Source organism: Brachybacterium subflavum, assembly GCF_009299795.1.
In the GTDB taxonomy this organism is placed as follows: Bacteria; Actinomycetota; Actinomycetes; order Actinomycetales; family Dermabacteraceae; genus Brachybacterium; species Brachybacterium subflavum.
In genome coordinates, this window is record NZ_VIGP01000004.1 from 276,038 (window position 1) to 333,708 (window position 57,671).

At 72.3% G+C, this 57,671-nt stretch carries 47 protein-coding genes (2 of these 47 running past the window's edge); 20 read left to right on the forward strand and 27 right to left on the reverse strand.

Annotated features, from left to right (window positions below):
* Both FHG10_RS11520 and FHG10_RS11525 read left to right on the forward strand, forming a co-directional pair.
* A protein-coding gene (locus tag FHG10_RS11520; protein ID WP_152353477.1) for a phosphotransferase crosses the window boundary here: on the forward strand, window positions 1–465 show its 3' portion. 738 nt of this gene lie to the left of the window's left edge; only the last 465 of its 1,203 coding nucleotides appear in the window; its start codon lies beyond the left edge, outside the window; the stop codon is at window positions 463–465.
* A 331-nt stretch (window positions 466–796) separates the two neighbouring features.
* Window positions 797–2,254, forward strand: coding sequence for an FAD-dependent oxidoreductase (locus FHG10_RS11525; RefSeq protein WP_152353478.1), 1,458 nt, complete (start codon window positions 797–799; stop codon window positions 2,252–2,254).
* 9 nt (window positions 2,255–2,263) lie between these two features.
* Here the strand turns inward: FHG10_RS11525 and FHG10_RS11530 are convergent, their stop codons facing one another.
* Complete coding sequence (locus FHG10_RS11530; protein WP_227488202.1) at window positions 2,264–5,824, reverse strand: ATP-dependent DNA helicase; 3,561 nt, start codon at window positions 5,822–5,824, stop codon at window positions 2,264–2,266.
* Window positions 5,821–9,342, reverse strand: coding sequence for a PD-(D/E)XK nuclease family protein (locus FHG10_RS11535; RefSeq protein ID WP_227488203.1), 3,522 nt, complete (start codon window positions 9,340–9,342; stop codon window positions 5,821–5,823). Before FHG10_RS11535 ends, FHG10_RS11530 begins: the two co-directional genes overlap by 4 nt.
* A 231-nt stretch (window positions 9,343–9,573) precedes the next feature.
* On the opposite strand from FHG10_RS11535, the gene FHG10_RS11540 reads away from it, so the two are divergent.
* The 4 genes from FHG10_RS11540 (at window position 9,574) to FHG10_RS11555 (ending at window position 13,718) form a co-directional block, all read left to right on the forward strand.
* Window positions 9,574–10,263, forward strand: coding sequence for a TetR/AcrR family transcriptional regulator (locus tag FHG10_RS11540; protein ID WP_152353480.1), 690 nt, complete (start codon window positions 9,574–9,576; stop codon window positions 10,261–10,263).
* A gap of 153 nt (window positions 10,264–10,416) precedes the next feature.
* Window positions 10,417–10,638: a DUF3107 domain-containing protein gene (locus tag FHG10_RS11545; protein WP_152353481.1), complete on the forward strand. Its 222-nt coding sequence runs from the start codon at window positions 10,417–10,419 to the stop codon at window positions 10,636–10,638.
* A 190-nt stretch (window positions 10,639–10,828) separates the two neighbouring features.
* A complete protein-coding gene (locus FHG10_RS11550) occupies window positions 10,829–12,706 on the forward strand; it encodes a DEAD/DEAH box helicase (RefSeq protein ID WP_152353482.1) in 1,878 nt (625 codons plus the stop codon).
* A 10-nt stretch (window positions 12,707–12,716) separates the two neighbouring features.
* Window positions 12,717–13,718 carry an NAD-dependent epimerase/dehydratase family protein gene (locus tag FHG10_RS11555; protein ID WP_152353483.1) on the forward strand — a complete coding sequence of 334 codons (1,002 nt, stop codon included), beginning with the start codon at window positions 12,717–12,719 and terminating at the stop codon, window positions 13,716–13,718.
* Window positions 13,719–13,946: 228 nt separating this feature from the next.
* Here the strand turns inward: FHG10_RS11555 and FHG10_RS11560 are convergent, their stop codons facing one another.
* A complete protein-coding gene (locus FHG10_RS11560) occupies window positions 13,947–14,579 on the reverse strand; it encodes a MarC family protein (protein WP_152353484.1) in 633 nt (210 codons plus the stop codon).
* Window positions 14,576–15,463, reverse strand: coding sequence for a PHP domain-containing protein (locus FHG10_RS11565; protein WP_152353485.1), 888 nt, complete (start codon window positions 15,461–15,463; stop codon window positions 14,576–14,578). Before FHG10_RS11565 ends, FHG10_RS11560 begins: the two co-directional genes overlap by 4 nt.
* 43 nt (window positions 15,464–15,506) lie before the next feature.
* On the opposite strand from FHG10_RS11565, the gene FHG10_RS11570 reads away from it, so the two are divergent.
* The 4 genes from FHG10_RS11570 to FHG10_RS11585 are packed head-to-tail and all read left to right on the forward strand — an operon-like array spanning window position 15,507 to window position 20,309.
* Window positions 15,507–17,105, forward strand: a complete 1,599-nt coding sequence (locus FHG10_RS11570) for an aminopeptidase P family protein (RefSeq protein ID WP_152353486.1) — start codon at window positions 15,507–15,509, stop codon at window positions 17,103–17,105.
* 26 nt (window positions 17,106–17,131) lie between these two features.
* Window positions 17,132–18,496: a magnesium transporter MgtE N-terminal domain-containing protein gene (locus tag FHG10_RS11575; RefSeq protein ID WP_152353487.1), complete on the forward strand. Its 1,365-nt coding sequence runs from the start codon at window positions 17,132–17,134 to the stop codon at window positions 18,494–18,496.
* A gap of 5 nt (window positions 18,497–18,501) precedes the next feature.
* Window positions 18,502–19,134 (forward strand): DUF1003 domain-containing protein, encoded by a 633-nt coding sequence (locus tag FHG10_RS11580; RefSeq protein WP_152353488.1) that lies wholly within the window; start codon window positions 18,502–18,504, stop codon window positions 19,132–19,134.
* Between the two features lie 35 nt (window positions 19,135–19,169).
* Window positions 19,170–20,309: an Mrp/NBP35 family ATP-binding protein gene (locus FHG10_RS11585; protein ID WP_152353489.1), complete on the forward strand. Its 1,140-nt coding sequence runs from the start codon at window positions 19,170–19,172 to the stop codon at window positions 20,307–20,309.
* 52 nt (window positions 20,310–20,361) lie between these two features.
* On the opposite strand, the gene FHG10_RS11590 is transcribed toward FHG10_RS11585, so the two are convergent.
* A complete protein-coding gene (locus FHG10_RS11590; RefSeq protein ID WP_227488204.1) occupies window positions 20,362–20,757 on the reverse strand; it encodes a twin-arginine translocase TatA/TatE family subunit in 396 nt (131 codons plus the stop codon).
* Window positions 20,758–20,943: 186 nt separating this feature from the next.
* Between FHG10_RS11590 and FHG10_RS11595 the strand changes: the two genes are divergently transcribed.
* Window positions 20,944–21,597, forward strand: coding sequence for an O-methyltransferase (locus FHG10_RS11595; RefSeq protein WP_152353491.1), 654 nt, complete (start codon window positions 20,944–20,946; stop codon window positions 21,595–21,597).
* A 130-nt stretch (window positions 21,598–21,727) separates the two neighbouring features.
* Here FHG10_RS11595 and FHG10_RS11600 read toward each other — a convergent pair whose 3' ends face one another.
* The 7 genes from FHG10_RS11600 to FHG10_RS11630 form a co-directional block, all read right to left on the reverse strand.
* Window positions 21,728–21,898 (reverse strand): DUF3117 domain-containing protein, encoded by a 171-nt coding sequence (locus tag FHG10_RS11600; RefSeq protein WP_152353492.1) that lies wholly within the window; start codon window positions 21,896–21,898, stop codon window positions 21,728–21,730.
* 103 nt (window positions 21,899–22,001) lie between these two features.
* The gene (locus tag FHG10_RS11605) at window positions 22,002–22,280 is read right to left on the reverse strand and encodes a hypothetical protein (protein WP_152353493.1); all 279 of its coding nucleotides are present in this window, start codon (window positions 22,278–22,280) and stop codon (window positions 22,002–22,004) included.
* Window positions 22,277–23,020 (reverse strand): LOG family protein, encoded by a 744-nt coding sequence (locus FHG10_RS11610; RefSeq protein WP_152353494.1) that lies wholly within the window; start codon window positions 23,018–23,020, stop codon window positions 22,277–22,279. Before FHG10_RS11610 ends, FHG10_RS11605 begins: the two co-directional genes overlap by 4 nt.
* Window positions 23,021–23,063: 43 nt before the next feature.
* A complete protein-coding gene (locus FHG10_RS11615; protein ID WP_152353495.1) occupies window positions 23,064–24,380 on the reverse strand; it encodes a polysaccharide deacetylase family protein in 1,317 nt (438 codons plus the stop codon).
* Between the two features lie 165 nt (window positions 24,381–24,545).
* Entirely contained in the window at window positions 24,546–25,901 is a 1,356-nt protein-coding gene (locus FHG10_RS11620; protein ID WP_152353496.1) for an APC family permease, read from the reverse strand.
* Window positions 25,898–27,031: a succinyl-diaminopimelate desuccinylase gene (gene dapE / locus FHG10_RS11625; protein ID WP_152353497.1), complete on the reverse strand. Its 1,134-nt coding sequence runs from the start codon at window positions 27,029–27,031 to the stop codon at window positions 25,898–25,900. The genes FHG10_RS11620 and dapE overlap by 4 nt, the downstream gene beginning before the upstream one ends.
* 13 nt (window positions 27,032–27,044) lie before the next feature.
* Window positions 27,045–28,907: an FAD/NAD(P)-binding protein gene (locus FHG10_RS11630; protein ID WP_152353498.1), complete on the reverse strand. Its 1,863-nt coding sequence runs from the start codon at window positions 28,905–28,907 to the stop codon at window positions 27,045–27,047.
* 208 nt (window positions 28,908–29,115) lie between these two features.
* On the opposite strand from FHG10_RS11630, the gene FHG10_RS11635 reads away from it, so the two are divergent.
* Window positions 29,116–30,690 carry a DHA2 family efflux MFS transporter permease subunit gene (locus tag FHG10_RS11635; RefSeq protein ID WP_152353499.1) on the forward strand — a complete coding sequence of 525 codons (1,575 nt, stop codon included), beginning with the start codon at window positions 29,116–29,118 and terminating at the stop codon, window positions 30,688–30,690.
* Window positions 30,691–30,739: 49 nt separating this feature from the next.
* Here the strand turns inward: FHG10_RS11635 and FHG10_RS11640 are convergent, their stop codons facing one another.
* Window positions 30,740–32,116: an MFS transporter gene (locus FHG10_RS11640; RefSeq protein ID WP_152353500.1), complete on the reverse strand. Its 1,377-nt coding sequence runs from the start codon at window positions 32,114–32,116 to the stop codon at window positions 30,740–30,742.
* Between the two features lie 81 nt (window positions 32,117–32,197).
* Here FHG10_RS11640 and FHG10_RS11645 point away from each other — a divergent pair, with 81 nt between their 5' ends.
* Genes FHG10_RS11645 through FHG10_RS11660 form a run of 4 tightly spaced genes read left to right on the forward strand, consistent with a single transcriptional unit; the run spans window position 32,198 to window position 35,655 of the window.
* Window positions 32,198–32,893: an ArsR/SmtB family transcription factor gene (locus FHG10_RS11645; protein WP_227488205.1), complete on the forward strand. Its 696-nt coding sequence runs from the start codon at window positions 32,198–32,200 to the stop codon at window positions 32,891–32,893.
* Window positions 32,894–32,926: 33 nt separating this feature from the next.
* Window positions 32,927–33,913: a 2,3,4,5-tetrahydropyridine-2,6-dicarboxylate N-succinyltransferase gene (dapD, locus tag FHG10_RS11650; protein ID WP_152353501.1), complete on the forward strand. Its 987-nt coding sequence runs from the start codon at window positions 32,927–32,929 to the stop codon at window positions 33,911–33,913.
* A gap of 60 nt (window positions 33,914–33,973) precedes the next feature.
* On the forward strand, window positions 33,974–34,912 hold the full coding sequence (locus tag FHG10_RS11655; protein ID WP_152353502.1) for a hypothetical protein: 939 nt from the start codon (window positions 33,974–33,976) through the stop codon (window positions 34,910–34,912).
* Between the two features lie 14 nt (window positions 34,913–34,926).
* The gene (locus FHG10_RS11660) at window positions 34,927–35,655 is read left to right on the forward strand and encodes a glycerophosphodiester phosphodiesterase (protein WP_152353503.1); all 729 of its coding nucleotides are present in this window, start codon (window positions 34,927–34,929) and stop codon (window positions 35,653–35,655) included.
* 58 nt (window positions 35,656–35,713) lie between these two features.
* Here the strand turns inward: FHG10_RS11660 and FHG10_RS11665 are convergent, their stop codons facing one another.
* The 4 genes from FHG10_RS11665 to fdxA all read right to left on the reverse strand — a co-directional run bounded on the left by FHG10_RS11665 (window position 35,714) and on the right by fdxA (window position 39,969).
* Window positions 35,714–36,514, reverse strand: coding sequence for a class I SAM-dependent DNA methyltransferase (locus FHG10_RS11665; RefSeq protein WP_152353504.1), 801 nt, complete (start codon window positions 36,512–36,514; stop codon window positions 35,714–35,716).
* Between the two features lie 291 nt (window positions 36,515–36,805).
* A complete protein-coding gene (locus FHG10_RS11670; protein WP_152353505.1) occupies window positions 36,806–38,203 on the reverse strand; it encodes a citrate synthase in 1,398 nt (465 codons plus the stop codon).
* Between the two features lie 195 nt (window positions 38,204–38,398).
* Window positions 38,399–39,592 (reverse strand): succinyldiaminopimelate transaminase, encoded by a 1,194-nt coding sequence (dapC, locus tag FHG10_RS11675; protein WP_152353506.1) that lies wholly within the window; start codon window positions 39,590–39,592, stop codon window positions 38,399–38,401.
* Window positions 39,593–39,642: 50 nt separating this feature from the next.
* Entirely contained in the window at window positions 39,643–39,969 is a 327-nt protein-coding gene (gene fdxA / locus FHG10_RS11680; RefSeq protein WP_152353507.1) for a ferredoxin, read from the reverse strand.
* A gap of 248 nt (window positions 39,970–40,217) precedes the next feature.
* Here fdxA and FHG10_RS18260 point away from each other — a divergent pair, with 248 nt between their 5' ends.
* Window positions 40,218–40,559 (forward strand): acetyltransferase, encoded by a 342-nt coding sequence (locus tag FHG10_RS18260; protein ID WP_227488206.1) that lies wholly within the window; start codon window positions 40,218–40,220, stop codon window positions 40,557–40,559.
* Here FHG10_RS18260 and FHG10_RS11690 read toward each other — a convergent pair.
* From FHG10_RS11690 to FHG10_RS11720, 7 genes are all read right to left on the reverse strand, one after another.
* Window positions 40,501–41,130: a CDP-alcohol phosphatidyltransferase family protein gene (locus FHG10_RS11690; RefSeq protein ID WP_152353508.1), complete on the reverse strand. Its 630-nt coding sequence runs from the start codon at window positions 41,128–41,130 to the stop codon at window positions 40,501–40,503. The genes FHG10_RS18260 and FHG10_RS11690 overlap by 59 nt on opposite strands.
* Window positions 41,131–41,136: 6 nt before the next feature.
* Window positions 41,137–41,661 (reverse strand): hypothetical protein, encoded by a 525-nt coding sequence (locus tag FHG10_RS11695; RefSeq protein WP_193636288.1) that lies wholly within the window; start codon window positions 41,659–41,661, stop codon window positions 41,137–41,139.
* Window positions 41,658–43,580: a translational GTPase TypA gene (gene typA / locus FHG10_RS11700; protein ID WP_152353509.1), complete on the reverse strand. Its 1,923-nt coding sequence runs from the start codon at window positions 43,578–43,580 to the stop codon at window positions 41,658–41,660. The genes FHG10_RS11695 and typA overlap by 4 nt, the downstream gene beginning before the upstream one ends.
* A 329-nt stretch (window positions 43,581–43,909) precedes the next feature.
* Entirely contained in the window at window positions 43,910–45,889 is a 1,980-nt protein-coding gene (locus FHG10_RS11705) for a dipeptide ABC transporter ATP-binding protein (RefSeq protein WP_152353510.1), read from the reverse strand.
* Window positions 45,886–46,842 (reverse strand): ABC transporter permease, encoded by a 957-nt coding sequence (locus FHG10_RS11710; RefSeq protein WP_152353511.1) that lies wholly within the window; start codon window positions 46,840–46,842, stop codon window positions 45,886–45,888. The genes FHG10_RS11705 and FHG10_RS11710 overlap by 4 nt, the downstream gene beginning before the upstream one ends.
* Window positions 46,832–47,761, reverse strand: coding sequence for an ABC transporter permease (locus tag FHG10_RS11715; protein WP_152353512.1), 930 nt, complete (start codon window positions 47,759–47,761; stop codon window positions 46,832–46,834). Before FHG10_RS11715 ends, FHG10_RS11710 begins: the two co-directional genes overlap by 11 nt.
* 203 nt (window positions 47,762–47,964) lie before the next feature.
* Complete coding sequence (locus FHG10_RS11720) at window positions 47,965–49,608, reverse strand: peptide ABC transporter substrate-binding protein (protein ID WP_152353513.1); 1,644 nt, start codon at window positions 49,606–49,608, stop codon at window positions 47,965–47,967.
* A 286-nt stretch (window positions 49,609–49,894) separates the two neighbouring features.
* On the opposite strand from FHG10_RS11720, the gene pgi reads away from it, so the two are divergent.
* Both pgi and FHG10_RS11730 read left to right on the forward strand, forming a co-directional pair.
* Window positions 49,895–51,601: a glucose-6-phosphate isomerase gene (gene pgi / locus FHG10_RS11725; RefSeq protein WP_152353514.1), complete on the forward strand. Its 1,707-nt coding sequence runs from the start codon at window positions 49,895–49,897 to the stop codon at window positions 51,599–51,601.
* Window positions 51,602–51,970: 369 nt separating this feature from the next.
* The gene (locus tag FHG10_RS11730) at window positions 51,971–53,425 is read left to right on the forward strand and encodes a nucleobase:cation symporter-2 family protein (RefSeq protein WP_227488207.1); all 1,455 of its coding nucleotides are present in this window, start codon (window positions 51,971–51,973) and stop codon (window positions 53,423–53,425) included.
* Window positions 53,426–53,609: 184 nt separating this feature from the next.
* On the opposite strand, the gene FHG10_RS11735 is transcribed toward FHG10_RS11730, so the two are convergent.
* Window positions 53,610–54,971: an MFS transporter gene (locus FHG10_RS11735; protein WP_227488208.1), complete on the reverse strand. Its 1,362-nt coding sequence runs from the start codon at window positions 54,969–54,971 to the stop codon at window positions 53,610–53,612.
* 263 nt (window positions 54,972–55,234) lie between these two features.
* On the opposite strand from FHG10_RS11735, the gene FHG10_RS11740 reads away from it, so the two are divergent.
* Complete coding sequence (locus tag FHG10_RS11740) at window positions 55,235–55,771, forward strand: GNAT family N-acetyltransferase (RefSeq protein ID WP_152353516.1); 537 nt, start codon at window positions 55,235–55,237, stop codon at window positions 55,769–55,771.
* Between the two features lie 123 nt (window positions 55,772–55,894).
* On the opposite strand, the gene FHG10_RS11745 is transcribed toward FHG10_RS11740, so the two are convergent.
* Together FHG10_RS11745 and FHG10_RS11750 are read right to left on the reverse strand one after the other, a co-directional pair.
* A complete protein-coding gene (locus FHG10_RS11745) occupies window positions 55,895–57,091 on the reverse strand; it encodes an acyl-CoA dehydrogenase family protein (RefSeq protein WP_152353517.1) in 1,197 nt (398 codons plus the stop codon).
* A gap of 29 nt (window positions 57,092–57,120) precedes the next feature.
* Window positions 57,121–57,671: the final stretch of an endonuclease/exonuclease/phosphatase family protein gene (locus tag FHG10_RS11750; protein ID WP_152353518.1), read on the reverse strand. It continues 646 nt past the right edge of the window; only the last 551 of its 1,197 coding nucleotides appear in the window; its start codon lies off the right edge, out of view — the gene reads right to left on this strand; the stop codon is at window positions 57,121–57,123.

The window sequence follows — 57,671 nt, forward strand, 5'->3', positions numbered from 1 at the left end:
GCCCTGGGCGCTCCCGTGCACCCGCGACTGCTCGAGCGCGCCCATGCCGTGGGCGAGTTCGCGGTGATCGACTGGCTGCTGCACGGCATCGAGGCCGAGGACGACGTCATCATCGAGGACGCCCGCGGGATGCTCCGCGACCTCGAGTCCGACCTCTCGCAGATCGCGAAGGACCAGGCGGAGACGGCCTACCACTCCCTGGACGTGCACGACGGCCTCGCCTCCGCGCCCTCTCCTGCGGCGCCGTCGGCCGCCTCGCCCGCGGATCCCGGCTCTGGGGCCTCGGCCCCGGAGGAGCCGAGCCCCGAGGAACCGATCCGCGAAGAACCGATCCGCGAGGAGCCGAGCCCCGAGGGATCGGACTCCGAGGATCGGTCCCGGCAGTGGGACGCCGACGGGCGCCCGGGCCGCCGCGGCGGCCCGTCGGGCGACGGGCCCGAGCCCGAGGATCCGCGGGCCCTCTGAGCCCTGCCGCACCGTCCTCGTCGACCGGCTCCGCCCGTTCCCTCTCGCCGTGCACCGTCCCGGGTCGGGCGCACGCGCCCTCCGCATGACCCGTCGGCCCCGACGCCTCCGCTCACCGGCGGATGCATTCGCGACCATGGTCTGATCCCCCGGGCGCGGCGTGGTGGTGTGCTCGTACTCGTGCAGTCGACGCCGTCCGCTCCTGCCCCGGGACCCTCCGTCATCGGGATCGTCCTGCCCGGGATCCGGCCCTGCCGACTGTCCCTGCCCCATCGGGCGGGTCCGGTGCGCGCCGCGCACTCCTCGAGAACGCGAGAGGCAGACAACGATCATGCGATCCCTGAACCGTCGAGAACTGCTGGGAGGCGGCATCGGGCTCGCCGCCGCGACCGCCGCCACGCTCGGGAGCACCGCCCCGGTGCTCGCCGAGGGCTCCGCGAAGGGCCTGGGCCCGAAGAACTGGGAAGCGCTGGACGACGAGCTGCGCGGCAGCGTGCTGCTGCCCGATGACGACGACTACGCCACGGACAAGAAGCTGTTCAACCCCGCCTTCGACTCCCGCAGCCCGACCGCGGTGATCCGGCCCCGCTCCCGCGGCGACGTGGAGCGCGTCATGGAGTTCGTCCGGGTCCACCGCCTGAAGGTCGCGGCGCGCGGCGGCGGGCACTCGTACGTCGGCGCATCCGCCGCCGACCACACCGTGGTCCTCGACCTGCGCGACTACCACGGCATCTCCTACTCCTCGAGCTCGAAGCACGTGACCATCCAGGCGGGCGCGGACCTGCACTCCGTGCACGAGGCGCTCTCCGCGCACGACCGCATGATCCCGACGGGCACCTGCCCGACGGTGGGCGCCGTGGGGCTCGCGCTCGGCGGCGGCATCGGAGTCGACACCCGCCGGTACGGGACCACGAGCGACTCGCTGGTCTCCGCCCATGTGGTGCTGCCCGACGGGAGGACCGTCACCGCCTCCGCGGACTCCCGCCCGGACCTGTTCTGGGCGCTGCGCGGCGGCGGAGGCGGACTGAACGGCGTGGTCACCGACCTCACCTTCGCCACGCATCCCATCCATGCGCAGGCCAGCTTCGCCATGGCCTTCGCGGACTCGGACGCGGAGAAGGTCATCACCGGATGGGCGTCGTGGCTGAAGTCCTCGGACGGCAGCCGCTGGGCGAGCGTGAAGATCAGCACCGACGGGCACGGCACGATGAAGGTGAACGTGATCGGCGTCGCCGATGCCGACGACGCCCGGGACGCCGTGAACTCGCTCGCGAAGGCCACCGGCGCCCGGCCCGACAGCGCGACGTACACGTCCCGCTCCCACATGGATCTCGTCGACTACCTCGGCGGCGGGAGCTCCTCGGACCGCGAGGTCTTCGCCGCGGGCACCGACGTGCTGCGCAGCGTCAGCTCGAGCACGGCCGCAGCGATCGCCGCAGCCGTCGAGAAGCGCTCGACATCAGGTCAGAAGACCGCCGCGATCCTCGATCCCCTCGACGGCGCCGTCCACGACGTGGAGCGCGCGGACACCGCCTTCCCATGGCGCTCGCAGACCGCTTCGCTGCAGTGGTACGCGAGCCTGACCTCCACCTCGGGCCTCAAGGACGCGAGGGCATGGGTCGAGGCCTCGCACGAGGGCGTCGACTCCGCCAGCAGCGGCGGGTACGTCAACTACCTCGAACCCGGTGACAGCGCCGAACGCTGCTTCGGCGACAACGCCGCGAAGCTCGCGCGGATCCGCGAGCACTACGACCCCACCCACAGGATCACCTGCGGGCTCGAGGTGTGACGACGGGGGCTACGGACGCCCCGACGACGGTGAGTTCGTCGGCAGGGCGTCCTCCACCGCGTCCCCCTCGGCGAGGAGCATGTGCTCGAGGGCCTGGCGCGACGGGTGTCGGCGCACCTCGTCGGTCTTCCCGGCGGCGACGTAGAAGAACACGGTGCGGATCCGCGACAGCGGGAGGCCCGTGCGCTCGTGCCAGGCCAGGCGGTAGACCGAGAGCTGCAGGGCGCGGGCGCGCCGACGGGCCCCGCTGGGCGGCGCCCCGGTCTTCCAGTCCAGGATCACCACGCCGTCCTCGGAGTCCGGATCGGGGAACACGGCGTCGATGACGCCGCGGATCGCGAGCGGACCGATGCGCGTGGTCACCGGCTCCTCCACGGCGATCGGCACCTGCCAGGCGTAGGGCGAGCGCTCGAAGGCCTCGCGCATGCGGGCCAGCGCCTCGGCGTCCGAGAGCTCCCCGTCGGCCGTGGCCCCGGGGTCACCGTCGGCCCCATCCGCGAGCGGGCCGTCCTCGAGGTCGGCGAGCTCGGTGAGGTCCTCGAGATCCAGGAGCACACCGCCCTCGAGACGCTGCTCGAGCCACGCGTGGAAGGCGGTGCCGCGGCGGGCCGAGCGCGAGGGCCGGCGGGGCAGCGGCCGCAGCATCGACCGCGCCGCCGCCTGCGGGTCCTGGGCACGGGCGACGATCTGGGAGGCCGAGAGCCGTGCGGGCGAGCGCACCGTGAGCTGTGCACGGCGCTCCGCGAGATCCGCGAGGACCCGGCGGGTCTGCTCGGCCAGGGCGGTGTCCTCGGGGAGGCCCGGGAGCCGGCCGTCGGCCGCGGCGCGCACGAGAGCCTCGGCGTCGGCGCGCCGATGCTCGGCCTCCCCGGGCGCGGGAGGCCAGGAGGCCTCGAACAGCCGCGCGTCCAGCGGGTTCTTCTCGGGGACGTCCTCGATCTCCTGGAAGCGCTCGGGCACCAGGGGCAGCGTCTCGCGCAGGTAGCGCGAGCGCGGCCGGGGCCTGGCCGCCCCGGTGCGCCACGCGCACGAGCTGAGCAGCAGGTCCTCCCGGGCACGGGTGACCGCGACGTACATCAGCCGCCGGTCCTCGCGCAGCGTCTCCTCGCCCTGGGCGAAGCGGAACTCCTGGACCAGGGACTCGGCGTCGACCTGGGTGTCGGCGCTCGCCCAGTCGAGCTGCGGCAGGATGTCGGCGTCCCCGCGCAGGGAGCTGGGGATCGAGGCCTCGGCGAGCTTCCCGGTCCACCCGGAGTCCGCCACGCGCACGCTGCCGTCCTCCGTGGTCTTCGCGCGGCGAAGGTCGTAGGACGGGACGGAGCCCTCGCTGAGCCCCGCGACCGCGACCAGGTCCCATTCGAGGCCCTTGGCGGAGTGCATGGTGACCACCGTGATCGCGTCGGGGTCGGGATCGGCCTGACCCGCTCCCATGGCGAGTCCCGCCTCCTGGTCCTCGCTGATCTCGAGCAGCGCGAGGAAGGGGCCCAGGCCCGGTCGCTGGGCGGTGCGCTCGAAGGCGGCGGCGTGCTCGCGCAGCGCCGGGAGACCGCCGAGGGGCGGGTCGGTGGGCGACTGGGAGAGCAGGGTGAGGTCGAGGTCGAGCGCGCGCACGGCCTCCTGGATGAGGTCGGGAAGCGGGAGCGCCAGGCGGCGGCGCAGGCCGCGAAGGATCCCCTGCAGGTCGCGCAGGCGCTCGCGGGCGGTGACGCTGAGGGAGCGGCCGTCGGGATCGGTCCAGTCCGGGGCGGGGAGATCGTCGACGGCGTCGATGAGGGTCATCTCGTCCGCCCCGTCGGCCGCTCCGATGCCCGTCGCGGCGACGCCCGCCGCGCTGCTGCGGTCCGCGGCGTCCGCGCCCGCTGCGGCTCGACGACGGCGCGCCGCGAGCTGCTCGCGCCAGCGGCCGAGCACGGACATGTCGCGCGCGCCCAGTCGGAAGCGGGGCCCGGCGAGCAGACGCATGAGCCAGTCGCCGCGGCCGGGGTCGTGGACGCATTCGAGGAGGGCGCGCACGTCGGCCACCTCGGGCCGGTCCAGAAGACCGCCCAGGCCCATGACCTGCACGGGGAGCCCTGCCTCCTCGAGCGCCTCGACGATAGGAGGGATCTGCTTGCGCGCACGCACGAGCACGGCGGCGCTCGGCAGCGGCTCCGACGCCGGCCCGTCCTCTCCCGCGGCACCGGACGGGTGGGCCCTCGCGTCCGTCTCGTCACCTGCCCGGCCGCGCCGCGCGCGGATCCAACGGGCGATCGCTCGCGCCTCGGAGCGCTCGTCGGCGGCCTCGTGGACGTGCACCGTCCCCTCGCCGGCGCCCGGGCGCACGTGCAGCTCGGGGATCGTGATCGCCGTCGAGGCGCTGCGCAGCGGGGCGGCGATGCGGTTGGCGACGTCGAGGACGGCGCGGTCGTTCCGCCAGGAGGTCGACAGAGTGCGCTGCAGGACCGGCGCTTCGGCGGCGCCCGCGGCGCCCGGCGTGCCCGTGGCGGCTGGGACCGTCGGCGTCGCGAAGGCTCGCGCGAAGCCGTCGAGGGAGGCGGCCGAGGCGCCGCGCCATCCGTAGATCGCCTGCTGCGGGTCGCCGACCGCGCAGGCGGCGTGGCCCGGGCCGAAGAGATCCGCGAGCATGCGCAGCTGGGCGACCGAGGTGTCCTGGAACTCGTCGAGCAGCACCACGGGGTGCAGCTCGCGGGCCAGGCGGCCGGCCTCGGGCACCTCGCGGGCGATGCGCGCGGCCAGGTGGACCTGGTCCGAGAACTCCAGGGCGCTGCGCTCGGTGCGGATCGCCGCGAAGCGCTCGAGCAGAGGGATCAGCTCGAGCCGCTGCTCGCACGCGGAGATGACGGCGGCGACGTCCTTGGGCGTCGTGCGTCGGCGCCCGCTGACCTGGAGGGGGATCTGGCTGAGGTGGTCGCGGATCGCGCGCAGCTCGGCGGCGAGCTCCTCGGGTCCGACGAGGTGGTCCGCGAGCGAGGACGTGAGCGAGACGAGGGCCGCGGTGAGAGAGGCCGGCGAGGCGTCGAGGTCCAGGGAGTCGTCCGCCGCCTCGACGAGCTCGTGGGCGAGCTGCCAGGCGGCCGAGGGCGACATCATGGAGAACTCGGGGTCCAGACCCACGCGCAGCGCGTGCTCGCGCACCAGGTCGAGGGCGAAGCCGTTGTACGTGTGGACCTGGACCTCCTGGCCCAGCAGGTCGTCCCCCGCCCGCTCGAGGCCGCGCGGGACGGGCAGCCCTTCGGCGCGCAGCGCGGTCGCGAGGGTGCCCAGGCGTCCGGTGATGCGCTCGGCCAGCTCGTGGGCGGCCTTGCGCGTGAAGGTCAGGCCCAGCACCTGGCGCGGCTCGACCAGGCCGTTCGCGATCAGCCAGACCACGCGCGAGGCCATCGTCTCGGTCTTGCCGCTCCCCGCCCCGGCGACGACGAGCATGGGAGCGAGAGGGGCTTCGATGACGGCGATCTGCTCGTCGGTCGGCGCGGGACGGTCCATGAGCGCGGCGAGGCGGGTCGCGCCGAGACGAGGTGCGCTGGGCCGGGGTGTGCTGGGGCCGGGCGTGCCGGGGCGCCGTGCGTTCACAGTTCGGCCCCCTCGGCCCACAGTGGGCAGATGCGGCGCACCGCGCAGTTGTCGCAGTGGGCATTGCGGCGGGCGGTGACGCGGGCGCCCGAGACCTCGCGGGCGGTGTCCTCGACGATGGCCCGGAACCAGTCCGGGTCCTCGGCCGCGCCGAGCGCGCTCTGAGTGCGCAGCACGGGCTTCGCCGCCCCGGTGCCGACGTAGACGAGCTGGGCTCCGGCCAGACGCTGCGGGGCGTCCGCCCCGAGGGTCTCGGCCAGCGCGCCGGAGGCGACGGCACTCTGATAGGCACCCAGCTGCAGGTCCTCCTCGACGTCGACCGCCTTCTTCGCCGCGCGTCCCGTCTTGAGGTCGACGATGCGCAGCGAACCGATGTCCTTGCGGGCGGGGCTCTGCCCGGCGCCGTCCGATCCCGTGTCCTGCTCGGTGCTCTCGTGCGCCTCGCCCTCGATGCGGTCGATCGCGCCGCGCAGCACGACGTCGCCGAGGGTGACCTCGAAGGGCGCCTCGATCGCGGCCGCGGGCGGCGCGGTGCGCAGATAGTCCTCGAGCAGGCGCACGGAGTCCTCGGCGCGGCGCAGGGTGCGCCGTCCGGACCAGGTGTCCTCGAGCTGCAGGGGCCGCAGCAGCATGTGGAGGCGCACCACGACGTCCTCGACGCGGTCCGGAGCGACGCCGGCGGGGATCTCCTGGGCGAGGCGGTGCACGGCGGTGCCCACGAGCTGGGCGGGACCGGAAGGTCTCGAGCCGCCCGAGCGCTCGAGGAGCCAGGCCAGCGGGCACGCGTGGGCGCGCTCGAGGGCCGACGGGCTCAACCTCACCTGCGCCCCGCTCTGGCGCACGGGCTCGTCGACGCTGGGGTCCTGGTGGTACCAGGTCGACGGGTCGGTGCCCGGCACGCCCTCGGCGCGCAGGCTCTCCAGGAGCACGGCGGCCTGGGCGCTCGTCCCGCTTCCCGACGCCTCCTCCGCGTCCAGCAGGCGACGGCGCAGGGCCGCAACGAGGCGGCGCGCGTCGGGCGCGGGTCCCGGGTCCTCGGTGAGGACGGCGGGATCGAGCCAGCCCTCGCCGGCACGGGACTGCAGCAGCGGGACCAGGGCCGACGGCGCGAGCTCCCCGCCGTCCACCGCGGTGACGAGGACGCGCTCGCGCGCCCGGGTGAGGGCGCTGAGCGCGAGGCGGACCTCGTCGGCCACGACGCTCTCGCGCTGGACGGCGCGCAGGGCCGCGGGTTCGAGCGGCAGTTCCTCGCCGTCGGGACGGGAGCCGAGCAGGCTGAGCTCGGCGGCGCCGAAGAGCGTCGAGCGCAGGCGGACGTTGGGCCAGGTGCCCTCCTGAACGCGCGCGAGCACGACCGTGTCGCGCTCGGCGCCCGCGAGCTGCGCAGGCGTGAGCACTGCGACGCGCCCGGCGGCCTCGGCGCGCGGCGCGAGGGTGTCCTCGGCGACGGCCTGGGTGCGGATCTGGTCGGTGAAGACGAGCGCGTCGGCCTGGCCGCGGCGCTCGGTGAAGCGATCGACGGCGGCGAACAGGGCCCCGACCGCGTCGAGGCGGTGGGAGGTGAGACGGGCACGAGCGCCGTCGACGTCCTCCGCGTCCTCGCCGAGGGCCGCGCGCTGCCAGCCCTCGGCCAGGTGCGCGGCCTCCCATGCGGCCCAGAGGGCGTCGGCCGCGGCGGGGGCGGGGCCGAGGTCGCGCACGGCCCGGATCATGCGGCGGATGCGCAGCACGGGGGTGGCGGTGCGGCCGCCGTCCTCGAGGCCCGCGGGGGTCTCCTCGGCCACGAGCGCTCGGGCGAGCAGCGCGCTCGAGCCGGTGACCGTCGGGGGGCCCGCAGTGGCCGCGGGGTCGGCGGGGTCCGCAGGTGCATCGTGATCGGCGGGGTCTGTGGAGTCAGAGCGGTCGGCAGGTGCTGCGGTGCCGGCGGGCGCGGCGCGACGGGCATCGAGCAGCGCGCGGCGGATCCTGCGCAGGCGCAGATCGTCGGCGTCGCCGAAGGGACCGCGCAGGAGCTGCGCGGCCTCGGCCGCCGTGAGCGCGGGAGCGAGATCCTCCGCTGCGGGAGCCGCCGCGCGGGAGACCCCGGGTGCGTTCGCGGGATCGTGCGCCGGGCCGCTCACGGCGAGCTCGACGATGCGCAGAAGGTCGGTGACCACGGGCTCCTCCCGCAGGGCGGGCAGGCGCTGCGGGGTGGTGACGGCGAGCCCGTGCCGGGCGAGCATGTCGGCGACCTCGCGCACGATCCCGCCCGAGCGGCAGATCACGGCCATCTCGTCGTAGGGGACGTCTCCACGATGGTGCAGATCGCGCAGAGCGCCCGCGATCGCGCGCCCCTCCTCCTCGGGGTCCGACGCGGTGAGCACGGACAGCCCCGCGGGGACGACGCGCTCCGCGGGCTCGGCAGGCGGCCCCGCGGCGGGCCGACGCACCTCGGCGGGTGCACCGGCCAGCGGGAGCCGTCCGCGCAGGGCGTCGAGGGCGGCGCGGGGCGTCGCCGAACGGTGGGCGGAGGTGAGCAGGACCGTGCGGGCGGCGCGCGGGAGGCCTGCCTCGATCCGTGCCGCCGCGTCGGCCACCGCTCCCCGGAAGGAGTCGACCATCACGTCGGGGCACGTGGTCACGAGCACGCGGGAGCCGGCGCGGGCCAGCGCGAGCACGAGGGAGACGCCGGCGACGGTGAGGTCCTGCGCGTCGTCGACGATCACGGCGGAGGGCAGCAGGCGAGGGTCGAGTCGTTCGACGAGGCCGGCGGCGCGGCGCACGAGCGCGCCGGAGTCCAGGCGCGGCCCGGCGTCCAGAGCGGCCTGGGACTGCAGATCGAGCACGTCGAGATATTCGCGAAGGATGTCGGCGGCATCGAGCCAGGCGGTGCGGGCCCGGCGGTGGCCCAGCCGGCGCAGTGCCGAGGGGCCGATGCCCAGCTCCTGGGCGCGGGTGATGAGGTCGCGCAGCTCGGTGCGGAACCCTGCGAGGGTGCGGGTGGCGGCGTCGACGTCGAGCGACCAGTCCGCGCGGTCGAGGACCAGGTCGCCCAGAAGGGCGTCCTGCTCCGCGCCGGTGACCAGCGTCGGCTCTCCCCTGCCGTCCTCGAGGGCGGCGGCGCGCACCAGGGCGAACCCGAAGGCCGGAGGGGTCGCGACCCGCACCGCGGGGCCGCGCGCATCGGAGGCGCCGCCCGCGAGGGCGACCGCATCGCGCAGCGGATCGGCGGCCGCGCGGCGAGGGGAGAGCAGGAGGATCTCCCTCTCGTGGTCGCGTCCGCCGGCCGCACCGTGGGCACCCGCCCCGCCGCGCGCGTCGGCGCCCGTGCGCGCGAGGGCGGCGGCCAGCGAGAGGGCGGTGCGCCCCGTGCCCGGCGCGCCGTGGACGAGCACATCGCTGCCGCCGAGGAAGGCGTCCAGCGCCTCGCGCTGCGTCGGATCGAGGTCCTGCGGTCGCAGCAGGGCGGGCAGACGCCGGGGGTCCGGCGGCAGCACCCGCAGCTCGCCGATCCCTGGTCCCGCCTCCGTCTTCTGCACGTCACCCAGTGGACCACAGCGGACGGACATCCGAGACCGCGAGCGAGGTCCGCGCGCCCGGTCCGTGCGCTCCGCGGGCCCGGTCCGCGCGCCGCCTGCGACGCGCGATCCCGGCAAGCCCGGCGTACCGGACAAATGCCCTAGAATGAGTAGTGCAGGTCGTGCGGGAGGGGTCGCGACCGCGCATCGACACGGGGGCCGAGGGTCGACCTCTGCCGGGAGGAGCCACAGATGGCACGGTCCACGCAGCGGATGCCGAAGTCGGAGCGCCGTGCGCTGGTCCTCGCCACAGCCACCGACGCCTTCGTCGCGCACGGCTTCCGCAGCACCTCCATGGAGGACATCGCGCGTGCCGTGGGCGTCACCAAACCGGTCCTGTACCAGCACTTCGACTCGAAGGAAGAGCTGTATCTCATGGTCGTCGAGGGCGTGGGCGCCCGCGTGGTCGCCGCCGCCCGCTCGCTGCCGCCGCTCACCGGGGACGCCGAGGAGCGCGCGCGAGGAGCGATCCGTCGCGTGCAGCGTCTGGCCGACGACCATCTGGGCGTGCGCCTGCTGCTGAGCGAGGAGTCCGTGTCCCGTCCGGTGAGCGCCCTGATCTCGGTCTTCCGCACCCAGCTCGCGCGCACCCTCGCCCAGGCCCTCGTGCACCGCCCCGTCCTGCCCGACCGCACGGCCGTGCTGCTGGGTCGCTGCCTGATCGCCCTCGCGGCGGGCGACGTGCTGCGCCCCTCGGAAGCGCGCCCCGAGAGCCCGGAGGGGATCGCCGCGGAAGGGACCGCCATGGAGAGGACAGGACCGCCCGGCCCGGCGGACCCGTCGCCCGCGGAGCTCGACCTGCTCTCGCGGTTCGTGGCCTCGGGCATCGCCGGACTCGAGGAGGACCGCCCTGCGGCCGACGGGGCGCGCGAGCTGGTCTGAGACCCCGCGGCGCCCTCTGCTGCATCCGCCCCCGATTCCGCCGATGGCGGATTCACCCCACAGCGCACCGCGCAGAGCCCCGCGACCTGCCCGTGGCGGGGCATGCGGCGATAGACTCGCGGATCGACCGCACGCACGAGGGAAGGACCTCACATGGACATCCGCATCGGCATCCAGCACGCGCCTCGCGAGCTCGTGATCGAGACCGAGGAGAGCGCCGAGTCGGTGCAGGCCGCGCTCGAGACCGCCCTGGGCGACGGTTCGATCGCGACCCTCAAGGACTCCAAGGGCGGCACCGTCCTGGTGCCGGGCGCGAAGATCGCCTACGCCGAGATCTCGAGCCCCACTCAGAAGCGGGTCGGCTTCCTGGGCTGATTCCCGGGCTGACCCCGCGGCGACCGCGTCGAGCGGCACGGCCGACGGCAGCAGGGCGAGATGCCCGCGCCGTCGGCCGCCGTGCGTCCGGAGCCCTTCCGCTCCGGCCCGGTCGTCGGCCTGCCCCATCGGGTGACGGAGCGCACAACGCTACGATGGTGGGGCACCACTTTGATCAGAGAGATGAACTGTGCCCGAATCCACCCCGCACACCCCTGAGGCCACCGGCGCGATCGCGCCCGACACCCCGGCCTCCTCCATCGCCGTCGAGCAGAGCTCCGGCACCCCCGATCCCGAGGTGACGGCCGACGCGGCCGCACCCGTCGAGGACACCGCTCCCACGCAGACCTTCGCCGATTTCGACGTCCGCGAGGACATCGTCGAGGCGCTGGCCGCGAAGGGGATCACCCACCCGTTCCCGATCCAGGCCATGACCCTGCCGATCGCGCTCAAGGGGCGCGACATCATCGGCCAGGCGAAGACCGGGACGGGAAAGACCCTGGGCTTCGGCATCCCGATGCTCCAGAGCGTCGTCGCCCCTGGTGAGGACAACCCGCAGAGCCGACCGGTCGGCAAGCCGCAGGGCCTGGTCGTGCTGCCCACGCGCGAGCTCGCCGTGCAGGTCGCCTCCGATCTGCAGGCGGCCTCGGCCAAGCGCCCCGTGCGCGTGCTGACCATCTACGGCGGCCGCGCCTACGAGCCGCAGATCGAGGCCCTCGACAAGGGCATCGAGATCGTCGTCGGCACGCCCGGTCGCCTCATCGACCTCATGCGACAGGGCCACCTGGATCTCTCGCAGGTCCGCACGGCTGTCCTCGACGAGGCCGACGAGATGCTCGACCTGGGCTTCCTCGAGGACATCGAGAAGATCCTCAAGGCCGTCCCGACGACGCGCCAGACGATGCTGTTCTCCGCGACGATGCCCGGTCCGATCATGGCCCTGGCCCGCCGCTTCATGAGCCGGCCCACCCACATCCGCGCCCACGACCCGGGCGACGCCTCGCGCACCAAGGCCGACATCAAGCAGGTCATCTACCGCGCCCACCAGCTCGACAAGATCGAGGTGCTGGCACGGATCCTGCAGGCACGCGGCCGCGGCCTCACGATCGTGTTCATGCGCACCAAGCGCCAGGCCGACAAGGTCGCCACCGACCTCATGGACCGCGGCTTCGCCGCGGCGCCGCTGCACGGGGATCTCGGTCAGGGCGCCCGGGAGCAGGCGCTGCGCGCGTTCCGCACCGGCAAGATCGACGTGCTGATCGCGACCGACGTCGCCGCCCGCGGCATCGACGTCGAGGACGTCACCCACGTCATCAACTGGAACTGCCCGGACGACGACAAGACGTACCTGCACCGCACGGGTCGCACCGGCCGCGCGGGCAAGAAGGGCACCGCCCTGACCTTCGTGGACTGGGAGGACCTCGCGCGCTGGGCGCTCATCGCCCGTCAGCTGGGGCTGGAGTCCACCGAGGCCGTCGAGACGTACTCGACCTCCGAGCACCTGTTCACCGACCTCGACATCCCGACCGACGCGAAGGGCACCCTCCCCAAGGAGCGGCGCACCCGCGAAGGCCTCGATGCAGAGGAGATCGAGGATCTGGGCGGTCCCGAGTCGCGTCGCGAGGAGTCCTCGCGCGGCGGCCGGGGGCGCGAGCGCGGAGATCGCGGCGGACGCGGCGATCACGGAGGACGCGGCGATCACGGAGGACGCGGCGATCGCGGAGGGCGCGGCGATCGCGGAGGGCGCGGCGGACGCGACGGCCGCTCCCGTGGCGACTCCGAGCGCACCGCCCGCACCGAGGTGGCCGGCGAGGCCTCCGAGGGCGCACAGGAGAAGCCGCGCCGCTCGCGCAGCCGTACCCGCACCCGTCGGGTGAACGGCGAGGTCGTCTCCGGATCCGAGAACGGCGGGGCCGCGAGCAGCGGCCCCGAGAACTCCGGCCGCGACGGCGAGGAGTCCTCGCGCCCGCGCCGTCGGCGTTCGCGCGGCGGCCGCGGTCGCCGCGGCGGCCAGGGCGGCGAGAGCAGCCCGAGCGCCCAGGGCTCACAGGGCGGCTCGGAGTCCTGACCGGACTCCGATGACCTCCCCCTCCTGCCTGATCCTCGGCGGCACCGGCACTCTCGCCGCTGCCGCCGAGGATCTCGCACGTTCAGGGGCCGCCGTCACCGTCACCTGCCGTCGCCCTGAGCTGGCCCCTGCGCACTGGAGCGCTCTGGGCATCCGGGTCCTCGCCGTCGACCGCGACGACGTGCGCGGGATCGACCAGCTCGTCGGGGACGGCGTGGACGGGCTGCTCGACGGCCAGTGCTATACCCCTGGTCATGCGGACGACCTCGCCCGCTGGTCTCGCTCGTGCGGCGGCACCGTCATGCTGTCCGCCCGCGCCGTCTACGTCGACGCCGCCGGCCGCCATGCCAACTCCGAGGAGGCGCCGCGGTGGCCCGGCCCGACGCCGGAGTCCACCACGACGATGGACTTCCACGGCGAGCGCTACGCCTCGCGCCTGGGCTACGGCGCGAACAAGGCGGAATCCGAGCGGGTTCTCGCCGCACGCGGCGAGCGCGCCAGTGTGCTGCGCCCGGCCCGGATCCACGGCCACTCGACCCGACGGGTGCGCGAGTGGCCGCTCGTGCGCGCGGTCCTCGAGGGGGCGCGCGAGCTGACCATCGAGAGGGCGGAGGCGATCGGCACGCTCACCTCGACCGCCTCGATCTCCCAGGCGGCCGCCGCCTGCCTGCGCGATCCCGCCGCGCGCGTGCTGAACGTCGGCGATGCGCCCGCGGTCACGAATCTCGAGGCCGCCCGGGTCCTGGTGGCCGCGCTCATCGCCGAGGGTCCGCTCGAGGACGATGACACGCCCCGTGTCGTGGTGCGCCCTGCCGAGCGCGGTGCAACGGGCGCGCTCGCGGGGGCCTGGGCCACCGCGCAGGAGCTCGACCTCGACGCGTCGCGCGCCCTCGTCGGCGCTCCCCCGGATGCCGCGGAGACGCTGGCGCGCACGGCCCGCTGGGTGCGCTCGATCGCGCGGCGCGGACCGGACGGCGCCTGGGAGCTGCCCGCTCAGTTCGACGGCAGCTGACCCGCTCCGGGCGGGTCGCCGGCACCCGAGCCCGACGAGAGCAGCCGAGCAGACGCGGAACCGTCGACGAGTGGTGCGAAACCGACGTCAAGAGGGTCCTTGGCGTCGGTTTCGCACCACTCGAGCCTCACAGGGCGCGGAATCCGGGGCGCGGAATCCGGGGCGCAGGATCCGGGGCTCGTTCCGACCGAGCAGTGGGTGCCGCACGGCCCCCGCCGCCCGGGCGCGTCAGGACGCGGCGATCACGCCCCAGGTCTCCAGGAACGAGTGCACGGAGTCGAAGAGCATCTGCACGCTGATCGCCGCGAGCAGCACGCCGGAGATGCGGGTGACCAGGGTGACGCCGCCGTCGCCCAGGATCTTCGCGATGACGTCCGCGAAGCGCATGAACACGTACAGCACGATCGCGATCACCACGAGCGCGATGATCAGTGCGTTCACGCGCGGGAGCTCCCCGTGGGACTGGTCGACGAACAGCATCATCGCCACGATCGCGCCGGGACCGCCCAGCAGCGGGGTGCCCAGCGGCACCAGGGCCACGTTCACGCCGCTGCTCTGGGCGAGCTCGCCCTCCTTGCCCATCAGCAGCTGCAGGGAGATGAGCAGCAGGAGCAGGCCGCCGGAGAACTGCAGCGCCGGCAGCGAGATGTGCATGTAGGCGAGGATGAAGCGGCCGAACACGGCGAAGGACGCGATGATGAGGATCGCGACGCCCACGGCGACCATCGCCGCGCGCGAGCGCTGCTTCGAGGTCATCGTGCGCGTGAGCGAGAGGAAGATCGGCACCGTCCCGGGCGGATCGACGATCACGAACAGCGTCACGAACACTCCCGCGAGGAAGCGCAGATCGACCACGTTCACGGGAGGAGGACCTCGGTTCTGCTCGTGGCGCGCTCGATCAGAGCGGCCAGCACGGACGGACGGGTGAGGTTCTCGCCCAGCCGGTTCGGTTTGCCCGCGCCATGGTAGTCGCTGCCCCCGGTGACCAGGAGCTCGTGGGATCGCGCGAAGGCGCGCAGTCTCGCCCGCGAGACATCATCGTGCTCGCGGTGATCGACCTCGATGCCGGCCAGTCCCGCGGCGACGATCTCCTCGAGGAGGTCCTCGGGGATGGCGCTCCCGCGGGTGAGCGCGCCGGGGTGCGCGACCACCGCGACGCCGCCCGCCGCGACGATCGCGCGCACCGCCTGCGCCGGCTCGGGCGCCCAGTAGCGCACGTAGTACGGGCTCGACGAGCTCAGCAGACCACCGAAGGCCTCCGTACGATCGGCGACCACTCCGCGGGCCACCAGGGCGTCGGCGATGTGAGGGCGTCCGACGGTCGTGCTCTCACCCGCCACCTGCGCTTCGACGTCCTCCCAGCGGATGGGGTGATCGGCGGCGAGGCGCTCGACCATGCGACGGGCGCGCGTGGCGCGGGAGGTGCGGGCGCGCTCCATGTGGGCGTGCAGCTCCGTGTCGTCCGACGGGTCGGGCAGCAGCGCGAGCACATGCACCGAGAGGTCCTCGCACTCCGTGGAGACCTCGATGCCGGGGATCACCGCGACGCCGTGGCGACGGGAAGCCTGGACGGCCTCGTCCCAGCCGGCGGTCGTGTCGTGGTCGGTGAGCGCGAGGACGTCCAACCCCGCCTCGGCCGCATGCCGCACGAGCGCGTCGACACCGTCGGTGCCGTCGGAGCACCGGGTGTGGGCATGCAGGTCGATGCGGGACCCGTCGGCGAGTCCCGGGGGGAGGTGGGCCATGCCCCCATCCTGCCAGCACCCTGCGTGAGACGATGCGAGGGTGATGACCCAGAACAACGATCCGTCCGCAGAGACCACCCCCGAGGCCCCCGATCCGTCACCGCAGGACACCGCGGCCGACGGCTCCGGCCCGGGCGCGGAGGAGCTCGCCTCCCGCGTCAACGCGCGCTCCGAGCGCCCCACCAACGAGGCCTTCCGCGCCTTCATCGCCGCCGATTGGGACGAGACAGTCCCGGCGGCCGAGCGCCGCGAGGTCGCCGACTTCACCCCCGCCCGCCGCGATGCCCTGGTGGGCGAGCTGCCGGCGACGCGCATGGTGCTGCCCGCAGGGGTCTTCAAGGTGCGCGCGAACGACACCGACTACCCGTTCCGCCCGGACACCGGCTTCGTCTACTTCAGCGGCCTGGGCACGGACGAGGAGCCCGACAGCGTGCTCGTCGTCGAGCCCGACCCCGACGCCGCGGAGGGCGAGAGCACCTCGCGCGCGACCTACTTCTTCCGGCCGCGCGCCGGCTTCGACTCCACCGAGTTCTACGCCGACGCCCGTTACGGCGAGCTGTGGGTCGGTCGCCGTCCCACGCTCGAGGAGACTGCGGCGCGCATCGGCATCGAGTGCCGCCACATCGACGAGCTGCGCGACGCTCTCGCCAAGGACGTCGGCCCGCAGCTCTCGCTCGCGATCGTCCCGGGCGTCGACGCCGGCGTGCAGGGGATGGTCGAGGAGATCCGGTCCCAGAACGGTCTGCCGGACGGCGAGGAGCAGACGCGCGAGTTCGATCGCCTGCAGGAGGCCGCGAGCGAGCAGCGCCTGGTCAAGGACGACTTCGAGGTCTCGCAGATGCGCGAGGCCGTGAAGGCCACCATCGCCGGCTTCGAGGACGTCGTGGCGGCGCTCCCCCAGGCCGTCGGGCACCGTCGCGGCGAGCGCGTGATCGAGGGCGTCTTCGGCGCCTCGGCGCGCGCCGAGGGCAACGGCGTCGGCTACGACACCATCGCCGCGGCCGGCAACCACGCCTGCACCCTGCACTGGGTGCGCAACGACGGCACGGTGAGCGAGGGCGAGCTCGTGCTCATCGACGCAGGTGTCGAGGTGGATTCCCTGTACACCGCGGATCTCACCCGCACCCTGCCGGTGTCCGGCACCTACTCCCCCGCCCAGCGCAAGGTCTACGAGGCGGTCCTCGAGGCGGCGGACGCGGCCTTCGCCGCGGCCCGCCCCGGCATCCGCTTCCGCGACCTGCACACGACGGCGATGCAGGTCATCGCCCGTCACCTCGAGGAGTGGGGCATGCTCCCCGGCACCGCCGAGGAGTCCCTCGCCCCCGAGGGGCAGTTCCACCGCCGCTGGATGGTGCACGGCACGAGCCACCACCTGGGGCTCGACGTGCACGACTGCGCGCAGGCCCGCCGCGAGATGTACATGGACGCCGAGCTCGTGCCCGGCATGGTCTTCACGATCGAGCCGGGGCTGTACTTCCAGGAGAACGATCTCAAGGTCCCCGAGGAGCTGCGCGGCATCGGTGTGCGCATCGAGGACGACGTGCTGGTGACCGAGGACGGCATCGAGAACCTCTCGGCCGAGCTGCCCCGTCGGCCCGACGAGATCGAGGCGTGGATGGCATCACTCACCCCGGGCCGCTGACCGGGCAGGGCACTACCCTGAGGGACGTGACCTCTCCGCAGCCCCGCTTCTTTGCCGCACGCCTGGCGGGCACCGCCGTCTTCGACCCGATCGGGGAGTCCGTCGGGAAGATCAGGGACGTCGTCGTGCTCCCCCAGGCGCGCGGCGCCGCGCGCGCCGTCGGCTTCGTGGTCGAGGTGCCGGGCAAACGGCGCGTGTTCCTGCCTGCCACCCGGGTCACCTCGATCATGCCCGGGCAGGTCATCTCCTCGGGCGTGCTGAACCTGCGCCGCTTCGAGAAGCGCAGCGGCGAGCAGCTGGCCATCGGTGATCTGCTCGAGCGCACCGTCTCGCTGCTGGACGGCTCGGGCCGGGCGACCGTGCAGGACGTCGGGCTCGAGCAGAACCGGCAGCACGACTGGGTGGTCGCGAAGCTCTACCTGCGCCGCCTGAAGACCGGTTCGGGCCTCTCGAAGCTCGTCAGCCGTGGGGAGACCCTCACCGTCGACCAGAGCGCGGTCAAGGGCCTGTTCGGCAGCGACACCGAGCAGTCGGCCGCGCTGCTGCTCGCCTCCTACCAGGACCTCAAGCCCGCGGACCTCGCCGACATCGTCCAGGAGCTCGACGCCAAGCGGCGCATCGAGCTGGCCTCCGAGCTCGCCGACGACCGCCTGGCCGACGTCCTCGAGGAGCTGCCGGAGGACACCCGCGTGGAGGTCCTCACCGGCCTGGAGTCCTCGCGCGCGGCCGACGTGCTCGACGAGATGGACCCCGACGATGCCGCGGACCTCGTCCAGGAGCTGCCCGACCAGGTCGCCGAGACCCTGCTGGGGCTCATGGAGCCCGAGGAGGCGGAGGACGTGCGCCGCCTGCTCGCCTACGACGAGTACACCGCCGGCGGCATGATGACCACGGAGCCGCTGATCACGGCCCCGGAGACGCCCGTCGCGCACTGCCTGGCGATGATCAGCCGGGAGGAGCTCTCCCCCGCTCTCGCCTCGACCGTCCACGTGTGCCGCTCGCCGCTCGAGACGCCGACCGGCAAGCTGCTGGGCATCGTCCACTTCCAGCACCTGCTGCGGGAGCGCCCCGACCGGCCGGTCGGCGAGATCCTCGACGCCGACCGCCACACGGTCGAGCCGCAGGTGCCGCTGTCCGGCGTGACGCGAGAGATGGCGACCTACAACCTGGTCTCGATCCCCGTGGTCGACGACGAGGGGCGCCTGCTGGGTGCGGTCACGGTCGACGACGTGCTCGACCACGTGCTGCCCGATGACTGGCGGGAACAGGACGAGCCCCCGGTGACCACGGGCCAGATCGACCTCTCGGAGATCGCCCGCGGGATCCAGGGCGAGAGCACGGGCACGACCACGAACGACAGCACGACCACCGACGACTCGCGGAAGGGGTGAGGGTGATGGCAGACCGCACGCCGACCCTGGATGATCCGGAGCCCCTGCGCCGACGCGTCCGCAACCCGCTCTCCGGCGACACCTTCGGCCGCGGCGCCGAGGGCTTCGCCCGCTTCATGGGCACCCCGGCCTTCCTGGTCGGGATGACGCTCTTCTGCGCCGTCTGGCTGGCCTGGAACTCGATCATGCCCGAGAGCGCCCAGTTCGATCCCCGCAGCCTCAACTTCACGCTGCTGACCCTGATCCTCTCGCTGCAGGCCTCCTACGCGGCACCCCTGCTGCTGCTCGCGCAGAACCGCCAGGACGATCGCGACCGCGTGCAGGCCGAGCAGGACCGCCAGTCCAACGACCGCAACCACGCGACCACGGACTTCATCACGCGCGAGATCGCCTCCCTGCGCATCGCCCTGAATGACGTCGCCACCCGCGACTTCGTGCGCGGAGAGCTGCGCGACCTCCTCGAGGACCTCGAGAAGGAGCGCGAGGATGCCGACGGCTCCGCCGCGGGCGCACCGCAGGCCGCCGCCGGCCAGGAGACGGCCGCGTCGACCGGGGTGCCGGGCGTCGACCGCGAGGAGCTGCGGAGCATGCTGCGCAGTGAGGTGCGCGCGGCACTCGCCGAGCGCGACGCCTCCTGAGCACGACTCAGGACGTATGAGGAAGAAGGGATGACGTGAGCACGCCAGAGGAGCCCGATCCGCGGATCGCCCGCATCCACGAGGCGCTCGAGGCCGTCGTCGACCCGGAGATCGGCCGTCCCATCACCGAGCTCGACATGGTCGACTCGGTGACGATCGACGCCGCCGGCACCGCAGAGGTGACCATCCTGGTCACGATCGCGGCCTGCCCCATGCGCGACCGGCTCGAGCGCTCGACCGCGGAGGCGACCGCGACCGTTCCCGGACTGGCCGGCGTGAAGGTCGATTCGCGGACGATGACCGACGAGCAGCGCAAGGCGCTCACCACGCGCCTGCGCCAGGGCCACCGCCAGATCCCCTTCAACAAGCCCGGGACGCTCACCCGGATCCTCGCCGTCTCCTCCGGCAAGGGCGGGGTCGGCAAGTCGACCGTGACCGCGAACCTCGCCGCCGCCATGGCAGCGCAGGGGCTCTCCGTCGGCGTCATCGACGCGGACATCCACGGCTTCTCGATGCCGGGGATGTTCGGCATCACCGACAAGCCCACGAAGGTGGGCGACCTGCTGATGCCGCCCGAGGCGCACGGCGTGAAGGTCATGAGCATCGGCATGTTCGTGCCCGACGGCCAGGCCGTCGTCTGGCGCGGCCCGAAGATGCACCGGGCGATCGAGCAGTTCGCGTCCGACGTCTTCTGGGGCGAGCTCGACGTGCTGCTGCTGGACCTCCCGCCCGGCACCGGCGATGTCGCGATCTCCGTCGCCCAGCTGCTGCCCAAGGCGCAGATGCTGGTGGTCACCACGCCGCAGGTCTCTGCGGCCTCCGTCGCCGAGCGGGTGGGCTCGCTCGCGAAGGCCACCAAGCAGGACGTCGCCGGGGTCGTGGAGAACATGAGCGGGCTCGTGCTGCCCGACGGCTCGCGCATGGACGTCTTCGGCACCGGCGGCGGGGAGCGGGTCGCCGAGACCCTCGCCGGAGCCGTCGAGCACCCCGTGCCGGTGCTCGGGCAGGTGCCGCTGGATCCGCGGCTGCGGGAGGGGGCCGACAGCGGCGTGCCGCTCGTGCTCTCCGATCCGGAGGTGCCCGCCGCCCAGCAGCTGCGCGCGATCGCCGCATCGCTCGTCGCGCGCCCGCGGGGCCTGTCGGGGATGCGTCTGCCGCTCACCGTGCGCGGCTGAGACCCGCGGGGCGGACGAGGACGCTGCGGGGGCACGGATCAGGAGAGGCGGGTCAGGTCGCCTCGTCGTCGAAGGGGGCCCGCTGCGGGCCTTCGTCCTCCGCGGATCCCTTGGTGGAGCGCTTCGAGCCGGAAGCGGCCGCGGCGGTGCCCGTGACGGCGCCGGTGAGCGCCTTGGTGTCCGGCAGGATGTCGTCCACGCTGGTGTCGCCCCAGGCGTCGCGGATGATGCGGCGGGGGTCGTACTGACGGGGATCGTACTTGCGCAGCTCGTCCATGGACAGGCCCATCTCGTCCTCGACGGTGGCCCGGGAATCATCGACCCAGCGGCGCGCCTTGCGCACCCACTGCACGATGTTGCGCGTGTACTCCGGCAGGCGCTGCGGTCCGATGAAGATCACGAACACGATGAGCAGGATGAGGATCTCCCAGCCCCCGAAAATGTCCACGAGTCCACCTGCCATCGAACCGAAATGTGCCAGGCCATTATGGCAGAGCGAGCCTGTGTGGGGCGCCGGTACGACCTGGGCGGGTGCTGACGTACCCTGGTCGACATCCGCGTGCTCGCGGCGACCCGGCGGTGACCTGCCCGGTCGCGCGACCGCTCATGACCCGACGAACAGGAGGATCCGCAGATGGCATCGGGGAAGGTGACCAGCTGGGCCCACGGCGAGGAGTTCGTCGACGAGGAATCGCTCTTCGAGGTGCCGGGCGTGCTCGCGCGCGCCCGCGAACGCGGATCGGAGCTCGGGGTCGCCCCCGTGCTGCCCGGGGCCGGCGCCCTCATGCGCGTGCTCGCGGCGTCCGTCGGCGCGCGCAGCGCCGTCGAGATCGGCACCGGCGCCGGGGTGGCCTCCCTGTACGTGCTGGCCGGGATGCACCCCGACGGCGTGCTCACCACGATCGACCCCGAGGTCGAGAACCAGCGCGCGGCCCGCGAGGCCTTCAGCGAGGCGGGTCTGCGCTCCGGGCGTGCGCGCACGATCGCGGGCAGCCCGCGAGAGGTCATCGGCCGTCTCACCGACCACGCCTACGACCTCGTGAGCTTCCACGCCGATGCGCCCCACGCGCGCGACCTGCTGACCCACGCGCGCCGTCTGCTGCGGCCGGGCGGCGTGCTGGTGATCTCCCAGGCGCTCTTCCACGACCGGGTCGCCGACCCCACCGCCCGCGACGCCACCACGCAGGAGGTCCGCGCGCTGCTGCGCGAGGTCCAGGAGGCCGAGGACCTGATCCCCGCGCTCTCCCCGAGCGGCGACGGCGTGCTCGCCGCGGTGCTGCGCGGCTGACGCGCCGCCACGCCGGGGTGACTGCGGCACAGCCCGCTCCGCCTCCTCCGCGCGTTCCCCACCCGCATACACAGGACCCCGCCCCTCATGCCGAGGGACGGGGTCCGGTGCTCTGATCAGCAGCCGATCATCAGGCCTTGATCACGCCCTCCAGGGCGTCGCGCAGGGTCTTCGCCTCGGAGCCGTCGATCTCGACGACGAGGCGTCCGCCGCCCTCGAGCGGGACACGCATGATGATGCTGCGGCCCTCCTCCACGACCTCGAGCGGACCGTCTCCGGTGCGCGGCTTCATAGCGGCCATGGGCCTGCCTCCTCGGTGATGTGAACGCACGCCGCTCCCACCCCTGCGGGAGCGTCGGCAGCAACTGTCGGCCACCAGTATCTCAGGTTCTCGGAGATGACGCTCACACGTCGGACGATGCATCCTCGCCGGGCGCCGCGTAGGACTCCCTCCGACGTCTCCCGGCACCCCACCGGTGCCCGGGTCCGCGCACCCCTCCCCGGCGCAGCCCGCGGCTCGGACCACGACCGTGCCGGCTCCGCCGCGGCCGACGGTGCTCGTGGTCCGCGCCGGGGGCGGGCATCGAGAGGTCGAGCTTCCCCAGAGCCGCGAGCACCATGACCACGGCGACCACGGCGGCGACGAGGAGGAGCACCACCACGCCCGGGCCGACGGCGGTCATCGCTGCTGCAGAGCGGCGTCGCGCAGCACGTCCAGGGCCTCGTCGGCGGTGTCGACCAGGCGCAGCAGCCCGAGGTCCTTCTCGCTGATCAGTCCGTGGTCGAGCACGGTGCCGCGGATCCAGTCGAGCAGCCCCTGCCAGTAGTCGCGGCCCACGAGGACCAGGGGGAACATGCGGATCTTGTGGGTCTGCATGAGGCACAGCGCCTCGAACATCTCGTCGAAGGTGCCGAAGCCGCCGGGGAGCACCACGAAGCCGCTCGAGTACTTCACGAACACGGTCTTGCGGGCGAAGAAGTACCGGAAGTCGACACCCAGGTCGACATACTCGTTCATCCCCTGTTCGAAGGGCAGCTCGATGCCCAGTCCCACCGAGACGCCGCCGCACTCCTTGGCGCCCTTGTTGCCGGCCTCCATGATCCCCGGGCCGCCGCCCGTGATGACGGCGTAGCCGAGGTCGACGACCCCGCGGGCGATCTGCTCGGCCTTCGCGTAGTCCGGGTGGTCAGGGGCGATGCGCGCCGAGCCGAAGATCGAGATGGCGGGGCCGAGCTCGGCGAGCGCACCGAACCCCTCGACGAACTCCGCCTGGATCCGCATCACCCGCCACGGGTCCGAGTGGACCCACTCCCCCGGCCCCTCGTCCTCGAGGAGGTGCTGGTCGGTCGTGGTGGTGGGCCGCTGCGTCCCGCGCAGCGTGATGGGCCCCTTGCGGTGCCGATCGGTGTTCTGGGCGGTCATGAGCCGAGCGTAGCGTCCTTGCACGGTCGTCGGCCCCGGCGCCTCAGAGCCCGGGGCGGGAGTGGTCGATCACCGAGGAGGAGTCGAAGAACGGCTCGAGGCTGGTCTCCTCGCCCGCGGCGTTCGCGCGCAGGCGGATGCCGTCGACGTTCATGCGGGCCTGGCGGAGGTAGCCGTCCTGCATCTGCGCCCAGTACTCGGCGGTGCCGTCCACGAGGAAGATGAAGTCGAAGCCGTGGTCGCGCACGGCCCGGTACTTCGGGTCCTGGGTGTCGTAGGGCGGGACGCCGCTGAGATCGGCGCCGAAGGGGAGGATCAGCAGGTCGGTCTCGCCGGTGAGCGGCTTGACCTCGGCGTCCCAGCGGTCGAAGTCCCGGGTGAGATGCGCGAGCGAGGACTTCTTGATGTCGAGGTGCCCCCAGCTGTGGCTCGCGATCTCCCAGCCGGTGTCCTTGAGGGCGGCGGCCGTCTTCTTCGCCTTCTCCTGAGCGGTCTTGAGCTTCTCGGGGTCGTCCCCGTACTCGCGCTCCGAGCTGCGGTAGCCGAGGATGCCGTTGTAGCCGGTGAGGGCGAGCACGCCCTTGTGACCGTGGTACGAGAAGTCGGGGTGGTCCTCGAGGAAGTCGTCGACGAGCGGGACCATGTCGTAGGAGCCCTCGGAGGTCTTCCCGTCGGCATCGGTGTAGGAGTTGACCACGCGGCCGTCGGCGTTCGGGTGGAGGTCCGTGGCGAAGCCGTCGCCCTCCATGTACTCGTAGTAGCAGACGTCGTCCTGGGAGAGGACCATGGGCTTGCGGTCCTCGGGCAGGCGGATCGGCAGGGGCTTCATCGTGCCGTCGTCCTGCTTCTCGCAGATGTCGTGCGGGCTGACCAGCACGTACCCGTCGTCGTAGACGTCCTGCATGATCTTCGTGAACTCGTCGATCGTGCACATGTAGTCGTCGTAGCCCTGGGCGTCCTCGTCGCCGTCGAAGGCGCGCTCGGGATCGACGATGAGCGTGTGGAAGAACAGGTGGGAGACCTGCAGGTCGTCCGGCCACTCCACGAGGGCCTCGCGCGCGGAGGAGATCTTCGTGCGCAGAGAGTCGACCTCGTCGCCGTCCTGGCCCTTCAGGGTCTTCTCGGCGGCGTCGGGGTCGTGCTGGGCGAGCTGGAGCTTCGCCTGGGAGACCTTCTGGGCGCGGATCTCCTCGGCCGTCGGCTTCTTGGACGCCGCGCCGCCTCCCCTGCCCCCGCCCGGACCGTCCTGCGTGCACCCGGCCGCCGCGAGGACCGTGCCCCCGAGCGCCGTCGCGGCGAGTGCCGTGCTCACCGTGCGCCGACTGGGCGCCGCCTGCGGTGCGCGCGTCGCTCGTGCCATCTCTGATCCCCCTTCGTCGATGCACCGGGCCCCTGCTGCGGCGCCGCCGCCCCGGCGCGTCCACACTACGGCGGCTCCCGGACCCAGCGGGGAGGCTCCGCGGGCGTGTCGGCGGGGCCGGTCGCGGGGCCGACGAGAAGGGCGGCGGGTGCGGCCCTCCCGGGGTCAGGCGGCGGCGCGGGGGCCGCGCACGAGCATGACGATCAGTCCGAGCACCGCCCAGACGGCGCCCACGGCGAGCGCGAGCGGGCTCGAGGAGACCAGCACGGCGAGCAGCGAGAGGGCGCCCAGGATCGGGATCACCAGATGCGGGAGGGGTCGCACCGGCCCGCCGCGTCGGCGCATCACGAAATAGCCGATCACGGAGACGTGGACGAGGACGAAGCCGGTGATCGCGCCGACGTCGACCGCGGAGGAGACCACGTCGAGCCCGTCGGGACGCAGCGCCGCCCACAGGGCGACGGCGACGTTCCCGGCGGCGGCCGCGAGCACGCCGGCCACCGGAGCGCCGGAGCGGGCGGAGACCTTCGCCAGACCCCCGGGCAGCGACCCGGAGCGGGCCATGTCCATGATCACGCGGCTGGCCGCGGCCTGGCCCACGAGGGCGCTGAACATGGCGCCGACTCCCTTGGCGAGGGCGAGCAGCCCGTGCAGGAGCGGGCTGATCGAGGAGTCGACCATCGCGTAGTAGGCATCGCCCTGCAGGGACGGGTCGGCCTGCAGCTGGGCGGTGGTCTCCGGGGAGAGCAGCGCGCCGATGTAGGTCTGGACGATGAAGAGCACACCGGCGACGGCGAGGCACACGAGCGTCGCCCGGGCGATCGCGGCGGAGCCCCCGCGGGTCTCCTCGGCGAAGGTCGCGAGCGCATCGAACCCCAGGTAGGACAGGACGGCGACGGAGACCGCGCCGAGCACGAGGCGGGGGTGCAGGCCGGCGCCGCCGCCCGTGATCGGGTCGAGCCAGCCGCGGACCGGACCGTCCGAGGCCAGGACCGCGATGCCGGCGATCACCACCGCCGCCAGCACGAGCACCTCGACGAGCACGACGACCGCGGAGACCTTCGAGGTCACGCCCACGCCGGCGAGGTTGAGACCGGTGGTGAGCACGACCGCGACCACCACGAACACCCACACGGGGATCTGCGGGAACAGCGAGTGCAGGGCGATGCCGCTGAAGAGGTAGGCGACCGAGGGGATCAGCACGTAGTCCAGCAGCATCATCCAGCCGCCCATGTGGCCCACTCTGCGGCCGATGCCCTCGCTCGCGTAGGCGAAGACGCTGCCGGCGCGCGGGACGGCACGGGACATGAGCGCGTAGCTCGAGGCGGTCAGCGCCATCACGAGCGTCGCGACGAGGTAGACGACGGGCACCACGCCGCCGGACTTCGCGTCCAGCGTGCCCCAGACGCCGACGGCAGCGGCGGGCCCGATGAACACCAGCCCGTAGGCGAGCAGCTGGCCGAAGCCGATGCTGCGACGGAGCGCGGGCTCGGCGGGCACCCGCGTGCTCGGGCTGCTCATCGGGCCGACGGCTCGAGCCAGCGGCGCAGCCCGTCGAGCGCCGCGCGGAGGTCCTCGAAGGGCACGTGCTCGTCATCGGTGTGGGCGAGGAGGGGGTCGCCGGGGCCGAAGTTCACGGCAGGGGTGCCGAGCTCGGCGAAGCGGGAGACGTCGGTCCACCCCTGCTTGGCGGCCACGCCCACGCCGTCGCCGAGCGCAGCGAGGAACTCGCGGGCGGCGGGGGTGTCCAGGCCGGGCAGGGCCCCGGCGGCGCTGTCGGTGACGACGATGTCCACCGCGCACCCCTCGAGCAGCTCGCGCACGTGCGCCTCGGCCTGCGCGGGGCTGGTGTCGGGCGCGAAGCGGTAGTTCAGGGTGAGCGAGGCGCGGTCGGGGATCACGTTCCCGGCGATGCCGCCGCCGATGGCGACCGCGTTCAGGCACTCGCGGTACTCGAGACCGTCGACGACGGCGCGGCGGGCCTCGTAGGCGGCGAGGCGCTGCAGGACCGGGGCGAGGTGATGGATGGCGTTGTCGCCCACCCAGTCGCGGGCCGAGTGGGCTGCGGTGCCGTGCGCGGTGACCTCGAGCTTCATGGTGCCCTTGCAGCCGCCCTCGACACCGGCGGAGGTGGGCTCGCCGAGGATCGCGAAGTCGCCGCGCAGGTGCTCGGGATGGGTGCGGGCGATGCGGGTCAGGGAGTTGTCGGCCTTGGCGACCTCCTCGTGGTCGTAGAAGAGGAAGGTGAGGTCGCGCGGCGGCTCGGGCACCTCCACGGCGACCTTCAGCAGCATCGCGACGCCGCCCTTCATGTCGCAGCTGCCGCGGCCCACGAGCTCCTCGCGTCCCTCGAGCTCGCGGCGGGAGGACGGGAGGTTCTCTGCCACGGGCACGGTGTCCAGGTGCCCGGCGAGGACCACGCGCTCCTCGCGTCCCAGCTCGGTGCGGGCGATGACGGTGTCGCCGTCGCGGATCACCGTGAGGTGCGGAGCGTGGGTGCGCAGCGCCTGCTCGACGGCGTCGGCGAGGGCCTTCTCGTTCCCGGAGACCGACTCGATGTCGACGATCGCGGCGGTCAGGTCGACGATGTCGGCGCGGGGGTCGAGCGCCGGCGCGGAGTCGGTGGGGGTGGAGCTGGAGGGCGAGGTCATGCGCCCTATCGTGTCACGCGGGCAGCGAGCCGCCCCAGGCAGCGAGGCGTCGCGCGACGACCTCGGCGTGGTGCAGCAGCTGCGGGGCGGTGCCGGGCTCGGCGGTGATCGCGGATCCGGGTTGGGCGGTGGAGACCGGGACGCCGACGAGCAGGCGCCGCTCGTGGACCCGCCCGTCCTTGCCGATCGGGGCGTAGAGCCCGTCGACCGCGATCGAGCCCGTCGGCACGCGTCGGCCGGTGCCCCGCGAGGCCCATGAGTCCTGTCGGGCCTCCCCGCGCTCGCGCCAGGCGCGCAGCAGCGGGGAGGTGAAGGCGTTGAGCTCGACGCCCGGCAGATGGGCCTCGAGCACCCCGTCGCAGGAGTAGCGGCAGTCCTCGCCCGCGGTGACGACGAAGCGGCCCCCGTCCTCGTCGACGTCCACGCGCATGCCCGGTCCGGTGAAGCGCACGAGCCCGGCCTCCTCGAGGGCGAGCAGCTGGCGCACGCGCAGCACGGGCGGGCCGGATGCCCAGGAGGCGAAGGCGTTGCGCAGGTGGCCGTCGATGTCGCGGGCCACGGACTCCGTGGTGTACGCGCCGAGGTCGATGAGCTGGTTGACCTGGATGCGGCATGCGGTGAGGACCCGGAAGACGAGCAACCAGGCGGGGTCCGGCTCGGCGGCCTCGCGCAGGCTGCGGCGCACCACCTCGAGGGTGCGCGCGTGGGCGTCGGTGATGGGGCCTCCGCGGCGGCCGAAGGGGAAGAGGATCCGCAGGATCTCGGACTCCTCGGCGAGCGCGCGGAAGCCGGAGACGGCGAGCGCGCGCTGCAGCTCGGCGAGGATCAGCGGCATGACGTCGGCCTCGTGGTCGAGTCCGTCGGGCCGCACCGACAGCTCGAGCACGCGTTCGCGGGTGAGGATCCTCGGCTGGTGGAGCTCGGGCAGGTAGGGGCGCAGGTCGGGCTTGGGCCGGTAGACCATGCCGGAGCGGGAGCCGACGACCAGCTGGGGCTCGCCGCCGCCGGGCAGGTAGCGCAGTCCCGAAGGGGCGTGCGCGTCGGGCACGAAGCGTCCGCCGGCGGCGTCGGCGAGCATGCCGATCGCGTCGTAGAAGTTCAGGCCCATGCCCTGCACGGCCACGCGCTCGCGTCCCAGCAGCGCGGAGTAGTCCACCTGCAGGGGATTCGCGGGAGCCGCGTGCACCAGGCCGTGGCGCGCGGCGGCGTGCTCCATCACCTGGGAGCGCGGCCCGGGGGCCGTCGCGAGGTGGCCGAGGGCGAGTGCGACCGCGTCCACGACGAGCTCGGTGCCGTCCTCCAGGGCGATGCGCTGCGGGGTGCCGGGCGCGCCGGCGACGTCGAGAGCGCTGGTCCGGTGCACACGGATCCGCAGACGCGCGGGGTCCGCGTCGACGACGGCGCGCTCGAGCACGGCAGCGAGGTAGCGGCCGTGGGCGGCGCGGGAGGCGATGTCGGCCGGCCCCAGCCCCTCGGCGGCGAGGAAGTCGGCGAGCGTCTCCGTGTGCGGGACGGGGAGCTCGGGCCGGCACGACTCGTCGGGGTACATCGTGGTCTGGCAGGTCGCGGTGTTCATCAGCAGCACCTCGCCCTGGTCTCGCCGCCACACGTCGCCGCCGAGGCCTGCGCACGGGTCCACGAGGTGCACGTCGAGCACGCCCTCCCAGTCGTCCCGCTGCGAGGCGGCGACCAGGCGCTCGATGATCGCGGTGCCGCGCGGTCCGGCGCCGATGACGGCGACCTCGCGGCGCGCGGCGCCGCGTCCGGCGTCGTCGGCGCGCCCGGGGCCGCCCGGCAGGATCTCGCGGCGCGCGCGCTCGCCCGGCGCGGGAGCCGCGGGGCTGGTGCTCGACGTGGGATCGGGGGCGACGGTCATGGATCCCAGTATCGGGGGCGACGGCCGCGCTGCGGGAGCAGGACCCTCCCGGGCTGCTGTGACGTTGGACCACGGGAGCGCGCCCGCAGGCGCTCGGAGTCCTACACTTCCGGAGCGCTCCGGCGCTGCCAGGCTCCCCTCTCAGGTCCGGTCCCGTAGAACCGTCGGCCGATGGGCGCTCCTCTCCCCCGATGCCCCAGGAGGCCCCATGCCCACGGAGCCCAGCACCGCGGACCCCCGCACGAGCGCCCCTGCCTCGGCACCGACCCCGGCCTCGACGGCGCCCGGTGACCTCAAGCCGTGGCCCGCGCTGTGGTCGATGATCATCGGCTTCTTCATGCTGCTCGTGGACGGCACGATCGTCTCGATCGCGACCCCGCGCATCCAGGACGAGCTCGACGCAGACATCACCAAGGTCATCTGGGTGACCAGCGCATACCTGCTCGCCTACGCCGTCCCGCTGCTGGTCACCGGCCGCCTCGGCGACCGCCTCGGCCCCAAGCGGGTCTACCTCGCGGGCCTTGTGGTGTTCACCCTGGCGAGCCTGTGGTGCGGACTCTCCGGCACGATCGAGATGCTGATCCTCGCGCGCGTGGTCCAGGGACTCGGCGCGGCCCTGATGACCCCGCAGACGATGACCGTCATCACCCGCATGTTCCCGCCGCAGCAGCGCGGCCCGGCCATGGCCCTGTGGGGCGCGACCGCAGGGGTCGCGAACCTCGTCGGCCCGATCCTCGGCGGCGTCCTGGTCGACGGGCTCGGCTGGGAGTGGATCTTCTTCGTCAACGTGCCGGTGGGCATCGTCGGCTTCGTCCTGGCCATGCGCCTGGTGCCGAACCTCGAGGTCCACGCGCACCGCTTCGACCTGCCCGGCGTGCTGCTCTCGGCCCTCGGAATGTTCCTCGTCGTATTCGGGATCCAGGAGGGCTCGACGTACGACTGGGGCACCATCACCGGCGTCCTCTCCGTCCCTCTGCTGATCGGCGCGGGGATCGTGGTGCTGATCCTCTTCGTGCTCTGGCAGGCGAGGCAGAAGGGCGGCGAGCCGCTGCTGCCGCTGGGCCTGTTCCGCGACCGGAACTTCGCCGTCGCGAACATCGCGATCGCCGGGGTCGGCGCCGCGATCGTCACCTTCGCCCTGCCCATCGTGCTGTGGACGCAGAACGTCAAGGGCTTCTCCCCCACCCAGTCGGCGCTGCTGCTCGCACCGATGGCGATCATCGGCGGCGGGCTCTCCCCCGTCGTCGGCAAGAACCTGCACCGCTGGAACACCAGGGTTCTGGCCGTCGTGGGACTGGCCCTGTTCGGCCTCGGCATCGCGGCGATGGGCATGCTCGTCATGAACGACGCCGCCTGGTACTGGCTGCTGATCCCGGGCGCCGTGATGGGCCTGGGCAATGCGGGCATGTGGGCTCCGCTGTCGATCTCCGCGACCTACGGCCTCTCCCGCGCGCAGGCTGGCGCCGGGTCGGGCGTCTACAACTCGATGCGCCAGCTCGGCGCCGTGATCGGCTCCGCGGCGATCGCCGCCGTGATGGCCTCGCGCATCACCTCCGAGTTCGCCGACGCGGACCTCGGCGGCGGCTCCGGCGCGGGCGGCGGGGCGAGCGACCATGCCGCCGCGGGCGGCGAGGCCGGCGCCTCCTCCGGCGGGGTGCTGCCGGACATGCTGCACGCCCCGTACGCGCATGCCATGGGCGAGAGCCTGTTCCTGCCCGCGGCGATCATGGGCGTCGCGGTGATCGCGGCGCTGTTCCTGCGCAACGCCAACGCGCGGCGCTGAGGGCGCGGGCCGACGGGCCGTCGGGGAGTCGGAGCGACCGCTCGCTGGTTCACCCTCGGGCGGCGTGCCCGTCGCCGACGGCTCGACCGTCGTCCGCCGCAGCCCCGTCGTCGACACGACCATCGGTCCGGGGGTCGTCTGATGCGAGCCCGGTCAGCCGCACGTGCTCAGCCCAACCGGCGGCGGTGGGGATCGTTCGCAGGTGGGGCCCGACGACGCCGATCACCGCAGCCAGAGCGCACAGGGCGGCGAATACGCCGAGCGTCACTGCCGCTCCCGCATGCGCCAGTCCCCAGCCCGCGATCGCGGGCGCGAGGGGCATCAGCCCCATGGCGACGAGTCCGTTGAGCGCGCCCACGCGTCCCTGCATCGAGGTCGGCGTGATGTGAAGGAAGAACCCTCCACATGCGGCGTTCAGCGCAGGAAGCGGAAGACCCATGACGGCGTAGAGCACGGCTATCACCCAAGGGGACGCCGAGAAGGGGATCGCGAGCGTGAGCACCGCCAGTGCGACGAGCCCGCCGATCACGATGACGCCCGTGGGCACACGCTCGACGATCCGCGGCGCGAGCACGGCGCCCACCAGGATCGATGCGGCGAGCACCGAGGAGAGCAGTCCGATCTGCGCGGCGGGAATGCCTCGCGAGGCGAGCATGAGAGTGACGGTGAGCAGGGCGCCGTTGGAGCCGAGGTTCACGAGGGCTGCCACCGCACCGAGCTGCACCCGCACAGGCTGCGCGATGCTCCAGCGCAGAGCGTCGAGCAGGTCCCGGCCGACGTGTGAGCGGGACACCCCAGCCATGGACTCGGCAGGTCGAGGTCGGTAGTCACCGCGCATCCGCAGCGTCGCGAGCAGGGCGCCGACGTGTCCGATCACGAGGGTGAGGGCCGGCAGCGCGAGGTGGGCGGCGAGCAGGGCACCGCTCGCGGGCGCGCTGCCCAGCTCGATCGCCGCCCCGCGGCCTTGGTTGATCGAGATGGCGCGCGGCAGCTGGGCAGGCTGGACGATCTGCTTGAGCATCGCGTCGGAGGCGAAGCCCAGGAGCATCCCGCGCAGGCGGTGGACGAAGGCGAGGCCCGCGAGCACCGGCACGCTCGCGACGCCCGCGACGAGCACCGCGACGAGGACGGCCTGGGTGAGGATCCCGGTCGCCGAGGCGAGCAGTCGCAGGCGCCGCCTGTCGAAACGGTCGGCGAGGATGCCGCCGGGGATCATGCCGGCCAGTCCCCCGATGCCTTCGAGCAGGCCCACGAGCCCCACGGCCGCGACCGACCCGGTCACCGCGAGCGTGACGAGCGGGAAGGCGAAGGCTGCGATGCCCGCGCCCGCATCCAGGAGCACGTCGCCGGCGAGCCAGCGGCGGTACTCGGCGTTGCGTCGGAGCGGCTCGTGGGTCTCGTGGGCGGTCTTCGTCGGCCGATGCATGCCGCGAGACTAGACCCGCACAAGTCCTTGCGCAATAGTTATTGCGCATGTGTCGGTGCGGGTTCTCGGTAGGCTCTTGGTATGAGCACCGAGGAGCAGCGTCCTTCGGCCGAGCGCCACGACTACGCGACGCAGGAGATGCTGCGCGCGATGGCACACCCGCTGCGCCTGCAGATCATGGAGCGAGTGGGCCGGCGCGGCACGGCGCGCGCCGCCGACCTCGCCGAGGAGATGGGCGTGGCGGCGAACGCGCTGAGCTACCACCTGCGCACCCTCGCGAAGGGCGGTGTCATAGAGGAGGCGCCCGAGGAGGCGCGCGACCGCAGGGACCGGGTCTGGCGGCTGGCGCAGACGAGCTTCCACTACGGACAGGGCGGATCCTCGACCAACGACCCTGATGCCTCCGACGACGAGTACCGCCGCGCGGCAATGGCCATGAGCCTCGCCGCGATCGAGTGGATCCGCACCTCATGGATCGCCCAGAGCGCGCGCTACGAGGCGGGCGAGGCCCCGCAGAACGTCGCCGGGCAGCTGTTCTCGTCGTCGCTGCGCATCTCGCGCGATCAGGGGGAGGATCTCGCCCGGCGCGCGAACGACCTCATCATGGAGTTCAACCGCCTGAACCGCGACGAGCGCGGCAGGGATCTCGAGGGCGATCCGGATTCCGACGGCAAGGCCGAGGACTTCCGTGTGCTCTTCGCCCTGGTCGGCGATCGGCCCGGGCCCGAGCAGGGCACGGTCGGTGGGCAGGAGGATTCCCACACCGCAGAGGGATAGGAAGCGCCCCCGGCGCTCCGTAGAATCCTTCGCATGAGCACCCCCGCGAACTCCGCCGACACGACCACGCCGACGCACGCCTGGGGCATCGGCCTCGCCACTCTCGCCGCCGACGGCTCGACCCTGGACACTTGGTACCCGGCCCCGCAGCTCGGCGAGGCTCCCGCGGACCTCGAGTCCCAGCCGCTGCACGCCCAGCTCGGCGCCGCCGCCCGCGAGGACGAGGTGCGCGGCACCCGCCAGGAGGTCGTCTCCCGCGCGATCGAGCTCGCCGCCGCCCCGGCCGACACCGCCGACGCCTACCTGCGCCTGCACCTGCTCTCCCACCGCCTGATCGAGCCCAACGTGCAGAGCCTCGAGGGCCTGTTCGTCCAGCTCACCAACGTCGTCTGGACCTCCGAGGGCCCCTGCGCGGTCCCCGGCTTCGAGGAGACCCGCCTGCGCCTCATCGCCGCCGGCCGCACCCCCACCGTGTTCAGCGTCGACAAGTTCCCGCGCATGGTCGACTACGTGCTGCCCTCCGGCGTGCGCATCGGCGACGCCGACCGCGTGCGCCTGGGCGCGCACCTCGCCGACGGCACCACCGTCATGCACGAGGGATTCGTGAACTTCAACGCCGGCACCCTCGGCGACTCCATGGTCGAGGGCCGCATCTCCCAGGGCGTCGTCGTCGGCGACGGGTCCGATGTGGGCGGGGGCGCCTCCACGATGGGCACCCTCTCCGGCGGCGGCACCGAGCGCGTGCGCATCGGCCGCCGCTCGCTGCTGGGCGCCGAGTCCGGCATCGGGATCGCGCTCGGCGACGACTGCGTGGTCGAGGCCGGCCTGTACGTCACGGCCGGCACCAAGGTCACCGTCGTGGACCCGCGCGGCGTCGAGGACGGCACCGTCGTCAAGGCCCGCGAGCTCTCCGGCATGGACAACCTGCTGTTCCGCCGCAACTCCGTGACCGGCGCCGTCGAGGTCGTGGCCCGCGAGGGCCGCACCGTCGAGCTCAACGCCGCGCTGCACGCGAACTGACGCCCGCAGCTCCCGACTCCACGACGCCCCGCCGACCCCGGATCGCCGCACCGACCGCCCATGGCCCGCTCCCAACGCTCCCGCTCCGGCCGCTCGCGCATGCGGCACCTCACGGTGCCCCTCGTGATGCTGCTGGTGCTCGCGTTCGTCGTCGCCGGGACGTTCTTCGCGCTCACCCGCTTCGCGTCCGTCCAGCGCAGCGGACAGTGCACGGCGGCGGGCCTCGGGACGACGCACGAGTACACGACGGAGCGCACGGCGAACGCGGCGCTGATCAGCGCGGTCGCCGCGGACCGGGGGCTGCCGCCGCGGGCGGCGTCGATCGCGCTCGCCACGGCGTACCAGGAGTCGAAGCTGCAGAACATCGAGCACGGGGACCGCGACTCCCAGGGCCTGTTCCAGCAGCGTCCCTCACAGGGCTGGGGCACGGTCGCCGAGATCCGGGACCCGGTCCACGCCACGAACGCCTTCTACGACCAGCTGGTGAAGCTCGACTACGCCTCGATGAGCGTGAATGACGCCGCCCAGAAGGTGCAGCGCTCGGGCTATCCCGAGGCGTACGGCGACCACGAGACCGAGGGGCGGATCTTCGCCTCCGCCCTGACCGGGCAGTCCGGTGCGAATCTCGTGTGCGACATCGCCGCCCCCGACTCCGCGGCATCGCCCCAGAGCGTGCAGGACGCTCTGCAGGAGCAGTTCCCGCGGCGCACGAAGGCCGGGACGGTCTCGAGCTCGCTCGCCTCCGCCTCCTCGGTCGCGAAGACCAGGCCCGACGGCTCCAGTGCGACCGCCCTGGTCATCGACACGCACGGCGACATGACCCTGGGCTGGGCGGTCGCGAACTGGGCGGTCGCCCGCGCGGCCGACGACGGCGTCGTCCAGGTCTCCTACCAGGGCCGCGCCTGGCAGCGAGAATCCCACGACCAGGAAGCCGGCACGTGGCCGAGCATCGACGGCGGCGACGCGGATCGCGTGGTGGTGCTCGTCGCCGGCGGGTGACTAGCCTCGGGACCATGAGCATCGGCAGCGCCGCTCCCCCGCCGGAGATCATCGCCCACCGCGGCGACCCCGTCGGCGCGATCGAGAACACGCGCGAGGCCGTCCGGCGCGCGGAGGATGCGGGCGCTCGGACCGTGGAGATCGATGTCCGTCTGACGGCCGACGACGTCCCGGTGCTGCTGCACGATGCGACGCTCGAGCGCCTGTGGGGCGATCCCCGCTCGATCCGGGACGTGACCTCCCGGGAGCTCGCCGACCTCGCGCCGCAGGTCCCTGCTCTCGCCGATGCGCTGCGGCTCGCAGCTCCCGCCCGTCTGCTCATCGACATGCCGGACGAGACGCCCGCGGCGGCGAGCGCGGAGGGCGTCGCCCGAGTCCGCCGCGACGACCCTCGGATCCCGCCGCCCGCGTGGTGCGGCGACCTGGACGCTCTGCAGAGCGTCCGGGATGCCGACCCCGAGGCCGAGATCTGGATGACCTGGAAACAGGACGGCATGCCCCCGCGGGGTCTCGTGGACCGCCTGCGTCCGCGCTTCTGGAACCCCGAGCACACCCGGGTCACAGCCCGCACCTCGGCCGAAGCACGCGCCCTGGGCATGGAGGTCTCGTGCTGGACGGTCGACGACCCCGCTCGTGCCCGAGAGCTGGCGGGCCTCGGCGTCCGCGCGATCATCTCCAACCGCGCCGCACACGTCCGGGACGCGATTGCCGCCGGGTGCCCAGCAGGCGAGGCTCGGGGCTAGGACCACCTCGGGGTTCGGACCGATTCAGGGCTGGGAACGGGCCAGGGCCAGGAACGGGTCACGGCTCCAGGCGGTAGACGCTCACGTGGTGGCGGGACTCCGCGGTGAACTCGCTGCGATCCCAGTCCGCCCATCGGTGCTCGCGCTCGAAACCGGCGAGGCGTGCCATCAGGTCCATCTCGCTCGGCCAGACATAGCGCTGCGGGGTGCGGCCGATGTGGGCCTCCCGCGGCCCATCGACCGTCGGGTCGAAGCGCACGTGGTGGGAGACGAGCAGCTGCGTCATGGTGTCGATCGTGTCGACGAGCAGATAGCCGGGCTCGCTGACCTCAAGCACCCCGCCCTGTCCGGGGGCGAGGGCGCGCAGCTGGGGCACATACATCTCGACGACGAAACGGCCTCCCGGCCGCAGGTGCCGAGCCGCGTTGCGGAAGCAGGCGACCTGCTCCTCCTGCGTCAGCAGGTTCCCGAGCGTGTTGAAGACCAGGTAGACGAGGGAGAATCCCTCTCCAGCGCTCGCTACGGTCATGTCGTCCTGCACCACGGGGATGCCGGTCTTCCCGGCCGCATCCGTTCCATCCGGCGCGGGCATCTTCTCGCGCAGCCGCGCGATCATCGCCGCCGAGAGTTCGATGCCGGTGAGCTCGACCCCTGCCTCCGACAGCGGGATCGCAACGCGGCCGGTGCCGATCGCGAGCTCGAGGGCGTGCCCGCCGTCGGCCAGATCCCCCAGCAATTCGATCGTCGGCCCCAGCACATGAGGGGAGAACATGCCTTCGCCGGGGGTGTCGTAGGTGCTCGCGGCCTCTTCGTCCCACAGCCTCTGCTGGTCGGGGCCGGCCGCTGGGCTGAGGAGCATGCCGAGCGGCGAGGGTCGTGTTCATCCATCGCCCCATGCTCGCGCCTCGTCCTCGCCGGAGCGACAGATTTTCCGCTTCGCCGAGGATGGCTCTGCCACGCCGCCGACGAGTCGCGCCGTTATGGACGCGCCTTGTTCTCATGGACGGGCCACGGGCCGCGCAGTCACGAACGGGCCGCGTCGTCATGGAGCGGCCTATAGCGGACATCCGTGCGAAATGCTGCGTGGATGTCCGCTATAGGCCGTCGCGTGACGCATCAGCCCCGCGCGCTGGCCGAACCGCCGCCCCGCTCAGTGGTCCTGGCGGCGCTCCTGGGCGATGCGTTCCTGCTGGGCGCGGCGCTCGGCCTCGAGCTCCGCCTGGAGCTGCTCGAGGCGGATCTCCGTGGTGCCGGTGCGCTCGGGCATCGGGGCGTACTCGCGACGCTCGGCGCCGGTGTAGATCTGGCGGGGGCGACCGATCTTCGTCTCAGGGTCGTGGATCATCTCGTTCCACTGTGCGATCCAGCCGGGCATGCGGCCGATCGCGAAGAGCACCGTGAACATCTGCGTGGGGAAGCCCATCGCCTTGTAGATGATGCCGGTGTAGAAGTCGACGTTCGGATAGAGCTTGCGCTCCACGAAGTAGTCGTCCTTGAGCGCGATCTCCTCGAGCTGCATGGCGAGGTCGAGGCGCTCGTCATGGACGCCCAGGCGCTCCAGGACGTCGTCGGCGATCTTCTTGACGAACTTCGCGCGCGGGTCGTAGTTCTTGTAGACCCGGTGGCCGAAGCCCATCAGGCGGATGCCGTCCTCCTTGTTCTTCACGCGCTCCATGAAGTCCTTGGGATCCATGCCGCGCTCGCTGATCTCGTCGAGCATCTCCATGACGGCCGCGTTCGCGCCGCCGTGGGCGGGGCCGGAGAGGGCGCCGATGCCGGCCGAGATCGAGGTGAAGAGGTTGGCCTGCGCGGAGCCGACGAGCCGGACGGCGGAGGCCGAGCAGTTCTGCTCGTGGTCGGCGTGCAGGATCAGCAGCTGCTCGAGCGCGCGCACCACGACTGGGTCGGCGATGTACTTCTCGACCGGGAACCCGAAGGTCAGGCGCAGGAAGTTCTCGATGAGGGAGAGCTGGTTGTCCGGGTACAGGAGCGCGTGGCCCTTGCTGACGCGGTAGGCGTAGGCCGCCATCGTGGGCACCTTGGCCAGCAGGCGGTAGCTGCTCAGACGCACCTGGTCCTCGTCGAACGGGTCGAGCGAGTCCTGGTAGAAGGTCGAGAGCGCGGAGACGCCGGCCTGCATGACGGCCATCGGGTGGGCGTCGCGCGGGAAGCCGTCGAACAGGCTCTTGAAGCGCTCGTCGAGCAGGGTGCGGCGCTCCACGGAGGACACGAAGTTCTCGAGCTGGCCCTGGGTGGGCAGCTCGCCGTTGATGAGCAGGTAGGCGACCTCGAGGTAGCTGGAGTGCTCGGCGAGCTGCTCGATCGGGTAGCCGCGGTAGCGCAGGATGCCCTCGTCGCCGTCGATGTAGGTGATCGACGACTTCGTGTTCGCCGTGTTCATGAAGCCCGGGTCATAGGTCACGTCGCCGGTCTGCTTGCGCAGCGGGGCGATGCTGATGCCGCTGTTGCCCTCGACGGCCTCGACGAAGGGAAGGTCCAGATCCTGGTCGCGGTGGGTGAGGCGGGAGGTCGGCGTCGCGTTGTTCATGTGCTCTCCGTTGTGCATCGGCGTCGGTGGGGGCCGACGGGCGACCCTGGTTCGTGCGGCGGGGCGCGGTGCGCGGCCCGATGGTCGTGCGGGGGACGCGGGGCGCGTCCCGGGGGTTGGTCCGGTCCGGGGACCGGTGCGGTCGGGTGCGGGTCGGGGCCGGGGCCGACGGGGCCCGCGGGTCCCGGCGGCGGGTCAGCGGCGGGTGAGCCGCTCGACCGCTGCGGAGATCCGTTCGTCGCTCGCCGTCAGTGCGATGCGGACGAATCGCTCCCCCGCCTCACCATAGAACATTCCGGGGGCGCAGAGGATTCCCAGCTTCGCGAGCTCCTGGACGCTGGCCATGGAGTCCTCGCCGAAGGAGGTCCACAGGTACAGCCCCGCGCGCGACCCGTGGATCTCGCCGCCGAAGCCCTCGACGGCCTCGCGGAGCGCGGTGCGGCGGGCACGGTAGACGCCGTGCTGGGCGCGCACGGCGTCGTCGTCGGCGAGGGCGGCGGCCATGGCGGCCTGCACGGGTGCGGGAAGCATCATGCCGGCCTGCTTGCGGATGGCGGTGAGCTCTCCGATCAGCGCCGGGTCGCCGGCGACGAACGCCGCCCGGTAGCCCGCGAGGTTCGACTGCTTCGAGAGCGAGTAGACGCACAGCAGGCCGGTGAGGTCGCCGCCGTGCACGCGCGCATCCAGGATCGAGGGCACCTCCTCGACGTCCCAGGGCAGCAAGGCATAGCACTCGTCGGAGGCGACGATGACACCCCGCTCCCGCGCCCAGGACACGATGCTGCGCAGCTGCTCGACGTCCAGGACCTCGCCCGTGGGATTCCCCGGGGAGTTCAGCCACAGCAGACCGATCCGCTCGAGATCCTCGGCCGCGATCGCGGCGTCCCCCTCGGCGGCCAGGCGCTCCATGTCCACGGGGACGCTGCGGGCGCCCACGAAGCGCGCCCCCATGTCGTAGGTCGGGTAGGCGATGTGGGGGAAGGCGACGGCGCCGTCCGCACCGATGCCGAGCTGGAAGGGCAGGTGGGCGACGAGCTCCTTGGAGCCGACGGTCGGCAGCACGTGCTCGTGGCCGATGCCCGCCGCGCCGTCGGACACGGCGCCGGACCCGTCTCCGGCGTCGCGGCGCCTCACCACGAAGTCCACGAGCGCATCGCGCAGGGCCGTGGTGCCGACGGTGGTCGGGTACCCGTGGGCGTCGGACGCCTCGCGCAGCGCCTGCTGCACGCGTTCGGGGGTCGGGTCGACGGGCGTGCCGACGGACAGGTCGACGAGTCCGCCCTGGTGGGCGCTCGCCACGCGCTTGGCCTCCTCGAGGGAGTCCCAGGGGAAGGCGGGCAGGCGCGCGGCCAGGGGCTCGCGCGGGGCCGACGGGCGGTGCTGCGCCATCAGATCCTTCTTTCCAGACTTCATCCCGGGCCGCTCAGCGCAGGGTCGCGTCACGCGTCGTTCGGGTTCGGCGGGAGGGCTTCGATGAGCGGGTGGTCCTTCTCGATGACGCCCATTTTCGCAGCGCCGCCCGGGGCGCCGAGCTCGTCGAAGAACTCGACGTTGGCCTTGTAGTAGTCGGCCCACTCGTCCGGGAGGTCGTCCTCGTAGAAGATGGCCTCGACCGGGCAGACGGGCTCGCAGGCGCCGCAGTCCACGCACTCGTCGGGCTGGATGTACAGCGACCGGTTCCCCTCGTAGATGCAGTCCACGGGGCACTCGTCCACGCATGCCCTGTCCTTCACGTCCACGCAGGGCAGGGCGATGACGTACGTCATGCGGCGATCCTTCCAGGGGCAGGGACCGGACGACGGCCGGGGCTGCACCTGCGCCCGGCCGGGGCCGGGGCGGGTGCGGCGCCGGAGCGGGCCGACGCGATGGTCCCAGGATGTTCTCGGGCTCCCGGGGCGAGGGAGCCGTCCCCATCATGTCACCGTCGCCCGTGCCTCCGGGGCCCACGGACCGCCCTCCGGAGCGCAGGTGACGAGGTCGACATCGCGGTGGCCCCCGCCGATAGCCTGGAGCCATGTCCCAGGAGCACTCCCCGGATCCCCCACCCGGCGCGACGCCCGGCGATCATCCGGGTGCCGACGGCGCTGCGTCGCCGGGTCCCGCTCGGCGTCCTCGACCCGGCTGGGCGCCGTTCCTGCAGGTGGGGACGCGCGTGGTGGTGCGCTATGCGATCGACCGCAGCGCGTCGCCGCACGGCGAGGGGATGACCGACGCACTGGGCGTCATCGAGGCGGCCGACGCGGACACGGTCACGATCGCGACCAAGCGCGGCAGCGACCGGGTGGTGCGAGGCCTGGTCACCGCCGCCAGGCCGGTGCCCGATCCTCCCCGCCGCCGCGGTGGCGCAGGGCGCTGAGCAGGTAGTCGACGCCGGCGATCACGTGCAGCAGCACGCCGACCCACACGAGCACGCGCAGTGCCGGGATCGCCGCGGGCAGCCACGCGGCCGCCGCGGCGAGCAGGAACACGGCCGACATCAGCACCGCCGTGCGCGCCTTGCCGATCCGCGAGACGGGCAGCGCTCCCCCGGCGGCTGTGCGCCCGGCGAGCACGAGCAGCACGATGTCCACGAGGGCGATCACGCCCAGCGGGATCCACGAGAGCACGCCGGCGAGTGCGAGCGAGAGCACCACTCCCACGAGGCCCAGACGGTCGGCGATCGGATCGATGATCGCGCCGGTGCGGCTGGTCTGGTGCAGGACGCGGGCCAGCAGCCCGTCGACCCAGTCCGTGAGCGCCCAGACCAGCAGCAGGATCACGGCGAGCGGGTCGGGACCGCCGTCCACCAGCAGCACGCACACCGGCACGAGCAGCAGGAAGCGCAGCAGCGTGACCGCGTTGGGGATCGTCGCCCAGTCCGGGCGTCCCGGCGCACCGGGAGCGGATGCACCGCGCGCGGCGGGGCGGCGAGGTTCTTGGGCCTCCACGCCCGCTCAGGCCCGTCGGCCGACGGAGCTCGCCGAGCCCGACCCGCCCGTCGGGCGGGTCGGCCGCGAGGCGAGGTGCTGGATGCCCAGGAACACGAAGGGCACGACGATGCCGATGCCCTGCACGATCCAGCCGGAGATCTGCGCCTTCTGCGCGATGACCGCGGGCATCAGCACTCCCCCGCCCGGGCTGGTGCCGGCGAAGGGGAGCACCATCAGGCCCCAGATGCAGCCGAGCACCACCACGGGCAGCCGCGCGCCGGTCGCGGCCCACAGGAAGGTCGACGCGGCGAACTGGAAGACGGCGCCGAACACGAGACCCACGGGCAGGTCGACGCCCGCGATCGTGAGCTGCAGGCGGTGCATCGTCACCAGCAGGAGCACGGAGACCACGGCCACCACGATCGCGGCGACGACCTGGGAGATCCTGGCCGCGATCGAGGTGGTCGCCGGCGCCGTGCGCTCGGAGGCCCCCGGCGCGGTGCGCACGGGGGTCCCCGGCGCCGCGCGTCCGGAGGGGCCTGGGGTCACGCCGTGCCCTTGGTCTTCCCGCGCAGCTTGGAGCGCTCCTGGGCGCTGAGGGCGACCTTGCGGATGCGGACGATCTCGGGGGTGACCTCGACGCACTCGTCCTGGTTTGCGAACTCGAGGGACTCCTCGAGGGTGAGCTTGCGCGGCGGCACGAGGTTCTCGAACGCCTCGGAGGAGGCTGCACGCATGTTCGTCAGCTTCTTCTCCTTGGTGATGTTGACGTCCATGTCCTCGGCGCGCGAGTTCTCGCCGACGATCTGGCCCTCGTAGACCTCGCTCGTGGGCTCGACGAAGAAGGAGCCGCGCTCCTGGAGGTTGATCATCGCGTACGGCGTCACGACGCCCGCACGGTCGGCGACCAGCGACCCCGAGGTGCGGAACTCGATGTGGCCCATCCAGGGCTCGAACCCGTCGGCGTAGGAGGAGGCGATGCCGTTGCCGCGGGTCTCCGTGAGGAAACGGGTGCGGAAGCCGATGAGGCCGCGCGAGGGCACCAGGAACTCCATGCGCACCCAGCCGGAGCCGTGGTTGCTCATGGTCTCCATGCGGCCCTTGCGGGAGGCCATCAGCTGGGTCACGGCGCCCAGGTACTCCTCGGGCACGTCGATGGTCATCCGCTCGACGGGCTCGCAGGTCTTGCCGTCGATCTCGCGGGTCAGCACGCGGGGCTTGCCCACGGTGAGCTCGAAGCCCTCGCGGCGCATCTGCTCGACGAGGATCGCGAGCGCGAGCTCGCCGCGGCCCTGGACCTCCCAGGCGTCGGGGCGCTCGGTGGGCAGGATCTTCAGGGACACGTTGCCCACGAGCTCGGCGTCGAGGCGGTCCTTGACCTGGCGGGCGGTGAGCTTGTGGCCCTTGCCGTTCTTGCCGGCCAGCGGGGAGGTGTTGATGCCGATGGTCATGGAGATCGCCGGGTCGTCGACCGTGATCAGGGGCAGCGGGCGCGGGTCCTCGACGTCGGTGAGGGTCTCGCCGATCATGATCTCGGGGATGCCGGCGACCGCGACGATGTCGCCCGGGTGCGCCGTGCGGGTCATGGGCTCGCGGGCGAGTCCCTTGGTCTCCAGCAGCTCGGTGATCTTCACGGTCTTCGTCTCGCCGTGACGGGTGCACCAGGCGACCTGCTGGCCCTTGCTGAGCTCGCCGCTCTTGACGCGCAGCAGCGCGAGGCGGCCCAGGAACGGCGAGGCGTCGAGGTTGGTGACGTGCGCCTGCAGCGGCATCTCGTCGTCGTAGCTCGGCGCGGGGATCGACTCGATGATCGTCTTGAACATGGGCTCGACGTTCTCGGATGCCGGGAGCTCGCCGTCGGCCGGCTGCTCGAGATCGGCGCGTCCGGCCTTGCCCGAGGCGTAGACGACGGGCACGTCGAGGACGGCGTCGAGGTCGAGGTCCGGGACCTCGTCGGAGAGGTCGGAGGCCAGGCCCAGCAGCAGGTCGGTCGACTCGCCGACGACCTCCTCGATGCGGGCGTCGGGGCGGTCGACCTTGTTGACCACGAGGATCACGGGGAGCTTCGCGGCGAGCGCCTTGCGCAGCACGAAGCGGGTCTGCGGGAGGGGGCCCTCGGAGGCGTCCACGAGGAGCACCACGCCGTCGACCATCGAGAGGCCGCGCTCGACCTCGCCGCCGAAGTCGGCGTGGCCGGGGGTGTCGATGACGTTGATGGTGATGCCGTCGGGCTCGCCGTTCGCCGCCGCTGACGGTCCGTGATACCGGATCGCGGTGTTCTTGGCGAGGATCGTGATGCCCTTCTCGCGCTCGAGCTCACCGGAGTCCATGGCGCGGTCGTCGTGCTTGTCGCGCTCGCCGAGGGCGCCGCCCTGCGTGAGCATGGCATCCACAAGAGTGGTCTTGCCGTGGTCGACGTGGGCGACGATAGCGACATTGCGCAGGTCGGTGCGGTGCTGGAGGGACATGCGGGGGCTGCTCGATTCGTCGTCGGAAGGCGGCGCACTCTCCACGTCGCCGCCCCGCGGAATTCCCGGCACCGGCCTCTGCGAGGAGGCTCGTGCACGGGGGTCCGGGGCGTGCGGACACGATGCGCCGGAGAGATTCTACCGTCCGACGAGGCCGATCCCGAGGTGCGCTTGGACACGCCGTGCAGAAGCGCCCACGGCCGACGGCCCACCGCGCTGCGCGAGGAGGCGGTGGGCCGTCGGTGGAGCCGCACGTGGCGGCGCGAGCAGATCGGGCTCGGCCTGGATGACCGGGCCGAAATCACCCGACCGCGGTCATTCGGCCGGGATCAGGCGTGCCCGGCCCCGCTGAAGGGATCCTCGGGATCCCCGCCCAGCGGGTGGTGGCCATCGGTCCCGTCATCGTCTCCGCCCCGGGCGCGCTCCGCCTCGGGAACCTCCGTGTCGACGTCCACCTCGATGGTCTCGGCGCCCGCGAGCGGGATCGAGCCGCCGGGGATCGCCGCGAGCAGCCGCTTGGTGTACTCCTGCTGCGGATCGTGGAAGACGGCATCGGTCGAGCCGTGCTCGACGACGCGTCCCTTCTCCATCACCACCGTGTGATCGGCGATCTGACGCACGACGGCGAGGTCGTGGGTGATGAACAGGTAGGACAGCCCCAGCTCGGACTGCAGGTCGTTGAGCAGGTGCAGCACCTGGTCCTGGACCAGCACGTCGAGGGCGGAGACGGCCTCGTCGCACACGACGACCTCGGGGTCCAGGGCGAGCGCACGGGCGATCGCGATCCTCTGGCGCTGCCCGCCCGAGAGCTCGTTGGGATAGCGGCGCATCATCGAGGCCGGCAGGGCGACCTTGTCGAGCAGGTCGCGGACCTTCGCCTCCCGGGACGTCGCGTCCCCGATGCCGTGCAGGCGCAGCGGCTCCTCGATCGTGCGGAAGATCGAGTACATCGGGTCGAGCGTGCCGTAGGGGTTCTGGAAGATCGGCTGCACGCGGCGGCGCAGAGCCATCATCTCCTTCCCCTTCATCCCGGCGACGTCCCGACCCTCGAACAGCACGCGACCCGACGTGGGCTCCAGCAGACGGAGCACCATCTGGGCGACCGTCGACTTCCCCGAGCCGGACTCCCCCACGATGGCCGTGGTCGTGCCGCGGCGCAGGTCGAAGGAGACGTCGTCGACGGCGGTGAAGGGCGTCGTCCTCCACGGCACCTTCCCGCGCAGCGGGAAGACCTTGGTGAGGTTCTGGACGCTGATCACCGTGTCCTCGCCGCTGCTCGCAGCGGCCGCGCCGGACCCTGCGCCATCGGCAGAGGCGTCCGCGTCGGCAGGGGTGTTCGGACCGGAAGCCCTCTCGGACGCCGCAGCGGACTCGTCGGCCACAGCGGGCGCCGCCTGCTGCGCCGCGTCCTGCGCCGCATCCTGCGCCGCGTCCTGCGCGTCGCCGCCCTTGGTCGAGACCAGTCGTCGCGAGGCGAGCGACGGCGCCGCGCCGATCAGCCGCTTCGTGTACGGGTGCTGCGGGTCCTGGAGGATCTGCAGTGCGGGACCGGACTCGACGATCTGCCCCTTGTACATCACCACCAGGTGCTGGGCGCGCTCGGCGGCCAGGCCCAGGTCGTGCGTGATCAGCAGCACCGCGACGCCGAGCTCGGCGGTCAGGGTGTCGAGGTGGTCGAGGATCTGCTGCTGGACGGTGACGTCCAGGGCGCTCGTCGGCTCGTCGGCGATGAGCAGTCGGGGCCTCGCGGCGAGGCCCATGGCGATCAGGGCGCGCTGGCGCATGCCGCCGGAGAACTCGTGCGGGTACTGGCCCGCGCGGCGCTCGGCGTCGGGCAGGCCCGCCTCCTCGAGCAGCTCGACGGTGCGCTTCCTGGCCGCTGCCCCGTTGGCGACGCCGTTGGCGGCGAGCGCCTCGTCGATCTGGGAGCCCACCTTCCACAGCGGGTTGAGGTTGCTCATCGGGTCCTGCGGGACCAGTCCGATCTCGCTGCCGCGCAGCGCGCGGATCTGGCCGAGAGGCACGGAGGTGATGTCCTTGCCGTCGAAGCGGATCGAGCCGCCGGTGACGCTGCCGTTCGGGGGAAGCAGACGTGCGATGCTCATCGCCGTCGTCGACTTGCCCGAGCCGGACTCGCCGACGATCGCGACGGTCTCGCCCGGATAGACCTCGAGGTTCGCCCCGCGCACGGCGTGCACGGGCCCGCTGCCGGTCGTGAACGTGATGTCGAGGTCGCGGATCTCGAGCAGCGCTCCGGCCTCGGTGCTGGCGGGCTGATCGCCCGTACGGGGTGCAGTGGTGGCGCTCATCGCTTCCTCGCCTTGGGGTCCAGGGCGTCGCGGACGGCGTCGCCGAGCATGATGAAGCTCAGCACGCAGATCGCGAGCGCCACTGACGGGTAGAACAGCATCATCGGGTTGTTGCGCAGCGCGGGCTGGGCGTCCGAGATGTCGCTGCCCCACGAGATCGAGCCGTTGCCGAGCCCGAGGTAGGACAGGGTCGCCTGGGCGACGATGAACACGCCCAGGTTCACGGTGGCCGTGACGATCACCGGGGCGATCGCGTTGGGCAGCACGTGCTTGGCGAGGTTCGTCAGCTTCCCTGCGCCGAGCGCGGTAGAGGCCGTCACGAAGTCCTGGCTCTTGACCGAGAGCACGGCGCCGCGGGTGATGCGGGCGATGTTCGTCCAGCCGAAGACCGCGAGGATCAGGGCGATCGTGAAGGTGCTGACCCCGCTGCTCAGTGCGGTGAAGGCGACGATCGCGCCGAGCACGAGCGGCAGCGCGAAGAAGATCTCGGTGACGCGGGAGAGGACCTCGTCGATCCAGCCGCCCACGTAGCCGGCGAAGGCGCCGATGACCACGCCGATGACGGTCGAGATGACCATGGCGAAGAAGCCGACGCTCAGCGAGGTGCGCGTGCCGTAGAGGATGCGCGCCCAGACGTCGTACCCCTGGACGGTCGTGCCCAGCAGGTGGCCGTCGCCCGGTTTCTGGTTGGAGACCCCGAGGTCGCCCTTCGTGGGGTCGTAGTCGGTGAAGATCCCGGGGAACGCCGCGATGAACAGCAGGACCAGGATCAGCAGGGCGGAGATCACGAACACGGGGTTGCGGATCAGGTTGTGCGCGGCCTCGCCCCACATCGAGCGGGGAGCAGCGGTGGTGTCCACCGCGTCGACCTCGCGCAGCGGCGTCTCGTCCAGGGGCGCGACGAAGTGTGCGTCGGCCGGGCGCAGGGTGCGGGAGCTGTGATCACTTCGCATGGCGGATCCTCGGGTCGAGCACGGCGTAGAGCAGGTCCACGACGAGGTTGGTGAGCAAGAAGATCATCACCATGATCGTGACCACGGAGACGATCACGGGACTCTCGGACTTGTTGATCGCCTGGTAGAGCACCGATCCGATGCCGTGGATGTTGAAGATGCGCTCGGTGACGATCGCGCCGCCCATGAGGGCGCCGAGGTCGGCGCCGATGAACGTCACCACGGGGATCAGCGAGTTGCGCATGATGTGCTTGGAGATCACGCCGGTGCGCGAGAGTCCCTTGGCGGTCGCGGTGCGCACGTGGTCGGCCGTCGCGACCTCGGTGATCGAGGTCCGGGTCAGCCTCAGCACATACGCGAAGGAGACGACGCCGAGCACGAACCCTGGCAGGAGCAGGTTCTGGAGGCTCGCGTCGCGTCCGACGTTCACGGGCACCACCCCGAGCTTCACGCCGAGGGTGAACTGGGCGACGAAGCCGATCACGAAGGTGGGGACCGCGATCACCAGGAGCGAGACCATCAGCAGCGTGGTGTCGATCCAGGTGCCCTTCTTCAGGCCCGAGATGACGCCTGCGACGATGCCGAGGATGGTCTCGAAGACGACCGCGATGATCGCGAGGCGGAAGGTCACGGGGAACGCATCGCGGATCTGCTCGATGATCGGCCGGCCGTTGAAGCCGACGCCGAAGTCGCCGCGCACCACCTTCCCCACGTAGATCAGCCACTGCACGATGAGCGGCTTGTCCAGGTTGTACTGCGATCGGAGCTGGTCCTGCACGGCCGGCGAGAGGGGCTTGTCGCCCATGATCGCCTGGATCGGATCGCCGCCCGCGTAGAACGCCATGACGTAGATCAGCAGGGTCGCACCGAGGAAGACGGGGATCATCTGCAGCAGTCGCCGCCCGATGTACCAGATCACTGGGTCACCTCAGGTTGATGGGAGAGGACGACGATCGCCGTCCCGGGGAAGCTGGCCGGAGCGCTCGCGCGGGGCCGCCGATGGTCGCGGCCGGGCCGACGCGGGGCCGGGCCTCGAGCCGACGGTCCTGGACGGACCTCGGGGCGGGAAGGGCTGTGTGCCCCTCCCGCCCCGGCATCAGCGGATGCGCGCAGCTCCGTCGATCACTTGGTGATCGCGTAGTACAGCGGGACGGTGTCCCAGCCGTACTTCACGTCGGAGACGTTCTCGGAGAAGCCGCCGAAGGTGTTCTGGTACCACAGCGGGATCGCCGGCAGGTCCTCCATGAGGATCGCCTCGGCCGCCTTGTACTTCTCGATCGCCGCGTTCTCGTCGGCCGCCGAGAGCCCTTCCTTGAGCAGGTCGTCGAACTCGGGGTTCTTGTAGTCGCCGTCGTTCGAGCCCTTGCCGTCGGCCGCGGCCGAGGAGTAGAGGGGGCCCAGGAAGTTGTAGGCCGAGGGGTAGTCGGCCTGCCAGCCGGAGCGGAACGCGCCCTTGAGCTCGCGCTTGGTGATCTGCTCGCGGAAGTCGCCGAAGGCCGGGAACGGCTTGCCCTTGGCGGTGATGCCCAGGGTGTTGGCGATGGAGTTGCACACGGCGTCGACCCAGTCCTTGTGCGGGGCGTCGGCGTTGTAGGCGAGGGTGAACTCGCCCTTGAAGGGCTGCTTCTTCTCCGCCTGCTCCCAGAGCTTCTTCGCCTCGGCCTCGTCGAACTCGAGAACCTCGGCGCCCGGGATGTCCTTCTCGCCGCCGCCGGGGATCACCGGGGCGATGAAGTCCGTGGCGGGGGTGCGGGTGCCGTAGAAGAGCTTGTCGCAGATCTGCTTGCGGTTGATCGCCCGGGAGATGGCCTTGCGGCGCAACGTGCCGGCCTCGCCCGAGAAGTTCGGGTCGTTCTGGGCGATCGTGAAGGACTGGAACACGGCGCCGGGATCGTTGACCGCGCGGTCGCCCAGGGTGTCCTGGTAGCTCGACAGGGCCGAGGTCGGGATGAGGTCGGTGACGTCGACCTCGCCGGACTCCAGGTCGCCGTACATGGTGTCGTCGGACGAGTAGATCGTGAAGGTCACGCCGGCGTTCTTCGCCTTGCGGGGGCCGTCGTAGTTGTCGTTGGGCACGAGCACGATCTGCTGGTCGTGGTCCCAGGTGTCGACCATGTAGGGGCCGTTGGAGACCGGCTTCTCCCCGAAGGACTTGGTGTCGTCGTAGAACGACTCCGGCAGCGGCGAGTAGGCGCTGTAGCCCAGGCGGTTGGGGAAGTCCGACTGCTCGGAGACGAGCTTGACGGTGAAGGTCAGGTCATCGACGACCTTGAGGCCCGAGAGCGTCTCCTTGCCGGTGGCCTTGTCGGCGCTGACCTTGTCGAAGCCCTCGATGGGCTCGAAGAAGCTCTGGCTGAGCTGGGCGTTCTTGGTGTTCGCGCCGAAGTTCCAGGCGTCGACGAACGACTTCGCGGTCACCGGCGAGTCGTCGGAGAACTTCTGACCGTCCTTGATCTTGATGGTCCAGGTCTGGTTGTCGTCGGACTCGATCGAGTCGGCGACGTCGTTCTCGACCGTGCCGTCCGCCTTGTAGTAGACGAGGCCCGCGAAGACCGAGGTGATGATGCGGCCGCCGCCCACCTCATTGGTGTTGGTCGGGATCAGCGGATTCTGGGGCTCGGTCTCGTTGGCGTAGACCGGATCGCCCGAGCCGCCGCCGGAGCCGCCGTCGCCGCTGTCGCTCCCGCCGCCGCAGGCGGACAGGGCGAGCGCGGCGGTGCCGGCCACGCCGGTGCCGATGATCATCGAACGTCGCGAGATGGACATGGACACTCCTTAGTGTCATGGGATGCCGCGGCCGCATCTGCGGTCGGATCTCCGTACGGGTTCACGCTCTGGGGATCCATGCGGATCGTGGCGCGCATCCTCCAGTGTGCACGACGTGACGGGGTGCATAGCGCAAGAAGTGTCCATCCATTGGTCACGATCCGGTCACTGCTCCGTCCGGCGGTCGACGCCGGAGAGATGCTGGGGAGCAGGCTGAGAGGACTGAGTTCCCACATCGGGCTCCCCCGTCTCGCCCTGGCGCCGCCGCGCGAGCGACAATGGGACCATGACTTCCGCACAGAACACCCAGACACCGCAGGACGCGCCCGTCGACCCCACGACGACGGACGCCTGGGAGCAGCTCCTCGCGCACGACGAGTCGCTCGACGGCTCGCTGCGCGAATGGTTCGACGAGGACCCGCAGCGCGCCGAGCGCCTCACCCATCAGGCCGCCGACCTGCACGTGGACCTCTCGAAGAACCTCGTGACACCGGAGACCGTGGAGTTGCTGCTGCACCTTGCCGAGCAGACCGGCGTGCTCGCCCGCCGCGACGCCATGTTCGCCGGCGAGCACATCAACACCACCGAGGACCGCGCCGTGCTGCACACGGCGCTGCGCCGCCCCGAGGGCGCCTCCCCCGACCTCGTCGTCGACGGCCAGGACATCGACCACGACGTGCACGAGACCCTCACCCGCATCTACGACTTCGCCCGCAAGGTCCGCTCGGGCGAGTGGACCGGCGTGACCGGCAAGAGGATCGAGACCGTCGTGAACATCGGCATCGGCGGCTCCGACCTCGGTCCCGTCATGGTCTACGAGGCGCTCAAGCCGCTCGCCCAGGAGGGCCTGCAGGCGCGCTTCATCTCGAACATCGACCCGACCGACGCGTACGAGACGACCACGGACCTCGACCCCGAGACGACCCTGGTCATCGTCGCCTCCAAGACGTTCACGACGCTCGAGACGATCACCAACGCGCGCCTGGTGCGCGAATGGCTGCTCGCTGGCCTGCGCGAGAACGCCGGGCTCACCCCCGAGCAGGAGAAGGAGGCCGTGGCCAAGCACTTCGTCGCGGTCTCGACCGCGCTCGACAAGGTCGAGGCCTTCGGCATCGATCCCGCCAACGCCTTCGGGTTCTGGAACTGGGTGGGCGGCCGCTACTCCGTGGACTCCGCGATCGGCACCGTGCTCGCCACGGTCCTGGGCCCCGAGGCCTTCGAGGAGCTGCTTGCGGGCTTCCACGCGATGGACGAGCACTTCCGCACCGCCCCCGCGGCGCAGAACGTGCCGCTGCTCATGGGCCTGCTGAACATCTGGAACGTGAACTTCCTGGAGGCGGAGACCCACGCGGTCCTCCCCTACTCCCAGTACCTGCACCGCTTCCCCGCATACCTCCAGCAGCTGACCATGGAGTCCAACGGCAAGTCGGTGCGCTGGGACGGCTCCACCGTGGTCACCGAGACCGGCGAGGTCTTCTGGGGCGAGCCCGGCACCAACGGCCAGCACGCCTTCTACCAGCTCATCCACCAGGGCACCCGGATCATCCCCGCGGACTTCATCGCCTTCGCGAATCCCGTGCGCCCGCTCAAGGACGGCGAGCAGGACGTCCACGAGCTGTTCCTCGCCAACTTCTTCGCGCAGACCAAGGCCCTGGCCTTCGGCAAGACCGAGGAGGAGGTCCGTGCCGAGGGCACCGACGGTCCGCTCGTGGCCGCCCGCATGTTCTCCGGCGACCGTCCGTCGACCTCGATCATGGCACCCTCGCTCACCCCGAGCGTGCTGGGCCAGCTGATCGCCCTGTACGAGCACATCACCTTCGTGGAGGGCTCCGTGTGGGGCATCAACTCCTTCGACCAGTGGGGCGTGGAGCTCGGCAAGCAGCTCGCCAAGGACCTCGCCCCGGCCGTCGCCGGGGACGATGCCGCCATCGACGCCCAGGATTCCTCGACCGCCGAGCTGATCCGCTACTACCGGGACCACCGCACCGTCTGATCCGGCACCCGGGCTGAACCGGCACCCGGGCGCGCGACGTCCGGACTCCGCCCCGGCACCCGGCACCCGGCACCCGGTCGACGGAAGCACCACGAGTGGTACGAAACGGTCGCCATGAGCACTCATGGCGACCGTTTCGTACCACTCGTCGTCCTCAGGCCGACGCCGGACCGCCCCACGCCCCGCGCCCCGCGCCCCGCGCCCCGGCGTCTCATCGCACACGCCGCTGCGTGCCGCGGGATCCGCCGCGGGTACGCTGATCCCAGCGCTCACCGTCGCCGCGGTGGGCGCTTCTGCATTCCGCCCGGTCGTCGCGCTGCGCACCGCGACCGGGTCGACCGCCCCCGCTCCCCCGCGTCAGGACCCTCCGTGCCCGAGACCCCCACCCCGAGACTCCCGTCGACCGCCGCCGAGCAGAGCGGCGCGCGGACCGACCTCGGTCTCCCACCCGCTCCCGCTGCGTCGGCCGCTGCACCAGTCGACCCGTCGGCCCCCACGCCCCCGCCATCGCCCACGCGCCCCGAGGACGAGCGCCTGCCGCTCGCCCGCAGCCTCGTCTTCGGCGCCCAGCACGTGCTCTCCATGTACGGCGGCGTGGTCGCCGTCCCGCTGATCGTCGGCGGTGCCGCCGGCCTGCCCGGCGACCAGATCGGGGTGCTCGTCGCCTCCGCGCTGTTCGTCTCCGGCGTGACCACGCTCCTGCAGTCGCTGGGCATCCCGTTCTTCGGGGCGAAGCTGCCGCTCGTGCAGGGCACCACCTTCGGCGCGGTCTCGACGATGCTCGTGATCATCGCGGGCGACGGCGGGCTCCCCTCGGTGTTCGGCGCGGTGATCGTCGCCGGCATCGTCGGCTTCCTGCTCGCACCGGTGGTCTCACGGCTGCAGCCCCTGTTCCCGCCGGTCGTGACCGGCACGATCATCGCTGCCATGGGCATCTCGCTGCTGCCGGTGGCCGCCGGCTGGATCATGGGCACCGAGGGAGCTGAGGGCTACGGCAGCGCCCTGCACCTCGGTCTCGCCGCGCTCACGCTCGTCGCGGTGCTCGTGTTCTCGCGGATCCGCGCGCTCTCGGGCGTCGCGATCCTGCTGGGCATCGCCGTGGGCACGGTGATCGCCGCGATCGCCGGGGCCGCGGACTTCTCCGGCGTCCTCACCGGCAGCGTCGTCGCCCTCCCGCGCCCGTTCGCCTTCGGCCTGCCCACCTTCCACCTCGCCGCGATCATCCCGATGGTCGTGGTCATCATCGTGACGCTCATGGAGACCACGGCGAACCTGTTCGCGGTCACCAAGGTCGTCGGCACCGATCTGCCGCCGCGGCGCCTGGCCGACGGTCTGCGCGCCGACATGGCCGCGAGCGCGCTGGCCCCGCTCGTGAACTCGTTCCCGGCGACCGCGTTCGCGCAGAACATCGGCCTGATCTCCGTGACCCGGGTGCGGTCCCGCTTCACCGTCGCCGCGGGAGGCGTGATCCTCGTGCTGCTGGGCCTCGTGCCGCTGCTGGGCCGTGTGGTCGCTGCCGTCCCCCAGCCTGTGCTCGGCGGCGCCGGGATCGTGCTGTTCGGCTCGGTCGCCGCCGCGGGCATCCGCACCATCGGCGAGGCCCCGCGCCGCGACGACCGCGATGCCGGCCACGACACCCTGATCGTGGCGGTCTCCCTGTCGCTCGCCGTGCTGCCGGTCGCCATGCCCGCGCTGTACGACGCCCTGCCCTCGCTCGCCGCGATGGTGCTGGGCTCCGGAGTGAGCGCCGCCGCCTTCAGCGCCGTGCTGCTGAATCTGCTGCTCAAGGGACGCGGAGGCATCCGTCCGCACGACCACCTGTAGACAGGGCCGCCCGCTCGGGCACCCGGGCGCTCGCTCCGCCTGTCGCTCAGGCGGCGAAGCGCCCAGCCGCCCAGCCGCCCAGGCAGAAGAATGAGGCTGGCGAACCAAGAACCTGCGTCCTTGGTTCGCCAGCCTCATCTCTTCCGTCCTCGGTCGACGGGTCGTGCCGCACCGCGGCGCCCACTCAGGCCAGGAAGTCGACGTCCTTGGTCTCGGAGCCGACGAACAGTGCAACCAGGGTGACCACAGCGGCCAGCGCGAGGTAGCCGCCGACCAGCCAGAGCTGGCCGTCCATCGCCGTCCACAGGGCGATCAGCGCGTAGGGCGCGGGCGCCGCTCCGATCACCGAGGCCATGTTGTAGCTGACGGCGCTGCCGGTGTAGCGGACGTCGGCCTTGAACATCTCGGGCAGGAATGCCGCCATCGGACCGAAGGTGAGACCCATGAGCGTGAAGCCGATGATCAGCGCGACCATGACTCCCACGGTGCCCGCGCCCACCAGGGGGTGCAGGAGCAGGCCGTAGATGCCGATCAGCACGGTGACGATGAGCAGCATGCGGCGCCGCCCCATGCGGTCGGCGAGCGGGCCGGAGACCACGGTGAAGATGCCGAAGAAGACCACGCCGATGATGAGCATGGTGAGGAAGACCGGCCGGTCGTAGCCGAGTCCGGGGACCGCCCCGTCGGTCGGCGTGGTGCCGACGACCATCAGGAACGCGGTCATCATGTAGAAGAGCACGTAGGTCGCGACCATGGCGAGCGTCGCGAGGATCAGCGGCTTCCAGGCGGTCTTGAACACGCGGGCGATCGGCACCGAGGCGACGCGCTGCTCGTCGAGGACCTTCTGGAAGGCGGGGGTCTCCATGAGCTTCAGCCGCACCCAGAGGCCGACGATCACGAGCGCCGCGGAGAACAGGAACGGGAGGCGCCAGCCCCAGGAGGCGAACTGGGCGTCGGTCATGGTGAGGCTGAGGATCACGAACAGGATGTTCGAGAGGATGAAGCCGATGGGCGCGCCGAGCTGCGGGAAGGTGCCGTAGAGGGCGCGCTTGCCGGGCGGGGCGTTCTCGGTAGCGAGCAGGGCCGCACCGGACCATTCGCCGCCCAGTCCCACGCCCTGGCAGAAGCGCAGGAGCACGAGGATCGCTGGCGCGAGGATCGTGAAGCCGGGAGCGGAGGCGGTGGGCAGCACGCCGATGAGGAAGGTCGCGATGCCCATCACCAGCAGGCTCGCCACGAGCGTGCGCTTGCGGCCGATGCGGTCGCCGAAGTGCCCGAAGATGATCGAGCCGATGGGGCGCGCGAAGAACGCGACGCCGAAGATGGCGAAGGAGCTCAGCAGCTGCGTCGTGGGCGTCTCGTTCGGGAAGAAGAGCGCGGGGAAGACGAGCGAGGCGGCGGTCGCGTACGCGTAGAAGTCGAAGAACTCGATGGTCGTGCCGACCATCGAGGCGACGATCACGCGTCCGCGGGTGTTCGCGGGGGCTGCGTCGGGAGCGTTCGGCTCGGAGGGGGCCGACGCGGTCGGGGCGGGATAGTGCGTCACGATCGGCGAACCTACGCTCAAGTCTCGACATGCGGAACTGTGTCCGATATATGGACTCTGCCCGTCCGTGAGACGACGAGAGCCCGGGCACCTCGTCGGGAGAGACTCGGGAGGGAGCGGCTCGGGGGGGGGGAGCGGTTCGGGGTCGGCGCGGAGACGGCGCCGCTCGCCGGTGATGCGGTGCACGCAGCGGTGACCGAGGGCACCGTCCGTCGTCCACAGTCGCCGGGCGCCCTCCGCCTCCTCGCTCTAGTCTGTGGGCTGTGCCCCCTGCGACGCCCCGAGACCTGACTCCTGACGAGGCCCGCGCGCGCCTCGAGGAGGTGCTCGAGGTGTATCGCACGGCGTGGGATGCGAGCGCCGCGCTGCTCGACCATCTGCGCGGGAGGATCCGCCACTCGCTCTCCGCGGTGCCCAGCACGCGGATCACCGTGGTCGAGGACGAGCGCACCTCCCAGATCTTGTCGATGCTGTTCGGCCACGTCTACCATCCGAGCTCCTGGTGGCCGCAGCAGGTGCAGGGCGCTCTCGAGACGGCGGGCCTGGCCGAGTGGACGCACGACGCCTTCGAGGTGGTCGAGCTCGCGACGGCGCCGTGGGCGCGCGGCCGCGGCTTCGCCCGCTCCCTGCTCGAGCATCTCCACGCCACCATGCCGCAGGCGACCTCGCTGCTCTCGACCGGCCCGGACAATCCCGCGCGGGCGCTCTACCGCCGCTGCGGCTACGTCGAGCTGCTGCCGGACTTCCGCTACGCGATCACCGGCTCCCCCGCCGTCGTGCTCGGGTACCGCCGCGGCTGAGGAGCCGCCGGACCGACGGGTCCTCGGTCGGAGCCGCCGCGTGCCGCCGGGCCGACGGGTCCTCGGTCGGAGCGGCCCAGGTCCGAGCGGCCCCGGTCGGATCGCCGACGGGCCCGCTCAACCTCACTCCTCGCGGTCGGCTCCGATGTCGCCGAGCAGCGCCTTCGCGTAGTAAGCGTGCACGGACTCCTCGTCCGAGGGGTGGTAGAGGCCCGCCCGGACGTCCCGCAAGAGCCGCTCGAGCTCCGAGGTGCGGGAGAAGTGCGCACCGCCGCTCGCGCGCAGCACCTGGTCGACGGCGCCGATCGCCGCCTCGGTCGCGCGATGCTTGACGCCCGAGAGCTGCAGGAACCACCGCGACCCGTGGTCGACCGCTCCAGGGCCGCCCTCCCCGGTGCCGAGGTCGTCGAGGTCCGCGAGCAGCTTCTCGATCTGCAGCACGGAGCCGTCCAGGGCGATCGCGGCCGCGGCGAGGCGCCGTCGGACATCCGGGTCGTCGGCATGGACGATGCCGCGGGTCACGCTGCGGCGCCGCAGCGAGATCTGCCGGCCCACCTCGAGGGCGCGCTCGGCGAGCCCCGTGTAGACCGAGGCGAGCAGCAGCTCGAAGGCGCCGAAGATGCCCATCACGAAGGGATCGGTGTTCGGGCCGACAGGCGTGCGGGTGATGACGTCGTCGGCCGCGAGGTGCGCACCGTGCAGCCGGGTGGTGCGCGACTGGGTGGCGCGCATGCCGTGGGTGTCCCAGTCCTCGAGGGTCTCGACCACGGCGGTGCGCTCGATGGAGCCGAACACGAGGGGGAGCTCCAGGTCGTCCTCGGGGATCCGGGCGTGGACCACGAGCCGGTCCCACACGGGGGCCAGGGAGGTGAAGATCTTGGTGCCCTCCAGCAGGTACCCGCCCTCGCCGTCGCCCGTCGCGCTCGTGCGGGAGTCGAAGAGCATCGCCGCGTTGCCGGGCTCGGAGATGCCGAAGGCGAGCAGGCGGCCGTCGAGGGCGTGAGCGAGCAGCGGCTCGACGTGCTCCGCGCCGAGACGGTGGGCATGCAGGGCGGCGCCCGTGATCACGAGGTGCATGTTCATCGCCAGGGCGGTCGCGGGGGCGGCGCCCGCGAGGCGGCGCTGGATGCGGCTCGCCTCCAGCAGGCTCGCCCCGAGCCCGCCGAGATCGCGCGGCACGAGCAGACGCAGGTATCCCCGCTCCCGCAGCTCCTCGAGGTCGTCGCGCGGGAAGGTGTTCTCCCGATCATGGACGGCGGCACGCTCGCGGAACGCGTCCCGCAGCGCATCGGGCAGGAGCGCGGTGGCATCGACGGTCATGGCCCCACCGTAGGCCAGGCGGATGGGACTCAGGCCTGGTCGATGTGCGCGAGCGTCGCGACGACCGGTCGATGGTCCGACGACTTCCCGGGCGCCACCTCCACGGCGCGCACGGACAGGGGCCCGTGCACCCAGATCCCGTCGATCCTGCGCACCGGGAACACCGCCGGGAAGGAGCCGCGGACCGCTCCCCCGCGCCCGCGCCCCGACCTGCTGCCCGGCCTGGTCCCCGCGCCCGGGATTCGTGAGGCCACAGCCGAGACCACGTTGGCGAGGGCGGAGGCCACGGCGGTGACGGCGACGGCGAGCACGGGCGCGCGCAGCGCCGCCCCGAGCCCCGCCGTGGGCCGCTCGGCCCCGACGCCGTCTGCGCGTGCGCGCGGAGCGCGGCCGCTCGCCTCGAGCGCCGCATCCCGCCATCCCGCGCCGGCGAGCAGCTGCATCTCCGGGGCGCCCTGGTCGGCGTTCATGTCCCCGAGCAGCAGCGTGGGGACGTCGACCGCTGCCCCCGCGTCCGGTGCCCCTTCTCCCCCGCCGCCCGTGGCACCCGCACCGTCCGCGGAACCCGCACCGACCGTCG

Coding starts and splice junctions, on each gene's coding strand:
- FHG10_RS11525 (WP_152353478.1), top strand. CDS start 797: ATGCGATCCCTGAACCGTCGAGAACTGCTGGGAGGCGGCATCGGGCTC.
- FHG10_RS11540 (WP_152353480.1), top strand. CDS start 9,574: ATGGCACGGTCCACGCAGCGGATGCCGAAGTCGGAGCGCCGTGCGCTG.
- FHG10_RS11545 (WP_152353481.1), top strand. CDS start 10,417: ATGGACATCCGCATCGGCATCCAGCACGCGCCTCGCGAGCTCGTGATC.
- FHG10_RS11555 (WP_152353483.1), top strand. CDS start 12,717: ATGACCTCCCCCTCCTGCCTGATCCTCGGCGGCACCGGCACTCTCGCC.
- FHG10_RS11565 (WP_152353485.1), bottom strand. CDS start 15,463: ATGGCCCACCTCCCCCCGGGACTCGCCGACGGGTCCCGCATCGACCTG.
- FHG10_RS11570 (WP_152353486.1), top strand. CDS start 15,507: ATGACCCAGAACAACGATCCGTCCGCAGAGACCACCCCCGAGGCCCCC.
- FHG10_RS11580 (WP_152353488.1), top strand. CDS start 18,502: ATGGCAGACCGCACGCCGACCCTGGATGATCCGGAGCCCCTGCGCCGA.
- FHG10_RS11595 (WP_152353491.1), top strand. CDS start 20,944: ATGGCATCGGGGAAGGTGACCAGCTGGGCCCACGGCGAGGAGTTCGTC.
- FHG10_RS11600 (WP_152353492.1), bottom strand. CDS start 21,898: ATGGCCGCTATGAAGCCGCGCACCGGAGACGGTCCGCTCGAGGTCGTG.
- FHG10_RS11605 (WP_152353493.1), bottom strand. CDS start 22,280: ATGACCGCCGTCGGCCCGGGCGTGGTGGTGCTCCTCCTCGTCGCCGCC.
- FHG10_RS11610 (WP_152353494.1), bottom strand. CDS start 23,020: ATGACCGCCCAGAACACCGATCGGCACCGCAAGGGGCCCATCACGCTG.
- FHG10_RS11615 (WP_152353495.1), bottom strand. CDS start 24,380: ATGGCACGAGCGACGCGCGCACCGCAGGCGGCGCCCAGTCGGCGCACG.
- FHG10_RS11620 (WP_152353496.1), bottom strand. CDS start 25,901: ATGAGCAGCCCGAGCACGCGGGTGCCCGCCGAGCCCGCGCTCCGTCGC.
- dapE (WP_152353497.1), bottom strand. CDS start 27,031: ATGACCTCGCCCTCCAGCTCCACCCCCACCGACTCCGCGCCGGCGCTC.
- FHG10_RS11630 (WP_152353498.1), bottom strand. CDS start 28,907: ATGACCGTCGCCCCCGATCCCACGTCGAGCACCAGCCCCGCGGCTCCC.
- FHG10_RS11635 (WP_152353499.1), top strand. CDS start 29,116: ATGCCCACGGAGCCCAGCACCGCGGACCCCCGCACGAGCGCCCCTGCC.
- FHG10_RS11640 (WP_152353500.1), bottom strand. CDS start 32,116: ATGCATCGGCCGACGAAGACCGCCCACGAGACCCACGAGCCGCTCCGA.
- FHG10_RS11645 (WP_227488205.1), top strand. CDS start 32,198: ATGAGCACCGAGGAGCAGCGTCCTTCGGCCGAGCGCCACGACTACGCG.
- dapD (WP_152353501.1), top strand. CDS start 32,927: ATGAGCACCCCCGCGAACTCCGCCGACACGACCACGCCGACGCACGCC.
- FHG10_RS11655 (WP_152353502.1), top strand. CDS start 33,974: ATGGCCCGCTCCCAACGCTCCCGCTCCGGCCGCTCGCGCATGCGGCAC.
- FHG10_RS11660 (WP_152353503.1), top strand. CDS start 34,927: ATGAGCATCGGCAGCGCCGCTCCCCCGCCGGAGATCATCGCCCACCGC.
- FHG10_RS11665 (WP_152353504.1), bottom strand. CDS start 36,514: ATGCTCCTCAGCCCAGCGGCCGGCCCCGACCAGCAGAGGCTGTGGGAC.
- FHG10_RS11670 (WP_152353505.1), bottom strand. CDS start 38,203: ATGAACAACGCGACGCCGACCTCCCGCCTCACCCACCGCGACCAGGAT.
- dapC (WP_152353506.1), bottom strand. CDS start 39,592: ATGGCGCAGCACCGCCCGTCGGCCCCGCGCGAGCCCCTGGCCGCGCGC.
- fdxA (WP_152353507.1), bottom strand. CDS start 39,969: ATGACGTACGTCATCGCCCTGCCCTGCGTGGACGTGAAGGACAGGGCA.
- FHG10_RS18260 (WP_227488206.1), top strand. CDS start 40,218: ATGTCCCAGGAGCACTCCCCGGATCCCCCACCCGGCGCGACGCCCGGC.
- typA (WP_152353509.1), bottom strand. CDS start 43,580: ATGTCCCTCCAGCACCGCACCGACCTGCGCAATGTCGCTATCGTCGCC.
- FHG10_RS11705 (WP_152353510.1), bottom strand. CDS start 45,889: ATGAGCGCCACCACTGCACCCCGTACGGGCGATCAGCCCGCCAGCACC.
- FHG10_RS11710 (WP_152353511.1), bottom strand. CDS start 46,842: ATGCGAAGTGATCACAGCTCCCGCACCCTGCGCCCGGCCGACGCACAC.
- FHG10_RS11720 (WP_152353513.1), bottom strand. CDS start 49,608: ATGTCCATCTCGCGACGTTCGATGATCATCGGCACCGGCGTGGCCGGC.
- pgi (WP_152353514.1), top strand. CDS start 49,895: ATGACTTCCGCACAGAACACCCAGACACCGCAGGACGCGCCCGTCGAC.
- FHG10_RS11745 (WP_152353517.1), bottom strand. CDS start 57,091: ATGACCGTCGATGCCACCGCGCTCCTGCCCGATGCGCTGCGGGACGCG.